48 protein-coding genes and 1 rRNA gene (1 of these 49 cut by a window edge) are annotated in these 57076 nt (G+C 73.9%); 15 read left to right on the forward strand and 34 right to left on the reverse strand.

What is annotated here, in order from left to right:
* The 4 genes from ABD080_RS01920 to glsA form a co-directional block, all read right to left on the reverse strand.
* Nucleotides 1-102 (reverse strand): 16S ribosomal RNA (locus tag ABD080_RS01920); the annotation flags it as partial.
* 456 nt (nt 103-558) lie between these two features.
* Entirely contained in the window at nt 559-2373 is a 1815-nt protein-coding gene (locus ABD080_RS01925) for a glycosyltransferase family 2 protein (RefSeq protein WP_240811167.1), read from the reverse strand.
* A complete protein-coding gene (locus ABD080_RS01930; protein ID WP_343903437.1) occupies nt 2370-3200 on the reverse strand; it encodes a DUF5926 family protein in 831 nt (276 codons plus the stop codon). The genes ABD080_RS01925 and ABD080_RS01930 overlap by 4 nt, the downstream gene beginning before the upstream one ends.
* Before the next feature lie 10 nt (nt 3201-3210).
* Complete coding sequence (glsA, locus tag ABD080_RS01935) at nt 3211-4281, reverse strand: glutaminase A (protein ID WP_168197978.1); 1071 nt, start codon at nt 4279-4281, stop codon at nt 3211-3213.
* 61 nt (nt 4282-4342) lie between these two features.
* On the opposite strand from glsA, the gene ABD080_RS01940 reads away from it, so the two are divergent.
* From ABD080_RS01940 to pulA, 6 genes are all read left to right on the forward strand, one after another.
* Nucleotides 4343-7126, forward strand: a complete 2784-nt coding sequence (locus tag ABD080_RS01940) for an FAD-binding and (Fe-S)-binding domain-containing protein (protein WP_343903438.1) — start codon at nt 4343-4345, stop codon at nt 7124-7126.
* A 219-nt stretch (nt 7127-7345) separates the two neighbouring features.
* Entirely contained in the window at nt 7346-8722 is a 1377-nt protein-coding gene (locus ABD080_RS01945; RefSeq protein ID WP_343903439.1) for a helix-turn-helix domain-containing protein, read from the forward strand.
* A gap of 135 nt (nt 8723-8857) precedes the next feature.
* Nucleotides 8858-10381, forward strand: coding sequence for an acetaldehyde dehydrogenase ExaC (gene exaC / locus ABD080_RS01950; protein WP_343903440.1), 1524 nt, complete (start codon nt 8858-8860; stop codon nt 10379-10381).
* A 189-nt stretch (nt 10382-10570) separates the two neighbouring features.
* Nucleotides 10571-11593 carry an alcohol dehydrogenase AdhP gene (adhP, locus tag ABD080_RS01955; protein ID WP_137768889.1) on the forward strand — a complete coding sequence of 341 codons (1023 nt, stop codon included), beginning with the start codon at nt 10571-10573 and terminating at the stop codon, nt 11591-11593.
* A gap of 158 nt (nt 11594-11751) precedes the next feature.
* Nucleotides 11752-12780 (forward strand): ornithine cyclodeaminase, encoded by a 1029-nt coding sequence (locus tag ABD080_RS01960; RefSeq protein WP_137768890.1) that lies wholly within the window; start codon nt 11752-11754, stop codon nt 12778-12780.
* A gap of 211 nt (nt 12781-12991) precedes the next feature.
* Complete coding sequence (pulA, locus tag ABD080_RS01965) at nt 12992-16630, forward strand: pullulanase-type alpha-1,6-glucosidase (protein ID WP_343903441.1); 3639 nt, start codon at nt 12992-12994, stop codon at nt 16628-16630.
* On the opposite strand, the gene ABD080_RS01970 is transcribed toward pulA, so the two are convergent.
* The 7 genes from ABD080_RS01970 to ABD080_RS02000 form a co-directional block, all read right to left on the reverse strand.
* Nucleotides 16594-18657 carry an iron ABC transporter permease gene (locus ABD080_RS01970; RefSeq protein WP_343903442.1) on the reverse strand — a complete coding sequence of 688 codons (2064 nt, stop codon included), beginning with the start codon at nt 18655-18657 and terminating at the stop codon, nt 16594-16596. The two genes, pulA and ABD080_RS01970, sit on opposite strands and share 37 nt — an antisense overlap.
* A gap of 92 nt (nt 18658-18749) precedes the next feature.
* The gene (locus ABD080_RS01975; RefSeq protein WP_343903443.1) at nt 18750-19802 is read right to left on the reverse strand and encodes an iron-siderophore ABC transporter substrate-binding protein; all 1053 of its coding nucleotides are present in this window, start codon (nt 19800-19802) and stop codon (nt 18750-18752) included.
* A gap of 56 nt (nt 19803-19858) precedes the next feature.
* The gene (locus tag ABD080_RS01980) at nt 19859-20788 is read right to left on the reverse strand and encodes an ABC transporter ATP-binding protein (protein ID WP_343903444.1); all 930 of its coding nucleotides are present in this window, start codon (nt 20786-20788) and stop codon (nt 19859-19861) included.
* Nucleotides 20789-20881: 93 nt separating this feature from the next.
* On the reverse strand, nt 20882-21451 hold the full coding sequence (locus ABD080_RS01985) for a DinB family protein (RefSeq protein WP_343903445.1): 570 nt from the start codon (nt 21449-21451) through the stop codon (nt 20882-20884).
* 60 nt (nt 21452-21511) lie between these two features.
* On the reverse strand, nt 21512-22828 hold the full coding sequence (locus tag ABD080_RS01990) for a uracil-xanthine permease family protein (protein ID WP_343903446.1): 1317 nt from the start codon (nt 22826-22828) through the stop codon (nt 21512-21514).
* An 83-nt stretch (nt 22829-22911) separates the two neighbouring features.
* On the reverse strand, nt 22912-24687 hold the full coding sequence (locus ABD080_RS01995) for a DUF7937 domain-containing protein (RefSeq protein WP_343903447.1): 1776 nt from the start codon (nt 24685-24687) through the stop codon (nt 22912-22914).
* A gap of 115 nt (nt 24688-24802) precedes the next feature.
* A complete protein-coding gene (locus tag ABD080_RS02000) occupies nt 24803-25222 on the reverse strand; it encodes a YccF domain-containing protein (RefSeq protein WP_343903448.1) in 420 nt (139 codons plus the stop codon).
* A gap of 78 nt (nt 25223-25300) precedes the next feature.
* Here ABD080_RS02000 and argS point away from each other — a divergent pair, with 78 nt between their 5' ends.
* Both argS and ABD080_RS02010 read left to right on the forward strand, forming a co-directional pair.
* Nucleotides 25301-27046, forward strand: coding sequence for an arginine--tRNA ligase (gene argS / locus ABD080_RS02005; RefSeq protein ID WP_137768897.1), 1746 nt, complete (start codon nt 25301-25303; stop codon nt 27044-27046).
* Nucleotides 27047-27172: 126 nt separating this feature from the next.
* Entirely contained in the window at nt 27173-27880 is a 708-nt protein-coding gene (locus ABD080_RS02010) for a lysoplasmalogenase family protein (protein WP_343903449.1), read from the forward strand.
* Nucleotides 27881-27913: 33 nt separating this feature from the next.
* On the opposite strand, the gene ABD080_RS02015 is transcribed toward ABD080_RS02010, so the two are convergent.
* The gene (locus ABD080_RS02015) at nt 27914-28807 is read right to left on the reverse strand and encodes an alpha/beta hydrolase fold domain-containing protein (protein ID WP_137768899.1); all 894 of its coding nucleotides are present in this window, start codon (nt 28805-28807) and stop codon (nt 27914-27916) included.
* A gap of 87 nt (nt 28808-28894) precedes the next feature.
* Here ABD080_RS02015 and mtnN point away from each other — a divergent pair, with 87 nt between their 5' ends.
* Nucleotides 28895-29656 carry a 5'-methylthioadenosine/S-adenosylhomocysteine nucleosidase gene (gene mtnN, locus ABD080_RS02020; RefSeq protein ID WP_137768900.1) on the forward strand — a complete coding sequence of 254 codons (762 nt, stop codon included), beginning with the start codon at nt 28895-28897 and terminating at the stop codon, nt 29654-29656.
* A 6-nt stretch (nt 29657-29662) separates the two neighbouring features.
* Here the strand turns inward: mtnN and ABD080_RS02025 are convergent, their stop codons facing one another.
* Complete coding sequence (locus ABD080_RS02025; RefSeq protein WP_137768901.1) at nt 29663-30601, reverse strand: NAD(P)-dependent oxidoreductase; 939 nt, start codon at nt 30599-30601, stop codon at nt 29663-29665.
* 68 nt (nt 30602-30669) lie between these two features.
* Between ABD080_RS02025 and ABD080_RS02030 the strand changes: the two genes are divergently transcribed.
* Nucleotides 30670-32460, forward strand: coding sequence for an alpha/beta hydrolase (locus ABD080_RS02030; protein WP_343903450.1), 1791 nt, complete (start codon nt 30670-30672; stop codon nt 32458-32460).
* Nucleotides 32461-32496: 36 nt separating this feature from the next.
* Here ABD080_RS02030 and ABD080_RS02035 read toward each other — a convergent pair whose 3' ends face one another.
* Entirely contained in the window at nt 32497-33336 is an 840-nt protein-coding gene (locus tag ABD080_RS02035) for a sulfurtransferase (protein ID WP_343903451.1), read from the reverse strand.
* 43 nt (nt 33337-33379) lie between these two features.
* Nucleotides 33380-34606: an endonuclease/exonuclease/phosphatase family protein gene (locus ABD080_RS02040; protein WP_343903452.1), complete on the reverse strand. Its 1227-nt coding sequence runs from the start codon at nt 34604-34606 to the stop codon at nt 33380-33382.
* Nucleotides 34607-34746: 140 nt separating this feature from the next.
* On the opposite strand from ABD080_RS02040, the gene ABD080_RS02045 reads away from it, so the two are divergent.
* Nucleotides 34747-35631, forward strand: a complete 885-nt coding sequence (locus ABD080_RS02045) for an NAD(P)-dependent oxidoreductase (RefSeq protein WP_137768905.1) — start codon at nt 34747-34749, stop codon at nt 35629-35631.
* Nucleotides 35632-35647: 16 nt separating this feature from the next.
* Here ABD080_RS02045 and ABD080_RS02050 read toward each other — a convergent pair whose 3' ends face one another.
* From ABD080_RS02050 to ABD080_RS02075, 6 genes are all read right to left on the reverse strand, one after another.
* Complete coding sequence (locus ABD080_RS02050) at nt 35648-36184, reverse strand: AAA family ATPase (protein WP_137768906.1); 537 nt, start codon at nt 36182-36184, stop codon at nt 35648-35650.
* Entirely contained in the window at nt 36181-37860 is a 1680-nt protein-coding gene (locus tag ABD080_RS02055; RefSeq protein ID WP_343903453.1) for an FAD-binding dehydrogenase, read from the reverse strand. Before ABD080_RS02055 ends, ABD080_RS02050 begins: the two co-directional genes overlap by 4 nt.
* On the reverse strand, nt 37857-38183 hold the full coding sequence (locus tag ABD080_RS02060) for a hypothetical protein (RefSeq protein ID WP_137768908.1): 327 nt from the start codon (nt 38181-38183) through the stop codon (nt 37857-37859). Before ABD080_RS02060 ends, ABD080_RS02055 begins: the two co-directional genes overlap by 4 nt.
* 25 nt (nt 38184-38208) lie before the next feature.
* On the reverse strand, nt 38209-39576 hold the full coding sequence (locus tag ABD080_RS02065; RefSeq protein ID WP_343903454.1) for a TFIIB-type zinc ribbon-containing protein: 1368 nt from the start codon (nt 39574-39576) through the stop codon (nt 38209-38211).
* 26 nt (nt 39577-39602) lie between these two features.
* Entirely contained in the window at nt 39603-40805 is a 1203-nt protein-coding gene (locus tag ABD080_RS02070; protein ID WP_137771578.1) for an SPFH domain-containing protein, read from the reverse strand.
* Nucleotides 40806-40912: 107 nt separating this feature from the next.
* Nucleotides 40913-41473, reverse strand: a complete 561-nt coding sequence (locus ABD080_RS02075) for a helix-turn-helix domain-containing protein (RefSeq protein ID WP_343903455.1) — start codon at nt 41471-41473, stop codon at nt 40913-40915.
* 86 nt (nt 41474-41559) lie between these two features.
* Here ABD080_RS02075 and ABD080_RS02080 point away from each other — a divergent pair, with 86 nt between their 5' ends.
* Nucleotides 41560-41919: a hypothetical protein gene (locus tag ABD080_RS02080; RefSeq protein WP_343903456.1), complete on the forward strand. Its 360-nt coding sequence runs from the start codon at nt 41560-41562 to the stop codon at nt 41917-41919.
* Here the strand turns inward: ABD080_RS02080 and ABD080_RS02085 are convergent.
* From ABD080_RS02085 to ABD080_RS02115, 7 genes are all read right to left on the reverse strand, one after another.
* Nucleotides 41909-43783 (reverse strand): ABC transporter ATP-binding protein, encoded by a 1875-nt coding sequence (locus ABD080_RS02085; protein WP_343903457.1) that lies wholly within the window; start codon nt 43781-43783, stop codon nt 41909-41911. The genes ABD080_RS02080 and ABD080_RS02085 overlap by 11 nt on opposite strands.
* A gap of 71 nt (nt 43784-43854) precedes the next feature.
* A complete protein-coding gene (locus ABD080_RS02090) occupies nt 43855-44163 on the reverse strand; it encodes a P-loop NTPase family protein (RefSeq protein WP_343903458.1) in 309 nt (102 codons plus the stop codon).
* Nucleotides 44164-44273: 110 nt separating this feature from the next.
* The gene (locus ABD080_RS02095; RefSeq protein WP_137768912.1) at nt 44274-45200 is read right to left on the reverse strand and encodes a bile acid:sodium symporter family protein; all 927 of its coding nucleotides are present in this window, start codon (nt 45198-45200) and stop codon (nt 44274-44276) included.
* A gap of 32 nt (nt 45201-45232) precedes the next feature.
* Nucleotides 45233-45877 (reverse strand): response regulator transcription factor, encoded by a 645-nt coding sequence (locus ABD080_RS02100; RefSeq protein WP_264451332.1) that lies wholly within the window; start codon nt 45875-45877, stop codon nt 45233-45235.
* On the reverse strand, nt 45874-47040 hold the full coding sequence (locus tag ABD080_RS02105) for a sensor histidine kinase (protein WP_343903459.1): 1167 nt from the start codon (nt 47038-47040) through the stop codon (nt 45874-45876). Before ABD080_RS02105 ends, ABD080_RS02100 begins: the two co-directional genes overlap by 4 nt.
* Nucleotides 47041-47083: 43 nt before the next feature.
* Nucleotides 47084-47911, reverse strand: coding sequence for an ABC transporter permease (locus ABD080_RS02110; RefSeq protein ID WP_343903460.1), 828 nt, complete (start codon nt 47909-47911; stop codon nt 47084-47086).
* Between the two features lie 32 nt (nt 47912-47943).
* Complete coding sequence (locus ABD080_RS02115) at nt 47944-48858, reverse strand: ABC transporter ATP-binding protein (RefSeq protein ID WP_343903461.1); 915 nt, start codon at nt 48856-48858, stop codon at nt 47944-47946.
* Between the two features lie 88 nt (nt 48859-48946).
* On the opposite strand from ABD080_RS02115, the gene ABD080_RS02120 reads away from it, so the two are divergent.
* Nucleotides 48947-50422 (forward strand): amidohydrolase, encoded by a 1476-nt coding sequence (locus ABD080_RS02120; protein WP_343903462.1) that lies wholly within the window; start codon nt 48947-48949, stop codon nt 50420-50422.
* A gap of 21 nt (nt 50423-50443) precedes the next feature.
* Here the strand turns inward: ABD080_RS02120 and ABD080_RS02125 are convergent, their stop codons facing one another.
* Genes ABD080_RS02125 through ABD080_RS02135 form a run of 3 tightly spaced genes read right to left on the reverse strand, consistent with a single transcriptional unit; the run spans nt 50444 to nt 53053 of the window.
* The gene (locus ABD080_RS02125) at nt 50444-50758 is read right to left on the reverse strand and encodes a DoxX family protein (RefSeq protein WP_137771579.1); all 315 of its coding nucleotides are present in this window, start codon (nt 50756-50758) and stop codon (nt 50444-50446) included.
* Nucleotides 50759-50805: 47 nt separating this feature from the next.
* Nucleotides 50806-51618: a GNAT family N-acetyltransferase gene (locus ABD080_RS02130; RefSeq protein WP_343903463.1), complete on the reverse strand. Its 813-nt coding sequence runs from the start codon at nt 51616-51618 to the stop codon at nt 50806-50808.
* 7 nt (nt 51619-51625) lie between these two features.
* Nucleotides 51626-53053 carry a GxGYxYP domain-containing protein gene (locus ABD080_RS02135; RefSeq protein ID WP_343903464.1) on the reverse strand — a complete coding sequence of 476 codons (1428 nt, stop codon included), beginning with the start codon at nt 53051-53053 and terminating at the stop codon, nt 51626-51628.
* Between the two features lie 411 nt (nt 53054-53464).
* Between ABD080_RS02135 and ABD080_RS02140 the strand changes: the two genes are divergently transcribed.
* Nucleotides 53465-54406, forward strand: a complete 942-nt coding sequence (locus tag ABD080_RS02140) for a serine protein kinase RIO (RefSeq protein WP_343903465.1) — start codon at nt 53465-53467, stop codon at nt 54404-54406.
* Nucleotides 54407-54412: 6 nt separating this feature from the next.
* Here the strand turns inward: ABD080_RS02140 and ABD080_RS02145 are convergent, their stop codons facing one another.
* The 3 genes from ABD080_RS02145 to ABD080_RS02155 all read right to left on the reverse strand — a co-directional run bounded on the left by ABD080_RS02145 (nt 54413) and on the right by ABD080_RS02155 (nt 56394).
* Entirely contained in the window at nt 54413-55069 is a 657-nt protein-coding gene (locus ABD080_RS02145) for a phosphodiester glycosidase family protein (protein WP_343903466.1), read from the reverse strand.
* A 53-nt stretch (nt 55070-55122) separates the two neighbouring features.
* Nucleotides 55123-55767: an SPOR domain-containing protein gene (locus ABD080_RS02150; RefSeq protein WP_343903467.1), complete on the reverse strand. Its 645-nt coding sequence runs from the start codon at nt 55765-55767 to the stop codon at nt 55123-55125.
* Nucleotides 55768-55851: 84 nt separating this feature from the next.
* Nucleotides 55852-56394, reverse strand: a complete 543-nt coding sequence (locus ABD080_RS02155) for a TetR/AcrR family transcriptional regulator (RefSeq protein ID WP_240811171.1) — start codon at nt 56392-56394, stop codon at nt 55852-55854.
* Between the two features lie 107 nt (nt 56395-56501).
* Between ABD080_RS02155 and ABD080_RS02160 the strand changes: the two genes are divergently transcribed.
* Nucleotides 56502-57076: the 5' portion of an MFS transporter gene (locus tag ABD080_RS02160; RefSeq protein WP_343903468.1), read on the forward strand. Its footprint extends 940 nt past the window's final position; 575 of the gene's 1515 nt are visible here — the first part of the coding sequence; it begins with the start codon at nt 56502-56504; its stop codon lies off the right edge, out of view.

A 57076-nucleotide genomic window follows, 5' to 3' on the forward strand; every position in this document is an offset into this window, starting at 1 on the left:
GCCACTAATCAGACCGAGCAAGCTCGGTCGTCATCGTTCGACTTGCATGTGTTAAGCACGCCGCCAGCGTTCGTCCTGAGCCAGGATCAAACTCTCCATGAAAAAACATGAAAAACTATAAACCTGACAAAAAAACAAACAACCAGCATGTAACTGCTAATCATCCGTATATTCTGCCAATCAAATATTGGCATCAACAAATAGACACGCTATTGAGATATCAAGCAACACGCGCACTCAGTATCAGAACCCTTCCGAGTTCCTCGCTCCGAGGCAACCCCTATAACTTAGGGGATCCGGTTCTCCATGTCAATTCGGTGCGGTGTGAACCGCGCCTCATCAGTTCTGAAGTTATCCGAAGAGCCTGGTGGGAGTCGATTTCGCGTTCCGCCACTGCTGGCCTTCCCGCTGTCCCGATCTCCCGGGCACGAGGAAGAACATTACGTGGATCCCCGGGCCCGGTCAACTCGAGAGGCCCCTTTTCGGAGTGGCCTCGGCCACTTTCCCGCCCCGAGCTACATCACCGCAGGTCAGAGGCGGATCCAGCCCTCGAATCGCTCAGCGGGACGGGCGATCTCGGTCCCCGCCCTCGGACGGGGCGCTGTTCTGGGCGTCCACCGCCTCATGGACCACGAGGGAGGTGTACTCGTCCGCCGCGAGGGAGTCGCGCAGCGCCTCGGGGATCCGGGGCTCCGGCGATCCCAGGTGGGACGCGATGATCACCGCGTGGATCGGCGCGAACGGCCCGGTCACCGGGGCGGCGTGCAGCCGGGTGGCCAGAGCGTCGAGATCCACCCCCGCCAGATAGGCGATGTCGTCGGTGTCGAAGAGCCCCTCGACAGGGAGACCCCTCAGCGCGCGGTCCAGCGCCTCGATGTCCGTGTCCTCCAGGCGGATCACGTCGCCCTCCGAGAACTCGCCGTCCACCGGGAGCGCGGCGAGGCGCTCCCTGAGAACGGTGGGGCGCACCCAGGCGGTCCCGCCCGTCGTCCCCGCGCGCCGGCCGGCGCCGGCCGCGGCGGTGGCGCTCGGGCTCGAGGAGGACGGTGCCGGGCCCGGGGCAGGGAGAGCAGCGGGTGCGAGGGCATCAGCGGCCGCAGGTGCAGGTGCAGGCTCGGATGCGGTGACCTCAGCGGTGTCGGGATCCGCGTCCAGGGAGTGAGTTGGCGCCGGGGGCTGCTCCTCCCCCTCCTCGGCGATCGCTGCTGCCTGATCGGCGCGCGCGTCGGTCCGCTCGTCCTCGCCCTTTCCGAGCGCGTCGGCCTCCTCGCCGTCGGCCACGCCGGACGCGCCGGTGTGCTCACCCATGACCGTCTCGACGGCGCGGGGCCCGGGGCGTGACGCGGCGGGAGGGGCGAGAGAGCTCGGGGCCTCGGCGTCCTCCGTCATGACCGTGCCGGGTGCCGTTGGTCCGAGGGGCGCCACGGACCCCTCGGGGTCGTCCTGCGCGGTGACGGCACGAGCCTCGACCGCGGACGGCTCGGGAGAGGTGCCGTCCTCGACGACGGCGCCGTCGGCCTCCTCCCCCGAGATCTCCGGGGACAGGCGCCGACGCGCGGCGAGGGCGCGCACCACGTCCCGGAGCTGGGCGGCGCGATGCAGCTGCCCGCGCAGATCCTTGCCGGTCGCCCGATGGTGGAGGTCGCAGGGGATCTCCTTCACCCAGAACCCCGCGGTGACCGCGTCGATGCTGAGCCCGGTCTCCACACCCCACCCGCCGGCGAGCGGCTGCACGGCCTCCCACGCCTCGCGGGTGATGCAGCGGGTGCCCGAGAGCGGCTGCTGCGGCTCCCATCCGGTGGCCCGGCGGATCCCGTTGCGGCTCGTGCGCACCACGATCCCCATGCCGGAGGCGCCCACCTGCGGGGGCAGCAGCGCGATCGCCATGTCGACCCCCGTCACGAGCACGGCGTCCACGAGGGGCTGCGCGGCGGAGGCGGAGGCCCCCATGTCCGCGTCGAGGAAGAGCAGTGCCCGCTGCACGGGCGCGTCGTCGGCCTCATGGTCGACGATGACCGGCAGCGGGCCCGTGTGGCCGGCGACCCGGGGCTCGGCGTGGATCTCCTCGGTGAAGTCCGCACCGCCGTCGGCCGTCGCGGCCGCCTCCCGCAGGGCCACGAGCTGAGCGCCCGTCCCCATCGCGGCGGCCTTGCCCCGGTTCACCCGGTGGCGGACGACGACCGCGCCCGCGCCCATGGCGATCGCGGCGGTCGAGTCGGTGGAGCCGTCGTCGACGACGACCACGAGGTCCACGCCCACGAGCGTGCGCGCCGCGTCGATCGTCGCCTCGATCCGCTCCGCCTCGTTCTTGGCGGGGATCACCACGGCGACCCGCTCAGGACGGTTCGCCGCGAGCGGCCCCGCGGTGCTCATCGCAGGGTCACCTGCCGCGCGACGATGCCGCCGCGGGCGCGCCGCTCGGCGGGCGTGAGCGGGTCCGTGCTCGCGAGCGCCTCCTCGAAGCGGGAGCGGAAGGCCTCCGCCTCCGAGGCGACGCCGGCGGCCCCGTAGCCCTCGGGCAGGTCCCAGACAGGGATCGTCATGCCCTCCGCGCGGAAGGAGCCCACGTACTTCGTGCCCTCGCCGATCGCGGACTCGCGCCGCGCGTGCAGGCGGGTGACGGCGTCGATGACGCGGTCCTCGTCCGCATCGAGCACCCAGCGGAGGTGCTCCTTCGCCCCGGCGTCCACCCAGAACGCGGACGGGAGGCCGTCCACCGCGGCGGTCGCCATGATCGACTCGTTCGCGTGCTGCAGGGAGTGCTCGATCTCCGCGGTGCGCTCGGCACCCGGGTCCAGCCAGAAGTCGAAGGTGTCGTGCACGGCCAGCTCGCCGATCGAGGCGGGGTCCAGCAGGTCCTGCAGCCGCGGGGACTCCGCCGTGACCTCGACGGCGGTGACGGGGGTGCCGGGCTCGGACGCGAGCGCGGAGGCGAGCGCCTGCCCGATCCCGCGGGAGAGGTCCCCTCCCGGGTAGCTCGCCTGGACGCCGACGATGACGGAGCCGTCGGAGCGGCGCACCGCGGGCCAGGCCATCGGCAGGATCGTCGCGAGCACGACGGGGACGTCCCCGTGCTCGGCGGTGGTGCGCGCCGGGGCGGTCGCGGCGGGGACCAGCTGGCGCATGGCCACCAGGTCCCGCTCGTTCGGCAGCCCCTCGAAGGGACGTCGGACCAGGTCGTTGCTCGCGGCAGAACTCATGGACGGGAGTCTAGCGATCGTCCCCGTGCTCGACGTGCCTCTCCCGGATCAGCTCCTCGGCGCGCTCGTGGAGGTCCCACGGGGGCACGCCGTCCAGGAGGTGCAGGGCGAAGTCCGCGCTGAACCGCTCGAAGAAGAGGGTGCCGCGCACCGAGTTCCCGTGGAGGTCCAGCTGCGGGGCGTAGCTCGCGACGCCGAAGCGGGAGGGCAGCGCCGCGATGATCCCGCCGCCCACCCCGGACTTCGCGGGCAGGCCGACGTCGCTCACCCAGTCCCCCGCGTTGTCGTACATGCCGCAGGTCATCATCACGGAGAGCACCTGCCGCGCCGCGACGCGGGAGAAGACGCGCTCCCCCGTGAGCGGGTTGGTGCCGCCGGAGGCGAGGGTCGCGGCCATCACCGCGAGGTCCGTGACGGTGGTGAGCACGGCGCAGCCCTCGACGTAGCCGCCCACGACCTCCGCGGCGTCCTCCTCCATCGAACCCGCGGCGCGCAGCATGTAGGCGAGCGCGAGGTTGCGGTCCGCGGTGCCGAGCTCCTCCTCGAAGGTCTCACGGTGCAGCTCGAGCGGGCGCCCGGCCGCGGCGTCGAGCACGGCGCGCAGGCGCTGGGTGCGCTCGGACTGCTCGGCGCCGAGCATCGCGTGGGTGCGGATCGCGCCGATGTTCACGAGCGGGTTCTTGGGCTTCTTGGTGTGCGGGTCCAGGCTGAGGGCGTTGAACTCCTCCCCCGTGGGCTCCTCGTCCACGACGGAGTCCACGTGCTCCATGCCGTGGAGGTCGATCGCGGCGCCGTAGGCGAACGCCTTCGAGATCGACTGCACGGGAAAGGCGTGCTCGCGGCCGTTCCCGGCGCCGAGGATCTCCCCGTCGATCCCGCACAGGGCGACGCCGACGTGGTCCTCCCGGGCGCCGGAGAGGCGGGACAGCTCGGGGATCTCACCGGCCACCTCCGCGGAGCCGATGATGCCGCGGTCCAGCAGCACCGCGTCCTGCGGGGCGGCGTCGTCGGTCTCCGTGCACGCGGCCGCGGAGAGCTCGGTGGTCAGGCGGTCGAGGTAGGTGCTCAGTGCGCTGGTCACGCCCCGACCGTACCGGTCCCCCGCGCCGGAGGGGCGGGCCGTGCGGGGATAGCGTGGGCGCATGAGCCCCGCACCGTCGCTGGACACCTCGCCCGTCACCCGCCATGCGCTCTCCCACGACGCCTCCCACTACCTGCTGCTGCCCGCGGCGGTCGCGGTGCCCCGGGACGAGGCGGAGGTCGCGGCGCTGCTCGCACGGATGGTGCAGGAGCAGCGCCCGGTGACCTTCCGCTCCGGCGGGACGAGCCTCTCCGGGCAGGCGCAGACCTCCTCGGTGCTCGCCGACGTGCGCCGCGGATTCCGCGGGGTCGAGGTGCTCGAGGGCGGCGCCCGGGTGCGGGTGGGACCGGGTGCGACGCTGCGCGAGGTCAATGCGCGCCTCGCCCCGCACGGACGGCGCCTGGGGCCGGACCCGGCCTCGGAGGCGGCGTGCACGATCGGCGGGATCATCGCGAACAACTCCTCCGGCATGGCCGCCGGCATCACGGAGAACACGTACCGCACCCTCGAGTCGCTGCGCTGCGTGCTCCCCTCCGGCACGGTGCTGGACACCTCCGACCCCCGCGCCGACGCCCTCCTGCGCGAGGCGGAGCCCGCCCTCCACGCGGGCCTCGACGCGCTCGCGGCGCGCGTGCGGGCGGATCCGGAGGCGGTGCGCGTGATCCGCGAGCGCTTCGCCCTGAAGAACACGATGGGCTACGGGATCAACGCGCTGCTCGACTTCGACGAGCCCGCCCAGATGCTCGCCCACCTCGTCATCGGCTCCGAGGGGACCCTCGCCTTCGTCTCCTCGGCGGTCTTCCGGACGGTCGCCGTGCCCGCGCACACCGCGACCGGGCTGCTCGTGCTGCCGGACCTGCGCCGCGCGACGGCCGCGCTGCCCGCCCTCACCGAGCAGGGCTTCGCGACCGTCGAGCTGCTCGACGCGCGCTCGCTCGAGGTCGCCCGCGCCCTCCCGGGTGCCCCGCAGGAGATCACCGCGCTCGACGTGCGCGGTCATGCGGCGCTGCTGCTCGAGCAGCGCGCCGACGACCCCGCGGAGCTCCAGGACCGTGTGGGCAGGGCGGAGCAGCTCGCTCGCGTTCTCGACCCCGCCGCCGGCTTCGCCATGACCATCGATCCGGGCCGCCGCTCCGCCCTCTGGACGGCCCGCAAGGGGCTGTACGCGGCGGTCGCCGGGGCCCGGCCCGCCGGCTCCACCGCCCTGCTCGAGGACGTCGCGGTGCCGGTGCCGGCCCTGGAGGCGACCTGCGCGGGACTGCAGGATCTCTTCACCCGCCACGGCTACGACGGCGCGGTGATCTTCGGCCACGCGAAGGACGGCAACATCCACTTCCTGCTCGACGAGCACCTGGACCGCGGGGACCGGCTCGAGGCCTTCACCGAGGACATGGTCGAGCTGGTGCTGGACCACGGCGGGAACCTCAAGGCCGAGCACGGCACGGGACGCGTGATGGCGCCCTTCGTGGAGCGGCAGTACGGCCCCGCGCTGCACGCCGTGATGCGGGAGATCAAGGCGCTCGTGGACCCGGAGGGGATCCTCAACCCCGGCGTGGTGCTCACCGACGACCCCCGGGCCCACATGCGTGATCTCAAGCCCGTGGTCGAGGTCGAGGAGGAGGTGGACCGCTGCGTGGAGTGCGGGTACTGCGAGCCCGTGTGCCCCAGCCGCGACCTCACCCTCACACCGCGGCAGCGGATCGTGCTGCGCCGCGACCTGCGCGCCGCGGAGCGCTCCGGGGACGAGGGCACCGCCCGTGCGATCCGCGAGGCCTACCCGTACGAGGGCCTCGCGACCTGCGCGGCGGACGGCATGTGCCAGAGCGCCTGCCCCGTGGGCATCAACACCGGGGACCTCGTACGACGCCTGCGCGCCGAGGAGGCCGGCCCGCTCGAGGGCGCGGCCTGGGCCGCCGCGGCCGGGAGCTGGGACACGGTCACGCGCGGAGCCTCCCTCGCGATGGGTGCGGCCGGAGCGCTGCCCCGTGCCCTCCCCGCCGCGGCCACCGGGGCGGCGCGGGCGCTGCTCGGCGCGGACCGCGTGCCCGCCTACACGGCGGAGCTCCCCCGCCGCGGCGGGGCCGTGCGCCAGGCCGGCGGTCGGGGCCGGGCCTCCGCCGTGACCGCGGCCGTGCACCTCCCCGCGTGCGTCCACACGATGTTCGGCTCCGGGAGCACCGGGGGCACGGCCGGCGCCGGGGCCCCCGGGGCGCTCGCGGTGCTCGCCGAGCGGGCCGGGGTGCGCCTCGCCGTCCCCGACGACGCCGCCTCCCTGTGCTGCGGGACGCCGTTCTCCTCGAAGGGCATGACCGCGGCGAAGGAGCGCATGCACGAGCACCTGCGCCGCAGCCTGCGCTCGGCGACGCAGGACGGAGCGCTGCCGGTCGTCGTCGACGCCGCGAGCTGCACCGAGGGCGTGCTCGGCGCCCTCGAGAGCCTGCACCGCGAGGGCGTGGACGTCGAGGTGATCGACGCCGTGACCTTCGCCCGCCGTCACCTCCTCCCCCTCCTCGAGGTCAGACGGCGCGTGCCCTCGGTGACCGTGCACCCCACGTGCTCCACGACCGCGCTCGGCGCGACCGAGGACCTCGTCGCCCTCGCCGAGGCCGCGGCGGAGGAGGTCGTCGTGCCCGTCGCCTGGGGATGCTGCGCCTACGCCGGGGACCGCGGCATGCTGCACCCCGAGCTCACCGCCTCCGCGACCGCCGCGGAGGCCGCCGAGGTCGCCGCCCGCCCCACCGCGGCGTACGTGAGCGCGAACCGTACCTGCGAGCTGGGCATGCACGCCGCGACCGGGCAGGAGTACCGCCACGTGCTCGAGCTGCTCGCGGAGGTCACCGCATGATCACCGCGCGCGGGGCCTCGCCCCTCGCGCGTCCTCTCCCCCGCCTCCCCGTCGGTGCCGGGCACCGTTGCCCTCCCCCGTCGCCGCGGGTACCGTCGGACCATTCCCGGCACGACGGACGACGAGGTGGATCGTGACCGACCGAGCACGGCTCGCGGGCGCCTGCGCGCGCGGGTCAGACCGCCGCGACCACGGCGGCATCGGCGACCGAGGAGCGCGATGACCGCCTCCCCGGTCCCGCCCACCGAGCGCGCCTACCAGCAGCAGGTGCTGCGCGCCCACGAGGACCTGCGCTCCGCGCTCGATCCCGCACGGGGCACTCTCGGCGCCGTCCGCGCGCCCGTGCTCGAGAGCTGGGTGCGCTCGATCGCGAGCCTCGCCGCCCGCGGCGCCGCGGCCGTCGACCCGGCGGTCGTGGACGACGATCTCGAGGAGCTGCGGCGCGAGCACCTCTTCGCCCGCGTGCTGCCGCTGCTGCGCGACCGGCTCATCGACCCCGCGGTCTCCGCCGGGCTCGTGGTCGCCCTCGGCGACGCGGGCGGCCGCCTGCTGTGGGTCGAGGGCCAGCGGTCGATGCTCTCCCGGGCCGAGCGGATGGGCTTCGCCCCCGGCGTGGACTGGTCCGAGCGGGCGATGGGCACCTCCGCCCCCGCCCTCGCCCTCTCCACGAGCGCGGCCGCGCAGGTCGTGGGCGCGGAACACTTCGTCGAGGCGGTCCACCCCTGGAGCTGCTCCGCGGTGCCCGTCCTCCATCCGCTCACCCGGCAGACCCTCGGGGTCATCGACGTCACCGGCGGCGAAGAAGCCGTCGCCCCGCTCGTGCTGCCCCTGCTCGCCTCCGCCGCCCGCGCCGCGGAGGAGGAGCTGCGCTCCTTGCTCGCCGAGGAGTCCGCCGGCCGAGGCGGCTCCGGCTCCGACTCCACCGTGCCGACGGCCTCCTCCCCCCGGTCCTTCCCGATCGTCTCGGCCCGGCCCGCTGCTGAGGCGTCCCCCGCCGCGCGGCTGCTCGTGCTCGGCCGGCGCACGCCCCTGCTCGTCGTCGGCGGGGAGCAGGTGGAGCTGAGCGGAAGGCACGCGGAGCTGCTCACGCTCCTGCACCGGGCCGGCGACGGCCTGAGCGGCGGGGAGATCGCCCAGGACCTCCACGACTCCGGCGCTGCCGAGGGGACCGTGCGCGCGGAGCTCGTGCGCCTGCGCAAGGTGCTCGCCGCGCTGCCCGGCCCCGAGGCCTCCCGGCCCGGCCTCGCCTCTCGGCCCTACCGCCTCACGGGCGGGATCACGAGCGACCTCCACGAGGCGCGGGAGGCGATCACCCGCGGTGACGTGGACCAGGTGCTCGCGAGCTACCGCGGCGCGCTGCTGCCCTCCTCCGACGCCCCCGCGATCCGTGACCTGCGGGAGCGCACGGCCGCGCTCGTGCACCAGCTGCTCATGGACAACGGCAGCTGGGACCAGCTGTGGAGGTACTCGCAGCTCCCCGAGGCCCGGGAGGGCGAGGACGTGCTCATGGCGGTGCTGTCCCTCGCCCCGCCGGACGCCCCCGAGCGCGCGGAGGCCGTGGTGCGGCTCGAGGAGCTGCGCGGCACCGGCCTCTGAGCACCGCAGCGGCCGCGCAACGTCGCCGCAACGTGACCCGGATTACAGTCGACCTACTCCGACGCCGCCGTCGGACCCCGATCGGTCCCCGGCGACGGAACGGACGGCAGTTACGTTCGCGACGAAGGGAACCTCATGACCGTCTATGCACGCCCCGGCACCGAGGGAGCGAAGGTCTCCTTCCGCTCCCGCTACGAGAACTACATCGGGGGCCAGTGGGTGCCGCCCACCAAGGGCGAGTACTTCCAGAACCCCACGCCGGTCACCGGCGAGGTCTTCACCGAGGTCGCCCGCTCGACCGCGGAGGACGTGGAGCTGGCGCTCGACGCCGCCCACGCCGCGGCCCCCACCTGGAACACGACCTCCCCCGCCGAGCGCGCGGTGATCCTCAACAGGATCGCCGACCGCATCGAGGAGAACCTCGAGCACATCGCCGTCGCCGAGACCTGGGACAACGGCAAGCCCGTGCGGGAGACCCTCAACGCGGACATCCCGCTCGCGATCGACCACTTCCGCTACTTCGCCGGCGCGATCCGCGCCCAGGAGGGCGCGCTCTCCCAGATCGACGAGGACACGGTCGCCTACCACTTCCACGAGCCGCTCGGCGTGGTCGGCCAGATCATCCCGTGGAACTTCCCGATCCTCATGGCCGTCTGGAAGCTCGCCCCCGCCCTCGCGGCCGGCAACTGCGTGGTGCTCAAGCCCGCCGAGCAGACCCCCGCCTCGATCCTCGTGCTCTTCGAGCTCATCGGCGACCTGCTCCCCGAGGGCGTCGTCAACATCGTCAACGGGTTCGGCGTCGAGGCCGGCAAGCCGCTCGCCTCGAACAAGCGCATCGCGAAGATCGCCTTCACCGGTGAGACCACGACCGGCCGCCTGATCATGCAGTACGCGAGCCAGAACCTCATCCCGGTGACCCTCGAGCTGGGCGGCAAGAGCCCGAACCTCTTCTTCGAGGACGTCGCCGCGCAGAAGGACTCCTACTACGACAAGGCCCTCGAGGGCTTCGCGATGTTCTCCCTGAACCAGGGCGAGGTCTGCACCTGCCCCTCGCGCGCCCTCGTCCAGGACAGCATCTTCGACTCCTTCGTGGCCGACGGCCTCGAGCGGGTGAAGGCCACCAAGCAGGGCGACCCGCTGGACACCGACACGATGATCGGCGCGCAGGCGAGCAACGACCAGCTCGAGAAGATCCTGTCCTACATCGACATCGGCACCCAGGAGGGCGCGAAGCTGCTCACCGGCGGCGAGCGCGCCGACCTCGGCGGCGACCTCTCCGGCGGCTACTACGTGACCCCCACCGTGTTCGAGGGGGACAACTCGATGCGGATCTTCCAGGAGGAGATCTTCGGTCCTGTCCTCGCCCTGACCCGCTTCTCCGACTACGACGAGGCGATCTCGATCGCCAACGACACCCTCTACGGGCTCGGGTCGGGCGTGTGGAGCCGGCAGCAGAACACCATCTACCGCGCCGGGCGGGCCATCCAGGCCGGCCGCGTGTGGGTGAACAACTACCACTCCTATCCCGCGCACGCCGCGTTCGGCGGGTACAAGTCCTCCGGCATCGGCCGCGAGAACCACCTCATGATGCTCGACCACTACCAGCAGACGAAGAACCTCCTCGTCTCCTACTCGGAGCAGAAGCTCGGCTTCTTCTGAGCCGACCCCGAGCCCCGACGGGGGCGGCCGAGCCGCGCCGCCCGGCGCCCGCCCCGCCCCCGTCGGCAGCACCGCGGCGACCACCGTCGCGGAGTCCGACCGAAGACAGCACGAACGGTCCGCCGGCACCCTGCCGACGTCCCGCCCTCACCCCGCGCCCGATGACGGGCCGATCAAGGAGAGAGAACGATGACCAGCACCATGACCGCCGCCGTCGTCCACGAGTTCGGCAGCGAGCTCACCGTCGAGGACTACACCCTCCCCGAGCCCGGCCGCGGCCAGGCCCTCGTCAAGCTCATCGCCTCCGGCGTGTGCCACACCGACCTCCACGCCGCCGAGGGCGACTGGCCCGTGAAGCCCTCCCCGCCCTTCGTCCCCGGCCACGAGGGCGTGGGCGTCGTCGAGAAGATCGGCGAGGGCGTCGAGGACGTCGAGGTCGGCGACACGATCGGCAACGCCTGGCTGTGGAGCGCCTGCGGCGACTGCCAGTACTGCCGCACCGGCTGGGAGACGCTGTGCGAGCAGCAAGAGAACGGCGGCTACAGCGTCGACGGCTCCTTCGGCCAGTACATGCTCGTGGACACCAAGTTCGCGGCCCGCATCCCCGAGGGCGCGGACCCCTACGAGATCGCCCCCGTGCTGTGCGCCGGCGTCACCGTCTACAAGGGCCTCAAGCGCACCGAGGTACGCCCCGGCGAGTGGGTCGTCATCTCCGGGATCGGCGGCCTCGGCCACATCGCCGTGCAGTACGCGGTCGCGATGGGCATGCGCGTGATCGCGGTGGACATCGCCCAGGAGAAGCTCGACCTCGCCACGAAGCACGGCGCGGAGATCGTCGTCGACGCGTCGAGCGAGGACCCGGTCGCCGTCATCCAGGAGAAGGTGGGCGGCAGCCACGGCGTGCTCGTCACGGCCGTGCACCCCAAGGCATTCGGCCAGGCGATCGGCATGACCCGCCGCGGCGGGACGATCGTCTTCAACGGCCTGCCCCCGGGCGACTTCCCCGCCCCGATCTTCGACATCGTGCTCAAGGGCCTCACGATCCGCGGCTCGATCGTCGGCACCCGTCAGGACCTCGCGGAGGCGATCGAGTTCTACGCGGCCGGGAAGATCCACCCGACCTTCACCAAGCGCCCCCTCGAGGACATCAACCAGATCCTCGGTGAGATGAAGGAGGGCAAGATCGACGGCCGCGTGGTCATCGAGTACTGACCTCCCCGCCGGACCTTCCCCACGGACGGGCCCGGTCGCTCCCTCGGGGCGGCCGGGCCCGTCCGTGCATTCCCGCGGCGGCGGCCGGTGCGGGGTCCTACGATGACGGCCAGGACTCCCTGCCGGCCCCCGACCGGCCCGCCCCGGAGGTGAGGACGATGACCCAGCTGCTCGACGTGACGGGTGCGGCGCGATGGATCCGGCGCGACGGCGCGGAGCGGATCCTCACCCGCATGGCGCAGTACCTCGAGGCGGACTACCGGCGCTGGGAGAGCTTCGAGAAGATCCCGCGCATCGCGAGCCACACGCCGCTCGGCGTCATCGAGCTCATGCCCACCTCCGACGGCGAGACGTACTCCTTCAAGTACGTCAACGGCCACCCCTCGAACCCCGCCCGCGGCTTCCAGACCGTCACCGCGTTCGGCGCCCTGGCCGACGTCGACAACGGCTATCCCGTGTTCCTCGCGGAGATGACGCTGCTGACGGCGCTGCGCACGGCCGCGCTCTCCGCCCTCGCGGCCCGGTACCTGGCCCGCCCGGACTCCCGCGTGCTCGCCCTCGTGGGCGCCGGCTCGCAGTCCGAGTTCCAGGCCCTCGCGATGCGCGGACTGCTGGGGATCGAGGAGCTGCGCGTGGTCGACGTCGACCCGGCGGCCATGGCCAAGCTGCGCCGGAACCTCGAGCCGCTCGGCTTCCGGATCCACGACGCCGGAACGGTGGACGAGGCGGTCGACGGGGCGGACGTCATCACCACCTGCACCGCGGACAAGACCCGGGCGACGGTGCTGCGGGCGGACCAGGTGCGGCCCGGCGTGCACGTCAACGCGATCGGCGGCGACTGCCCCGGCAAGACCGAGCTCGAGGCCGCGCTCCTCGAGCGGGCCCGCGTGGTCGTCGAGTTCACCCCGCAGACCCGCATCGAGGGCGAGATCCAGCAGCTGGCGCCGGACTTCCCCGTGACCGAGCTGTGGGAGGTGCTCACGGGCGCCGCGCCGGGACGCCGCGACGCGGAGGAGATCACGGTGCTCGACTCGGTGGGCTTCGCCATCTCGGACTTCTCCGCGCTGCGCTGCGCACGCGACGCGACCGCGGGCACGGACCTGGAGGCCTCCGTGGACCTCGTGGCCGATCCCGACGACCCGAAGGATCTCTTCTCGCTCGTGGACGTGCTCGCGCCGGTCCCGTGAACCCCTTCCCGAGCTGAAAGTTCTTGCAAGTTCTGCCTGCACGGTTGAAGGTCGCTGCCGCAGCTCGTAGGTTCGTGGCAGGTCCCCTGCGCATCGATGCCCCGGGTGGCCTGCAAGATCCGCAAGAACCGCCCCGCCCCGCCCCGGTACCGCCGCGCCCCCACGCGGCCCCCACCCACGCCCGCCGGCACCGGACGAAGGAGTCCCCCGCATGCCGCTCCCCCGCCTCCTCCCCATCGCCTCGCCGCTAGCCCGGGTGCTCGCCGCGCTGAGCGGGCTGCTGCTGCTCGCCGCGTGCCTGATCGGCACCGGGCCGGCGAGCGCGCTGCCCGCCCCGCAGGCGCCAGCCGCTCCCGCCGCCCCTGCCGCACCGGACGGCACGGGGACGACCGGGACCCTCGTGACCCTCCCCGGGTCCTTCGGCACCGCGCTCGGCTGCCCCGGCGACTGGCAGCCGGACTGCACGGCGACCGCGATGACCCTCGACGCCGATTCCGGGAAGTACACGCTGGACGCCGAGCTCCCGGCCGGGGACTACACCTACAAGGTGGCCGAGGGCGGGACCTGGGACGTGAGCTACGGCGCCGGCGGCGTGCCCGGCGGGGCCGACGTGCCGCTGCACCACGAGGGCGGGGAGATCAGCTTCTGGTACGACCCCACGACCCATGTCGTCGCCACCACGGCCGACGGCCCGCTGATCACCCTCCCCGGGACGATCGACGCGGCGCTCGGCTGCCCCGGGGACTGGGCACCGGAGTGCATGGCCACCTGGATGCAGGACGCCGACGGCGACGGCCTGTACACCTTCACCACCACGGCGCTGCCCGAGGGCTCCTACGCCGTGAAGGTCGCCCACGACCGCTCCTGGGACGAGAACTACGGTGAGGGCGGCGCCGCCGGCGGCGCGGACATCCCGTTCTCGACGAAGGAGGGCAAGGTCGTGACCTTCAGCTACGACCCGCAGACGCACCTGCTGACGATCGAGACGGAGGACCCACTCGTGGCCGGCACCGGCGTCCAGCGCGCCCATCTCGTCGACGCGGACACGATCGCCTGGCCCGCGGACCTCGGCGGCGCGGTCACCGCCGGCGACGCCTTCACCCTCCTCGCCGCCCCCGAGGGCGGGATCACCGTGGAGGAGGGCGCGATCACCGGCGGGACGGCGCTCGGCTCGCTCACCCTGCGCGAGGGAGGGCTCACCGAGACCGAGCTCGAGGGCCGCGGCCACCTCGCGGACTTCCTCGCCCTGGACCTGACGGGGGTGGACCGCGATCAGCTCGCGGAGGCCCTGCGCGGCCAGCTCGCCGTCGCCCGCTCCGGGGCCGACGGGGTCACGGCGCTCACCGGGGTGCAGGTCCCCGGCGGGCTCGACGCCCTTTATGCCGAGGCCGCCGCCGAGGCCCGGCTCGGCCCCGTCGTCTCCGCGGACGGCGTCTCCCTCTCCCTGTGGGCGCCCACCGCCCGCTCCGTCGTCCTGCAGCTCCTGGACCCGTCGGACCCGGAGACCCTCGCCGATCCCGCGGCCGTGCGATCGGCCGGATACACCGAGGTCCCGCTGAAGCGGGACGCTGCCAGCGGCGTGTGGAGCGTCGAGGGGCCCGCGGACTGGGAGGACCGCGCCTACCGCTTCGCCGTCGAGGTCTACGACCCCGCGCTGGGCCGCGTCGTCACGAGCGAGGTCACCGACCCGTACTCGGTGGGGCTCACCCTCGACTCCGCCGCCTCGATGCTCGTGGACCTCGAGGACCCGCGCTGGTCGCCCGCGATCTGGGAGGACACCCCCGCCCCGGTCGTCGAGCAGTTCGCGGACCAGACCATCTACGAGATGCACCTGCGGGACTTCTCCGCCGGGGACGAGCAGCTCCCCGAGGAAGCCCGCGGCACCTACGCCGCCTTCGGGCACCCCGACTCGCAGGGCTCCGCGCGGCTGCGGGAGCTCGCGGATGCCGGCATGACGACCGTGCACCTGCTGCCCACCTTCGACATCGCGACGATCGAGGAGGAGCGCTCCGCGCAGGTCACCCCCGAGATCCCCGAGGCCGGGCCCGCCTCCACCGAGCAGCAGGCCGCGGTCACCGCCGCGGCGGGCGGGGACGCCTACAACTGGGGCTACGACCCCTTCCACTACATGGCGCCCGAGGGCTCCTACGCCCGCACCGGACACCAGGTGGGCGGGGAGCGCACCGCCGAGTTCCGCTCGATGGTGGGCAGCATCCACGACATGGGCCTGCAGGTCGTCGTCGACCAGGTCTTCAACCACACCGCGGCGAGCGGCCAGGCGGAGACCTCCGTGCTGGACCGCGTGGTCCCCGGCTACTACCAGCGGCTGGACCTCGACGGCGACGTCGAGAACTCGACCTGCTGCTCCAACACCGCGACCGAGAACGCGATGATGAACAGGCTGATGGTGGACTCCGTCGTCCTGTGGGCCCGCGCGTACCACGTGGACGGCTTCCGCTTCGACCTCATGGGGCACCACTCCGCGGCGACCATGCAGGACGTGCGCGCGGCCCTGGACGAGCTGACCCTCGAGCGCGACGGCGTGGACGGGAGGAGCATCTACCTCTACGGCGAGGGCTGGAACTTCGGCGAGGTGGCCGACGGCGCCCGCTTCACCCAGGCCACCCAGGGGAACCTGGGCGGCACCTCGATCGGCGCCTTCAACGACCGGCTCCGGGACGCGGTGCACGGCGGCAGCCCCTTCGACACGGACAAGCGCACGCACCAGGGCTTCGGCAACGGCCTCGTGACCATGCCCAACGGCTCCTCCCCCGATGACGAGGAGACCCAGCTGGCGGACCTGCGCCACCGCACGGACCTCGTCCGCCTCGGCATGGCCGGGAACCTCGCGGACTACGAGCTGCTCGCCTCCGACGGCACGGTCACGCGCGGCGACGAGCTGGACTACAACGGCGTGCCCGCAGGCTTCGCGACCCGGCCCGAGGAGTCCGTGAACTACGTCGACGCGCACGACAACGAGGCGCTGTACGACATGAACGTGTGGAAGCTGCCGCAGGACGCTTCCAGCGCCACCCGGGCCCGGATGAACACGCTCTCCCTCGCCACGGTCACGCTCGGCCAGTCCCCGTCGTTCTGGGCGGGCGGCACGGACGTGCTGCGCTCGAAGTCCCTGGACCGCGACTCCTACGACTCTGGCGACCACTTCAACGCGATCGACTGGAGCGGCGAGGACACGGGCTACGGCCGCGGTCTCCCGCCCGAGGAGAAGAACGGCGAGGCCTGGGACCTCATGACCCCGATGCTCGAGGATCCCGCCAAGCGGCCGACCGCCGAGGACGTCACCTTCTCCGAGGCGAGCACCCTGGACCTGCTGCGCCTGCGCTCCTCCTCACCGCTGTTCACCCTGGGCGACGCGGAGCTCATCGAGCAGAAGGTCAGCTTCCCCAATGCCGGTCCCGAGGCGACGCCGGGACTGCTCGTCATGCGGATCGACGACACCGCCGGTGAGGACGTGGACCCGGCCCTCGACGGCCTCGTCGTGGTCATCAACGCCTCCGGGGAGCCGATCACCGAGGAGATCGAGGGGATGGAGGGCACGAAGCTCTCCCTCTCGCGGATCCAGGCGAAGGGCGCGGACCCGGTCGTGAAGGAGTCCCGCTGGAAGAAGGGCACGGCCACGGTGCCCGCGCAGAGCGTCGCCGTGTTCGTCCAGGCGCAGCACCCGCGCGGCGACCACCCGGGCCATGGACACGGCAAGGGGAACGGGAACGGGAACGGCCACGGGAACGGCAACGGGAAGGGCCGCGGGAAGGACGCCGGCGCCTCCGACGTCGCCGCGCTCGCCCCGACGGCTCAGGCCCGGGACCGCCAGAGCAGCCAGAGGAAGTAGGGCGCGCCGATCACGGCGACGAGCAGTCCCGCGGGCACCTGCGCCGGGGCGATGAGCATGCGGCCCAGGAGGTCCGCGACGCCCACGAGCACCCCGCCCAGCAGCATCGCGACGGGGAGCATGCGCAGGTGCCGGCCGCCCACGAGGGCACGGGCGAGGTGCGGGGCGACGAGGCCCACGAAGCCGACCACGCCGACCGCGACCACGCTGATCGCGGCGAGCACCGCGGCGAGCGCGAGCACCACGAGGCGCGCCCGCTCGCGGGGCACGCCGAGGATCTGCGGGGTGTCCTCGTCGATCGTCAGCAGGTCCATTTCCCGGTGCAGCGCGAGCACGACGGGCAGGGCGAGCACGAGCACGACGAGCACCGGGACGACGTCCGCGAGGGAGCGGCCGTAGGTGGTGCCGGAGAGCCAGGTGAGCACGCGCGGGGTGTCGAAGGGGTTCGAGCGCAGCAGCACGAAGGTCGTCAGCGCCGTCATCCCGTAGCCCACGCCGATCCCGATCAGCACGAAGCGCTCGGGCGCCAGTCCCCTGCCCTGCCGGGCGAGGAGGGCGGTGAGGGCGAAGGTCGCGAGGCCCATGAGCACGGCGAGCGCGATCATCGCGGGCCGGCCGCCGCCGATCGTCGTCACGACGAGCGCCGCGCCGAGACCGGCACCCGCGGTGATGCCCAGCAGCCCGGGCTCCGCGAGCGGGTTGCGGACGGTCGACTGGACGATCCCGCCGGCGAGGGCGAGCGCCGCCCCCGCGAGCACGGCGGCGGACATCCGCGGCAGGCGCTCCCCGAGCGCGCGGGAGACGAGGGTGGGGGCGTCGCCGCGGATCCACAGCAGCAGGTCCCCCGTGCGCAGCAGGAGGCTCCCGCCGAGCAGCCCGCCGATAGCGACGGCGATCAGCAGCACCAGCAGCACACCGCCCACGATCCAGAATCTCCGGGAGGAGCGCAGGCCCGTCCGGGCCTCCGGGGGCCGGCGGGCGGGGCCCGCGTCCCGCATCCGGCGGGCGAGGACCACGATCACCACGGCGCCCAGCAGCGCCGTCGGCACCCCCGTGGGGATGCTCGCCGCGGCGGTCGCGCCGAGCGCCGCACGGACCGTCGCGTCGGCGAGCAGCACGACGAGCGCGCCGATCAGGCCCGCCGCGGGGACCAGCAGCAGATGGCGGTGCAGGGCGGGCACCCGCGAGGCGACGAGCCGGGCGAGCACGGGGGCGCCGAGCCCCACGAAGGCGAGCGGCCCCGCGACGGTCACCGCGGTCGCGGTGAGCACGACCGCGGCGAGCACGGCGAGCACGCGGGTGCGCCGCACCGGGACGCCGAGCGTCGCGGCCGTGTCGTCCCCCGCGCCGAGCACGTCGAGGCGGCGGGAGAGCAGGAGCGCGATCGCGAGCACGAGCGCGATCACCGGCAGGGCGCGCAGGGAGGCGTCGAGGTTCAGCTGGGAGAGGGAGCCGCTGCCCCACGCGTACAGCCCCGTCGTCTCCTGCTCGAAGAGGATCAGCAGCATCGAGGTGCCCGCCTGGAGCGCCATGGTGACGGCAGATCCCGCGAGCACGAGGCGCGTGGTCGAGGTGCCGGCGCCGCCGGCGAGGGCGAGCACGGCGCCCGCGGCGAGCAGGCCGCCCACGAAGGCGACCCCGCCCGAGGCCCACAGCGGGACCGAGAGCCCGAGCGCGGCGACGAGGCAGATCGCGAAGTAGGAGCCGGCGGTCACCGCGAGGGTGTCCGGGGAGGCGAGGGCGTTGCGGGAGACGGACTGCAGGAGCGCGCCGGCGACGCCGAGGGCGATGCCGACGACGACGCCCGCGAGCAGCCGGGGCACGCGGGAGGCGGTGAGGATCTCCCCGATCGCTGGCCCGGTGCCGGGGCGGTCCGCGCCGAGCAGGTGGCGCAGCAGGTCCCCGACCCCGATGCCGGAGGTCCCCTGGGTGAGGTGCCACAGGCCGACGGCCGCGACGGCGAGCGCGAGCAGCGCGAGGGTCAGGACCCCTCCCGCGAGGCCGGCGACGCCGGTCCGCCCCGGCATCGCGCCGGGGGTCGGGGCGCCGTCGGCGGGCCGCCCGCCCGCGGGGGCCGGGCGGCCCCCGGGTGCCGTCGGTGCGCTCGCCGTGCGCGGCATCAGCCGGCGATGGCGTCGACGTAGGCGTCGATCGCCTGCTCCGCGGAGCGCGGGCCGCCGAAGGTCCAGATGCCGGTGGGGAACGCGTGGGCGCGGTTCTCGGTCACGGCGGGCAGCTTCGCGTAGAGCTCGTTCTTCTCGAGCTCGGCGACGTAGTCGCCGGCCGGGTCGTCGGTGCCGGTGTAGAAGAGGTTCGCCTCGCCCACCGTGGTCAGGCCCTCGATGTCGGTCTGGCCGAGGCCGTACTGCGGGTCGGTCTCGCCGGTCCAGGCGGCGGTGAGCCCGAGCTCCTCGCCGAGGGCGCTGAACAGGGCGCCCTTGCCGAACGGGCGGATCGAGACGGTGCCGCCGTCGACCCAGCCGTCGAAGTAGACGAAGTCGGTGGTCGGGAGGTCCGCGGAGGCGACCTCCTCCTTCGCGGCGGCGACGTGCTCGTCGAACTCGCCGAGCACGACGTCGGCGCGCTCGGAGCGGCCGGTCGCGTCCCCGATCAGCGTGAAGAGCTCCTTCATGTGGCCGACCGGGTCCGCGGCATCGGCGCCGACGGTCGCGAGGACCGGCACGCCGAGCGTCTCGAGCTGGGCGATGACCTCGTCGTCGGCGGAGGAGACCTCGACGATGATGAGATCGGGGTCCGCGCCGGCGAGGGCGTCGAGGTTGGGCTCGCCGCGGGTGCCGACGTCGGTCGTGCCCTCGGGGAGGGTCTCCGCGGTGTCCCAGGTGGTGAAGCCCTCGACGTCGGCGACGGCGACCGGCGCGACGCACAGGCTGAGGAGGTCCTCGGTCTGCTGCCACTCGAGGACAGCGACCTTCCGGGCGGGCTTCTCGAGCTTCACGGTGCGGCCCACGCCGTCGGTGAGGGTGACGGGGTCGGTGCTCGTGGCGGTCGAGTCGGCGGCGCAGCTCTCGGAGATCGCGGCGGCCGCGCCGCCGTCGTCCGAGCCGGAGCCGGTGGCGGGATCGGCGACCTCGGTGGTGCCGCAGGCGGCGAGGGTGAGGGCGGCGGCGGAGCTCGCGAGCGCGGCGACGAGGCGCCGGGGCATGGGGGTCATCGGGGTCCTCGGGTCAGGGTGGGGTGGCGCGCGGAGGGGTCCTCGGCGCGGGGTGCTCAGGCGCGGGCTGCCGCGGCGCTGAGCGCGGGGTCGCCGGAGCGGTCGCCGGTGTGCGCGGCGTCCCGTCCCGGCTGCTCGCGGCGGGCGTGCCGGCCGCGGGCGTCGATGCGCAGGCGCCCGGTCCCGGGCTCCTGCACCACATCGACGGGGATCTCGTAGACCGCGGTGAGGTGCTCGGAGGTGAGCACCTCCGCGGCGCCGCCCGCGGCGTGGACCTCGCCGCGGCACAGGAGGAGCACCTGGTCGGCGATGCGGGCGGCGTGGTCGAGGTCGTGGAGCACGATCCCCACGGCGGTGCCGTGGAGCTCGGCGAGGTCCCGCACGAGGTCGAGCGTCTCGATCTGGTAGCGCAGGTCCAGGTGGTTCGTGGGCTCGTCGAGCAGCACGATGCCGGTGTCCTGGGCGAGGCAGGAGGCGAGCCAGACGCGCTGCATCTCGCCGCCGGAGAGCTCGCCGACGCCGCGGTCCGCGAGGGCGGTGATCCCGGTGAGCGCCATAGCGTGGTCGATCGCGGCGCGGTCGGCCGGGGAGAGCCCGGCGAAGCGGCGGCGGTGGGGGTGGCGGCCGAAGGCCACGACCTCGCGCACCGCGAGGCCCTGCGGGCTCGAGCGGGTCTGGGTGAACAGGGTCATCGCGCGGGCGAGCTCCATCGGGGACAGCAGCGCGGTGGAGCGCTCGCGGGGGCCACCGTCGGCCTGGTCCTGCAGGCGCACCTCGCCGCCGCTCAGCGGGTGGAGCCGGGCGAGCGCGCGCAGCACGGTGGACTTCCCGCTGCCGTTGGGGCCCAGGAGGGCGGTGACCGTTCCGGGCCGGAGCGCGACGTCGACCCCGTGGACGACGGGCGTGCGGCCGTACCGGAGCACGAGCTCCTCGCCGATCAGCGCCGGGGCGGGGACGGTCGGGGCGAGGGCGGCGGACTGGGGCACGCGAGCGAGCTTAGCCTCGCCTCACCTCATTACGAAAGCGGGTCCATGCGTCAATTCGGCAACGGTGCTCCGGCGCCGTCGAGGGCCGGGCCCTCAGTAGCCGGTCGCCGCGTCCACCCGCTCCCGCAGCAGGTCCATGTGCCCCAGGTGCCGGGCGTACTCCTCGATGAGATGCGTGAGGATCCAGCGCAGGTTCAGCTGCTCGCCCTTCCGCAGCCCGCGCACCGGAGCATCGAGATCCGTCCAGGCCGCTGCCGACTCCCGGGCCAGCGCGACCTCCTCGCGGTAGGCCTCGACATCCGCCGCCGCGGTGCCGCCCGCGGCGCCCTCGATATCGCCGTCGGGCCGCTCGGGCGTCGAGTAGCGGTCCGGGACGTCGAGGTCGTGGAGCACCTCCCGCAGCCAGTACGCCTCGACCTCGGTGAGATGGCGCAGCACGCCCAGCAGGCTCAGCGTCGAGGGCGGGCACGAGCGCTCCGCGAGCTGCGCAGGGGTGAGGTCCTGGACCTTCAGCAGTGCGGTCAGGCGGTACTCCTCGAGCCAGGAGTCCAGGAGCTCACGCTCCCCGCCGAGCTTCGGGCCGCCGTCCCGGGTGTCGGCGATGCCGGTGAGGACGGGGTCACCGGAGGCGGGGTCGTAGGAGGCGGGCTCGTGGGTGGTCATGCCCCCGATCCTCCCCCGGCGCCGGGCCGCGACGCCAGAGGATTCCCGGGCGCCGCCCGGTCAGCTCTGCGACGTCGCGGGACCCGCCGCGACGGGCTCCGCGGCCGCGTCCCCGGCCGGGGCGTCGGTCCCCGTGAGGCGGCCCAGGCCGCTCATGCCGTGGTAGATCGCGAGCGCCGCGAGAGTGCCCAGGGCGATCCCGGTGAAGGCGAAGCCGCCGAGCTGCCAGTGGAGGTCCGCGATCGCGATGGTGAGCGAGACGCCCGCGGTGATCTGGTTCTTGGGGCGCGAGAAGTCGACCCTGCCGTCGACCCACATGCGGAAGCCGACGATCGCGATGAGGCCGTAGAGAACGAAGGTGACGCCGCCCAGCACACCGGCCGGGATCGTGTTGATGACCGCCCCGACCTTGGGCGAGAGGGAGAGCAGGATCGCCACGACGCCCGCGACCCAGTAGGCCGCGGTGGAGTACACGCGGGTCGCGCTCATGACGCCGATGTTCTCGCCGTAGGTGGTCGTGGGCGAGCCGCCGAAGGTCGCCGAGAGCGCAGTCGCGAGGCCGTCGGCCGTGAGGGTCCGCCCCACCATGTGGTCGAGGTTCCTCCCCGTCATGAGGCCGACGCTCGTCACGTGGCCCACGTTCTCCGCGAGCAGCACCACGATCACCGGCAGGAAGATCGGCAGCAGCGTGAGGTCGAAGGTGGGGTGGTGGAACTCGGGCAGGCCGAGCCAGTGGGCCTCGCGCACGGGGGTGAAGTCCACCTCGCCCCGCAGCACCGCGATGACGTACCCGACGATCACGCCGATCAGCACGCTGATGCGCCCCAGCAGCCCCTTGAACAGGGCCGTGCAGAGGATGATCGCGACCAGGGTGAGCGCCGCGGTGACGGGGGCCTTCGAGAAGTTGTTCTCGTAGCTCGAGGGCACCAGGTTCAGCCCGATCAGCGCGACGATCGAGCCCATCACCACCGGCGGCATGAGCCTGGAGATCCAGCCGGTGCCGACCTTCTGCACCACCAGGCCGAGCGCCGCGAGCAGCAGGCCGGTGACGAGCACGCCGCCGAGCGCCGCGCCCATCGAGTCCGCCTGCGTGGAGGCGGTGATCGGGGCGATGAAGGCGAAGGAGGAGCCCAGGTAGCTGGGCACCCGGTTCCGGGTGAGCAGCAGGAACAGCAGGGTGCCGAGGCCGGAGAACAGCAGCGTGGTCGAGGGCGGGAAGCCCGTGATCACCGGCACCAGGAAGGTCGCGCCGAACATGGCGACCACGTGCTGCGCGCCGATGCCGACGGTGAGCGGCCAGGCGAGGCGCTCCTCCGGGCGGACGATCGCGGTGGGGGCGACGGTGCGGCCGTCACCGTGCAGGGTCCAGCGGAACATGGGGCGTCCTTGAGGGGAGGAGCGGGAGGGGGGATACGGGGCCGCCGGCAGGTCCCGCCGGCGGCAGGACCCCGGGCGGAGGGTCAGGAGCCGGGGAAGCTCTTCTTGCGCGAGCGCTCCTCGGTGACGTCCGGGACGCGCGCCAGGAGCGACTCGCGGCCGGAGCCGTGGGCGCGGAAGTCCGCGAACATCCGGGAGAGGTCCGGGGCGCCGAACTCGTCGCGCACAGGGGCGGGCACCGTGAGCATGAGCGCCGCGGCCACACCGACCGCGAGCGCGGTGCCGCCGGTGGTCAGGCCCGCACCGGCGCCGATCGCGATCGAGTTGACGATGATGTCGAGGAAGCCGACGACCACGAGCACCACGCTCGCCACGACGCCCGTCGCGCGGGCGAGGGCCGCGGGCCGCTCGAGCAGCGCCTTCCGGGCGAAGAGCGACACCGCGACGAAGCACGCGCAGACGGCGGCGTCGACGAGGTGCAGCACAGGGCCGCCCAGGGTGATCCCGGCGGTCCCGGTGATCGCGGCGAGCAGGTGCCACAGCACCGCCGCGGCGTGCAGGAGGGCGCTGAACTCCATCGCCCGCACCGTGTACACGAGCCAGTCCGCGCGGCGGAAGGAGACCGGCATCGAGCGCACGAACGAGCGGGAGATCATCAGGCCGAACGCCGCGAACAGGAACGGCAGGTAGACGTAGCTCGTCGCGAAGCTCGCGGGCGCCGCGAACTGCAGGCGCACGGTGTTGTCCGCGAGCGCGAGGACCACGAGCCCGCCCACGGCCCCGGTCGAGAACACGAACCAGGAGCGGTCGCGGCCCAGGAGGTCCGGCCGCAGCGCCGAGCCCAGCACGATGCCCAGCAGCACCACGGAGATCACGGTGCTGCCGAAGGTGTTGAGCGAGTACTGCCAGCCGGTCGTGAACACGCGGCCCACGATCATCACGAGCGCCACGACCAGCGCGAGGGCCGCCGCGCCGGCGACGCCCCCGAGCAGACGGCGGGACCAGGTGCGGGCCTGCTGCTGGGGCACGTAGCCCTCGTGCGCGCGCGGCTCGATGCCGACGACCGATCCGAGCAGCAGCAGCGAGACGCCCACGCCGAGGCCCACCGGGGGGCCGTCGGGCAGCGAGGCGAAGAGCACGGGCACGGAGAGCACGAGGTCCGCGACGATCGTGCCGATCGCGGTGAGCAGGGCGGGCAGGAGCCCGATGATCCGCACGGCGCGCACGAGGCGCAGGTTCGGGGTGGCCGGGATCCAGCGCAGCAGGTGCACGGCGACGAGGGCCACGAGGGCGATGCCGAGCGCGATCCGGCCCACGAGGTCCACGACCGGCAGCGCGCCCAGGGTGAAGCTCGTGGTGAGCGCCGCGAGCAGGCAGATCAGCGCGAGCACGTCCCGGAGGGCGTCGAAGATGCCGAGGTCCTGGAAGCGTGCGGGGATGGTGATGGTGGAGAGCTGGGCGCGGCCGTCGTCCTCCGCGTTCGGGGTCGTGCCGGAGCGCGCGTAGCTGCGCCGCGGCGCCTCGGCGGCGTCCCCGTCCTCGCCGTCGACGGCCGGGATCACGCCGGTCGCGGCGTCGGGCTCGTCGCCGCGGCCCACGGCCGGGCGGGGCCGACGGGGCTTGCCCGCGGCGCGGAGGGCGGCGGCGTCGATCTCGGAGAGGTCCGCGGTCTCGCCCTCCCCCGGCGGCAGCGCGGGCTCCTCGCGGCGGGCGAGCAGGGGCGCGGCGTAGCGGTCGAACTCCGAGCGCGAGGGCAGGCGCTCCGTGGGGAGCGTGCGCGGATCGGAGGAGGCGAAGATCCAGTCCGCGTCGTCCGGGCTGTCCCCGCGGCGTGGATCGCCTGTCCTCGTCCCTGCCATCGTCCCTGCGTCTCCTCGTCCTGCGAGCCGGTGTGCGCCCCTGCGCACTCCTCCGGGGCGATTCTACGAAGCGCCGGCCCGCTCGGAGGCGACGGCGCGCCGCGTGTGAGGCAGGTCAGCGGGCGGTCGGGAACATCTGCGCGCGCAGCGACGAGGAGTCCACGACGTCCTTGCCGAAGGGGAAGCAGGTCACGGGGATCAGCTTCACGTTCGCCCACGCGAGGGGCAGTCCGATGATCGTCACGGCCTGGGCGACGGCGGTGACCACGTGCCCGAGGGCCAGCCACCACCCGGCCACGAGGAACCAGATCACGTTGCCGATCGCGCTCGCGGCGCCCGCCCGGCCGGTGTCCACGACCTCCCGACCGAAGGGCCAGATCACGAAGCCGGCGATGCGGAAGGAGGCGAGGCCGAAGGGGATCGTCACGACGAGCAGGAACGCGAGGAGGCCGGCGACGACGTAGGCGAGGAACAGGGACCAGCCGGCGGTCAGCAGCCAGATGATGTTCAGGACCAGGGTGATGAGGGAGCGCATGACCTCCACGGTAGGGGCGGTGTGGCCGGGCCGACAGGGGGAAGACCCCCGTGTCCGCTCCCCAGTACGCTGGATCCCATGCCTGCTCCCGAGATCGCGCTGACCGAGCGCTTCCAGTCCGCCTTCGTCGCCGCCTTCGGGCCGGAGTACGCGGACGCCGATCCGATCATCCGTCCCTCCCAGTTCGCGGACTTCCAGTGCAATGCCGCGATGGGCCTGGCCAAGCGCCTGGGACGCAAGCCCCGCGACATCGCCGCGGAGATCCTCGCCGCCGTGGACCTCGAGGACGTGGCGGAGACGCCGGAGATCGCCGGACCGGGCTTCCTCAACATCCGCCTGCGCACCGACTGGGTCGCCGCGCAGGCCGCGGAGCTCGCCGAGGACGAGGCGCTCGGAGTCCCCGTCCCTGAGCACGTGGACACCGTCGTCATCGACTACTCGGCGCCGAACGTCGCCAAGGAGATGCACGTGGGCCACCTGCGCACCACGGTCGTGGGCGACGCGATCGCCCGCACCCTGGAGAAGCTGGGCCACACGGTCGTGCGCCAGAACCACATCGGCGACTGGGGCACCCCCTTCGGCATGCTCATCGAGCACCTCCTCGACGTGGGCGAGGACAGCGACGAGGCGGGCCTGCTGACGACCGACCCCAACGCCTTCTACCAGGCCGCCCGCGCGAAGTTCGACGCGGACCCGGAGGCGACGGGCTTCGCCGCGCGGGCCCGCGCGCGCGTCGCGACCCTGCAGTCCGGGGACGCGGAGTCGCTGCGGATCTGGACGGACCTCGTGGGCATGTCCAAGGAGTACTTCCACCGGATCTACGACCTGCTCGACGTGACGCTCACCGACGACGACCTCGCCGGGGAGTCCACCTACAACGCGGACCTCGAGACCGTGTGCGCGGAGCTCGAGGCGGCCGGCCTCGCGCGGATCTCCGACGGCGCCCTGTGCGTCTTCCCGCAGGGGTTCACCGGCCGCGACGAGCAGCCGCTGCCGCTGATCGTCCGCAAGTCCGACGGCGGCTACGGCTATGCGACGACGGACCTCGCCGCCGTGCGCCGCCGCGTGCGGGAGCTCGGCGCGGACCGCATCGCCTACGTCGTGGGCACCTCGCAGGAGCTGCACCTCTCGATGGTCGCCGAGACCGCCCGCGAAGCCGGCTGGCTGCCCGAGGACGTCGAGGCCACGCACGTGAAGATCGGTTCCGTGCTGGGCGAGGACGGCAAGATCCTCCGCACCCGCTCGGGCGCCTCGCTGCGCCTCGCGGCCCTGCTCGAAGAGGCCGTCGCGAAGGCCCGCACCGTCATCGACGAGCTGCGCCCCGACCTCCCCGAGGACGAGCGCGCGCAGATCGCCCGGGCGATCGGGATCGGCGGCGTGAAGTACGCGGACCTCTCCACCGCGCACGACTCCGACTACACCTTCGACCTGGACCGGATGCTCGCCCTCACCGGCAACACCGCCCCGTACCTGCAGTACGCGGTGGCGCGCATCCGCTCGATCGGGCGCCGCGCCGAGGCGCAGGGCGTGACGGCCGCCGCCGTGCCGCTCGTGGAGAACGCCGCGGAGCGGGCGCTCGCGCTGCAGCTGCTGCAGTACGGCCCGGTCCTCGCCCAGGTGGGGGCCGCCTACGAGCCGCACCGCCTCGCCGCGTACCTCTTCTCGCTCGCGCAGGCGTTCACCGCCTTCTACGACGCCTCCCCCATCCTCAAGGAGAGCGACGAGGGCGTCCGCGCCGGGCGCCTCGCCCTCGCGCGTCTCACCGAGCGGGTGCTCGTGGAGGGTCTGGACGCGCTCGGCGTGACCGCCCCGCAGCAGATGTGACGGCGCCGGGCACGGCCTCGGGTGACGCGACCGTTACCCGACCGTGCCCGGCCGTTACCAAGCCGTGCCCCGCGCACCCTGCATTCCCGCTGGCCACGGCGGCGGAAACCTCCATAGCCTGGAGCCGTGCCCCTGTGTCGACGAGCTCATGTCGCGATCTGGGGGAGCTATGCCCTGATCGGGGTGATCCACGTGCTCGCCGTCGCGGCGGAGGCCGAGACGCTGCGCCGGCTCACCCAGCCGCTGCTGGCCCCGCTGCTCATCGCCGCCGTGCTCACCGCCGCGCCGCGGTTGCAGCGCACGACCGTCCTCACCCTCGGCGGCCTCCTCGCCGCCTGGGCCGGGGACTCGCTCGGCCAGCTGGTCCCGGACCCGAGCCACCTCATCGCCCCCGTGGCCTTCCTCGTGGCGCTGCTGCTCTACGCGGCGGCCCTGGCCCCGCAGTGGGCGCACAGCCGCGACCCCATGCGCCTCGCGCTCGCGATCCCCTACGGGGCGGTCGTCATCGGGCTCTTCGTCGCGTGCGCGGACGGCGCGGGCAGCCAGCTCCCGCTCGTCGCGGCCTATGCGGTGGGCCTCGGCGTGACCGCCTTCATCGCGGCCGGCGGGAACCCGCTGACCTGGGTCGGCGGGACGCTGTTCCTCGTCTCGAGCTCGGTGCTCGCGATGGACTGGTTCCTCCCGGGCGCCGCGATCCCCATGAGCGACGTGTGGGTCATGGCGACGTACATCGCGGGCCACGGACTGCTCGTCGCCGGGATCGTGCAGCTGCTGCCCTCGCGCCGCTGGACGCCCGCGCAGTCCGGCGCCGCCCTCGTCATCGTCGAGAGCTAGAGCGCACTCCCGCTCCGGGCGGGACGCCCCGCCTCAGCGGCCCAGCGCGCGCCCGATCGCCTCGGACTGCTCGCGGTGCAGGCGGTCCACGTCCTCGCCGCGCCGCTGCCACAGCTGCAGGCCCAGGCGGCCGCTCACCTCGCGCAGGGCGACCTCGACGCCCTCCTCCTCGAGCTGGAGGCGGAGCACGCGGACGTCGGAGAGGAACAGGTCCTTCATCCCGACGCCGAGGTGCACCGGCGGCAGGCCGCGATGGCCCGCGTTGATCGGGGAGAGCTCCGGGTCGTCCAGCGGCGTGCGGCCGGCGTAGGCGCGGGCGGCGTCGCGCAGCGCCCGGCGCTCGTGCACGGGATCCGACTCGCCCGTCTCCGAGATGCCCGCGTTCGCGAGCTCGAGGTCCAGCCACGGCGACATGACGACGACCCCGCCGGGGGACGGCACGTCCTCGCGCTCGATCAGGCGCCGCGCGACGGTGAGGGCGACGCCGCCGCCGGAGTGCTGGCCCGTGAGCACCCAGGGCGCCTCGAGACGGCCCGCGGCGGCGAGCGCGGCGAGCACCGACTCGGTGTCCTCGATCGCGATGGGGTGCTGGTGGTCGGGGGCCGTGCGGTAGTCGACCATGAGCGCGGCGCAGCCCTGCGCCTCCGCCTGCCGCGACAGCCACGCCCAGTCCGAGGCGAACGGGCCCGAGACGTAGGCGCCCCCGTGGAGGTGCACGATGACGCCCTGGTCGGCGCGGTGCTCGTCGAGCCAGACGCAGCGGGTGCGGCCGATCATCTCGACCTCGACGCCGTGCCGCTTGAGCACCCCGGCCTGGGGGCGCGCACGGCGCGCCTCCCGCAGGGCCGGCAGCGACACCGCCGAGGGGATCGGGATCCGGCGCACGGTGCGCGCCCCCTGGAGCACGACGTCCCCGATGCGTCCCATTGCTGCCTCCTGCCCGCGACCCGCAGGTCGCCTCGCCGACGGTCTCCCCCAGCCTAACGAACCCGCCTGCACGATAGATTCACGGTCATGACCCATGCCTCCGACGTGCCCGTCGGCCCCGATGCCCCCGCCCGTCCCGCCGGACCGCTGCTGGTCCTCGCGGCCATGCCCGAGGAGGCGGCCGCGATCACCGCGCTCATGGCGGACGCCGAGCCGCTCGCGGTCCCGCTCGCCGGGGTCGCGGCCGTGCGCGGGGCCCTCGGCGGCCAGGACACCGCCGTGGTCACCACGGGGATCGGCGTCGCGGCCTCGACCGCGGCGGCGACCTGGGCGATCCTCTCGCTGCGCCCGCGGGCGGCGGTCGCGGCCGGCTCGTGCGGCGGTCTCGCCGCCGATGTCGAGGTGGGCACCCTGATCGTGGGCGACGCCTTCACCTGGTCGATCGCGGACGCCACGGCCTTCGGCTACGCGCCGGGGCAGGTGCCGGGCGGGCCCGAGCGCCATGTCGCCGAGGCCGCGATCGCGGATCTCGCGGAGGCCTCCGCACGGGCGGTCGACGAGGGCGCGGGGGTGCGCCGCGGGCTCATGCTCGCGGGGGACGCCTTCGTCACGGCCCCGCTCGCCGCCCCCATGCGCGAGCGCTTCCCCGAGGCGCTCAGCGCGGACATGGAGACGACGGCCTCCGCCCGCACGGCCGAGGCGCTCGGGGTGCCCTTCGCGGCGCTGCGCGCCGTCTCCGACCTGTGCGGTCCCGCCGCCGGCCAGCAGTTCCACCTCGAGCTCGACGAGGTCGCGCGGACCTCCGCGCTCGCGGTCCAGGAGCTCGCCGCGCGGCTCGCCCGCGGCTGAGGGGACTCAGCCCGCGGGGTGCAGCAGCTCCTCGCCCGCGTCGAGCCGACGGAGGTTCTCGGCGATCCGATCGTCCGCGCCCACGGGCTTCCCGCCCGCGGAGTGCGGGGTGATGATCAGCCGCGGCGCGTCCCACAGCGGGTCGTCCTGCGGGAGCGGCTCGGGGTCGGTGACGTCGAGCGCGGCGCCGCCGATCGTGCCGGCGACGAGCGCCTCCCGCAGCGCCGCCTGGTCCACGGTCGCGCCGCGGCCCACGTTCACCACGACGGCGCGGTCCGGGAGGGCGTCCAGGACGGCCGCGTCGATCGCGTGGGCGGTGCTCCCGGTCGCGGGGAGGATGTCGATGAGGACGTCGGTCGCGGGCAGCGCGGCGGCGACGTCGGCCTCCGCGATCACCTCGAAGCCGGACCGCTCCCCCGCGCTGCGGGCGACGCCGCGCACGTGCGCGCCGAGCCCGGCGAGCACCGGGGCGACCGTCTGCCCGATCTGGCCGAACCCCCAGATGAGCACCTCGGCGCCGACGAGGCTGTTGAGACGCTCGGGCGGGTTGAGCGGCTGCAGGCCGCCGATCGAGCGGTCCCACTCGTGGCGCGACTGCGCGGCGAGGGAGGCGGGGAGGCTGCGCAGCAGGGCGAGGACGAGGCCCACGGTGTGCTCGGCGACGGTGAGCGAGTGCAGGCCGGCCCCGGTCGTGACGACGGCCCCGTCGCGGAAGCCCGCGGCGACGATGTTCTCGACCCCGGCGGAGAGCGACTGCACGAGGCGCACGCCGGTGAGGTCCCGCGCGGCGGACTCGAGGTGGGAGCGGCTGGGCCCCCACAGGACGATCGCCTCGGCGTCGTGGTGAGCGGCGGGGATCGGGGCGCGCGCGTCGACCTCGACCGCCTCCCAGCCCTCGGGCAGCGCAGGGTCCAGGGGCATGGTGTCCGGGAGCAGGATCTTCATCGTCCCAGCCTACGGGGATGGACCTTCGCAGGGGGTCCGACGGGGGCCCCGTGGACTAGCCTCGAACCATGCGACCAGGCCCTGGCCCCTCCGCTCCCCGCCTCGCCCACCTGCTCACCCGCACCGCCCGCACGCTCCGCTCGGTGACCCGCGCGACCCGCCGCGGGGTGCGCCGTGCGGAGGTCACCCGGCCGCTCTCGAGCGGCGGCTTCCTGGGCGCCGCGGCCGCGGGCTGGGTCGCCACCACCCCGTCGATGCTGCCGCGCACGTGGTGGATGTGGGCGGTGAACATCGGGCTGTCGCAGTCCTACGGCTACACGACCGGTGTGCTCGCCGAGCGGCTCGTGCGCCGCGGCGCCGCGGCGCTGGGCCTCGAGGTCGGGATCGCCGAGGACCACCGCCGCCGCGCCCGCCTGCTCGGCGCGTCCGCGCTGGTCGGGATCTCCGCCTACTCGTGGGTGCGGGGAGTGCTGCGCCAGCGCGAGATCAGCCATCTGGTCCAGCAGCGTCCCCAGAACCTCGCCACGCACCTCGTGGGGACGGCCGCGGGACTCGGCGCCTCGCTCGGCGTGCTCGCGGCGGTGCGCGCGATCGGGGCGACCGCGGATCTCTACCGCGCCCTGCTGCGCCCGTACCTGCCCACCCGCCTGCTGGGCGTGGTGTCCCTCGTGCTGACCCTTGCGACGGTCGCCGTCGCCGTGGACCGCCTGATCCGCGGGCGCGTGCTCGAGCAGATGATCGAGCAGGCGGAGGCCGCGAACCGGCTCATCTCCCCGAACGTGCCGCGCCCGGACTCCCCCGCCCGCTCCGGCAGCCCCGCCTCCCACGAGTCGTGGCCCTCGCTCGGGGCCCCCGGCCGCAAGATCGTCTCGGGCGGCGCGAGCCCCGAGGTGATCTCCGCGGCGATCGGCGCGCGCGCCATGGACCCGATCCGCGTGTACGCCGGGAAGTCGACCTCCCGCACGATGGAGGAGACGGTGCAGGCGGTGCTCGCGGAGCTGGACCGCACGGGCGCCTGGGACCGCGAGGTGCTCGTGCTGTTCACGGGCACCGGGACCGGCTGGCTGCAGGAGTGGTCGCTCTCCGCGATCGAGTTCCTCACCGCCGGGGACTGCGCGACCGCGTCGATGCAGTACTCCGTCTACACCTCGGGCCTGAGCTACGTCGTGGACCGGCGCAGTCCCAAGCAGGCCGGGCGCCTGCTCTTCCAGGCCGTGCGGCGGCGGCTGGACGCGATGGAGCCGGCCAGCCGGCCCCGGCTGTTCGTCGCCGGGGAGTCGCTCGGCTCGTTCGGCGGGCAGGCCGCGTTCCGGGACCTCCCGGACCTGCTCGCGAAGGTCGACGGCGCCGTCTGGACGGGCACCCCGTCCTTCACGCCGCTGTGGCAGCAGGTCGTGGCCCGCTCCCGGCCGGGCTCCCCCGCGATCGCGCCGATCATCGACCAGGGCCGGCACGTGCGGGTCGTGACCCGGCCCCGGGACCTGCACCGCAACTACTGGGGCGGGCTGTACGAGCCGTGGCGGTCCCCGCGCGTGGTCTACGCCCAGCACCCCTCCGACCCGGTCGCCTGGTGGCGGCCGTCCCTGCTGTGGGAGGAGCCGGACTGGCTGCGCGAGCGCGTGGGGCACGACGTCACGCCGGCGATGCGCTGGTCCCCGTGGATCACCTTCTGGCAGGTCGCCCTGGACATGCCGCTCTCGGTCCGCGCCCAGGGTGGGCACGGGCACTCCTACCGCGAGGAGATGGTGCCGATCTGGGCCGCCGTGCTGGGCCAGGACGTCGCCCCGGGCGGCGAGCACGAGCAGCGGCGCCGGCACGAGCGGATCGTGAGGGCGATCCGCGAGGTCGCCCGCGGCTGATCCCGGCGCGCGGGGGCCGGGCTCAGCGGGTCGTGCTCAGGGCGTGGGGCCGGTGGCGACCGGGCGCTGCGGGTCGCTGCTCCACTGCGACCACGAGCCCGGGAACAGGCGCACGCGGGAGAACCCCGCCCGCTGCAGGGCGAGCACGTCGTGGGTCGCGGTGACGCCGGAGCCGCAGTAGACGAGCACCTCCTGCTCGGGGTCGAGGCCCGCGCCGGTGAAGCGCTCGCGCAGCGCCTCCGGGGACAGGAAGCGGCCCTGCTCGTCGAGGTTCCCGGCGTAGGGGAGGTTCAGCGCGCCGGGCACGTGGCCGGCGCGCGGGTCCACGGGCTCCACCTCACCGCGGTAGCGCTCGGCGGCGCGGGCGTCGAGCACGGGGCCCTCCGCCGCGGCGACCTCGTCGATCCCGGCGATCGTGGCCGCGGGCCACTCCCGGGGGCCGACGTCACCGGGCTCCGGCCGCACGTCCTCCCGCTCGAGCGGGCCGTCCCAGGCGGCGAGGCCGCCGTCCAGGAGCGAGGCGTCCTGACCGATCGCGCGGAGCATCCACACGAGGCGGGCCGAGGGCGAGCGGTCGGTGTCGTCGTAGGCGACCACCCGGGTGCCCTCGTCGATCCCGAGGCCGCGGAGGGTCGCCGCGAACGCCTCCGGCGAGGGCAGGGGGTGCCGGCCGGCGGCGGGATCCGCGGGGGCGGCGAGCTGGGTGGTGAGGTCGACGTAGACCGCGCCCGGCAGGTGCCCCTCGAGGTAGGAGTGGTGGCCCTTGGAGCCGTCGAGCGCCCAGCGCACGTCGAGCAGGCGCACCGCCGCCCCCTCCTGCGCGAGCAGCTCGTGGAGGGCGGGGACGTCGAGGACCGGGGGCAGCGCGTCAGTCATGGCCCGACCCTAGCGCCCGCTCCCCCGCGGCCGGGCAGCCGGCTCAGCGGCCGGTGATCCGGAGGTCCACCCGCACGAGGCGGTGGTCGGAGGTCGGGAAGGGATGCTCGCCGGTGAGCTCGCTGCCGGCCTCGCCCTTCTTCGGCCAGAAGACGCGGGCGTCGGTGACCTTGAGGTTCTTCGAGGGGAGCACGTAGTCCACGCGGAGGTTCCCGGGGCGCGGGTTCTCGGCGAAGTCCGCGGTGTCGTACCTCGGGTCGGTCCCGTGCTCGAGGTTCACGCCGCCCTGCTCCGTCGCGGCCTCGACCGCGCCGGTGCTCGTGGGGCGGGGGTCCTGGATCCGCGGGTGCTTGAGCAGCTGGTCGATCGCGCCGGGCCAGGAGTCGCCGTCGAGCGGGTCGGAGTTGTGGTCGCCGAGGATCACGAAGGAGGCGCTCGTGTCGAGGCCCCCGGCGACCCCGGCGTCGTCGACGATCCAGCGGGAGACCTTCCCGGCGCGGAGGTAGTCCGCCCACAGCCGGATCTCGTCGTTGTTGCGCCGCCGGTTGCGCTTCTCCGGCCCGTCGAAGCTGGGCGGGGTGGGGTGGGCGCACAGCACGTGGAGCGTCGAGGTGCCGATCTGCACGGGCACGTCCCAGTGGGACTTTGAGCTGAGCCGCAGCTGCGCGGAGATCTCCTCGCCGTAGAACTCGGTGGGGAGGAGGTTGCTGGGCATGTCCTTCCACAGGAGGTTCTGGAAGGTGCGCACCTGCTCGGTGAGGATCGGGAAGCGCGAGAGCAGCAGCATCCCGTACTGGCCGGGGAACTCGCCGAAGCCCCAGGCGTCGTTCGCGCCGCCCACGGTGCCGTCGCGGTCGAGGTCCAGGCCGCTCGGCACACCGGTGTTCACCGGTGCGGAGTACACGTAGGGGTAGTGCACGGGGGTGCAGCCGTTCTGGCTGACCTCGAGGTAGTTGCTGCGGAAGAGGTCCGCGCCGCGGCCCTCCTCGTCGAAGTCGAACTCGTTGACGAGCAGCACGTCGGGATTGTTCATCTGGATGACCTGGGCGACGGCCCGGATCTGCGCGTCGGTCCCGGACTCGAGGTCCTTCAGGAGCTGCCCGGCGGTGGCGCGGTTCAGCGAGGCGTTGTAGGTCGCGATCCGCACCCCCTCGCCGCGACGCCCGAGGGCCGGCTGGGCGGCGCGGGCCGCGGTGCCCGCGACGGGCACCCCCAGCCCGGCGGCGGCTGCGGCGGCGAGAGCTCCACGACGGGTGATCTTCGAGGTCATGGTCTCCATCATGCACGGCTCCCGGTGCGGCTCGCCAGCCGGGCCGGGCGTCGTGGGTGAACACTCCGAGAATGTCCGGTGCGCCTCCCGAGCGCCGGACCGGCCGTCGCCGGGAACGGTCACGGTGCGAGACTGGCGGCATGAGGATCGCCTTCCTGGGAACCGGACGGATGGGCACCGAGCTGGCCCGTCACCTGTTGACCGAGCACGAGCTGACGGTGTGGAACCGCACCGCCGCCCGCACCGCCCCGCTCGCGGAGGCGGGAGCACGGGTGGCGCCGACGGCGGCGGAGGCCGTGGACGGCGCCGAGCTGATCGTCACCTCGCTCTTCGGACCCGACGCGGTGCGCGAGACGGTGCTCGCGCCCGGGCTGGTCCCCGCGGGCGTGCCGTGGGTGGACACGACGACCGTCTCCCCCGCCGATGCCGACGACTTCGCGGCCGCGGTCCCCACCTACGTCGCCGTGCCCGTGGTCGGCACGCTCGGCCCGGCCCGTGCCGGTGCGCTCGGCGTCTACGTGGGCACGCCGGACGACGCCCTGCGCGAGCAGGTGCTCGGTCTGGTGGCGCCGTGGGCGGATCCGGAGCGGCTGCGGGGCGTGGCCTCCGCTCGGGCCGCGGCGACCGGGAAGCTGCTCGCGAACCTCGCCCTCGCGGTGAGCGCGCAGGGCCTGCGGGAGGCGCTCGCCCTGGGCGCGGCCGCCGGGGTCAGCGACGAGGAGACCCTCGACATGCTCGGCTCGACGGGCCTCGCCTTCATCGCCGGCATGAAGGGCTCCTTCGTGCGCGGCGAGCGCGGCACGGAGGGCGGTGACTTCACGGCCGATGCGATCGCGAAGGACGCCCGGCTCATGATCGACACGGTCGCCTCCGCGTCCGACGGGGCCGAGGGCTGCCGCCCCGGCGCGGACCTCCCTGCCCTGCGCGGGGCTCTCGCCTCCCTCGACGCGGAGATCGCCGCGGGACACGGCGACCACGACTTCTCGACGGTGCTCCTGCCGGGGGCACGCGGCACCGCGGACTGAGACCGGCCGCTCCCGCTCAGAGGCCCGCCGCGGCGAGCACCGCGCGGGCCGTCTCGCGCGGGGAGCCGACCTGCTCCACGGACACGTCCTCCACGGCGGCGGCGTCGAGGATCGCGGTGAGCTCGTCGAAGCGGTCACGGTGCCAGGCGAGGCCCTCGGGATCCAGAGCGTGGCGCTCGCGGAGCCGCTCCCGCACCAGCTCCCGCGGCGTGCGGATCCGCACCACGGTGAGCGGGAGGCCCATGGCCTGCTCGTAGGCGTCGCGGGCGGAGCGCTCCTCGATGACCTCGGCCGCGACGAGCACCTGCGCCCCGGCCTCGAGGTGGATCGCGGAGAGCGCCGTGAGGGCGCGCAGGGTGAGGGCCGCGTGAAAGCGGTCGCCGGGCGGGGCGGGCCAGGCGCGGCGCAGGGCGTCGACGTCGAGGACCGCCCCGGGGATCCCGCGCTCCTCGAGCTCGTCGCCCACCGCGTCGGCCGTGGTCGTCTTGCCGACGCCCACCGCGCCGGTGATCAGCAGCGCGCGGCCGGTGCCGTGCCCGGGGCCCGCGCTCATCGGAGGTCCGCCACGATCCCGCGGCCGGCCTCCCGGCCGGAGAACAGGCAGCCGCCGAGGAAGGTCCCCTCGAGGGCGCTGTGGCCGTGCATGCCGCCGCCGCCGAAGCCGCTCGCCTCCCCCGCCACGTACAGCCCGGGCAGGGTGCCGGTGCCGTCCGCCCGCTGCACGCGCCCGCCGAGGTCCGTCTCGAGCCCGCCGAGGGTCTTGCGCAGCAGCACGTGCAGGCGCACCGCGATGAGCCCGCCCGCCGCCGGATCCAGCAGGCGGTGCGGGGCGGCCGTGCGGATCAGCCGGTCCCCGAGGTAGCGACGGGCGCCGCGCAGCGCGGTGATCTGCGCGTCCTTGCCGAAGGCGTTGACGACCTCGGCATCGCGGGCGCGGATCGTCCGCTCGAGCGCGACGGCGTCCACGAGCTCCTCCCCCACGAGCGCGTTCATCGCAGCGGTGAGCTCGGGGACGCTCCCCGCCTGCAGGAAGTCCTCGCCGTGGTCGAGGAAGGCCTGCACGGGCCCGGGCGCCCCGGGGCGCACCCGGGCGAGGACCTGCCGCCAGTCGCGGCCCGTGAGATCGGGGTTCTGCTCGCTGCCGGAGAGCGCGAACTCCTTCGCGATGATCGCGGGGGTGAGCACGAACCACGAGTGGTCGTGGCCGGTGGTGCGCAGGTGGCGCAGCGTCGACATGGTGTCGAAGCCGGGGAAGGCCGGGGCGGGCAGTCGCTGCCCGAGGGCGTCCACCCAGAGCGAGGAGGGGCCGGGGAGGATGCGGATGCCGTGCCCGCGCCACACCGGGTCCCAGTTCCTCACGCCCTCGGTGTAGTGCCACATGCGCCGCTGGTGGATCCAGCTGCCGCCCGCGGCGTGGGCGGCGATCATGCCGCTGCCGTCCACGCTCTCCGGCACCCCGTGGACGATGTCGTGCGGCATGGTGCCGAGCTCCTCGGGCCAGCGCTCCCGCACGAGCTCCGCGTTCCCGCCGATCCCGCCGGTCGCGACGAGCACCGCGGGCGCGCGGAGCTCGAACTCCCCCACGACCTCGCGGCTCGATCCGCTGCCGCGCGGCGCGGGGTCCTCGGCGAGCACGTCTCCGCGCACGCCGACGGCGCGACCGCCCTCGACGAGCACCTCGGTGACCGCGCGCCGGGTGAGCAGACGCACCTGCCCGCTCGCACGGAGCTCGGCGAGGCGGCGGGCGAAAGGCTCGACGACGCCGGGACCGGTGCCCCAGGTGACGTGGAAGCGGGGCACCGAGTTCCCGTGCCCCTCGGCGCGGCCGTCGCCGCGCTCCGCCCAGCCCACGACGGGGAAGCTGCGATGCCCCAGGGCATGCAGCCAGGAGCGCTTCTCCCCCGCCGCGAACTGCAGGTAGGCCTCCGCCCAGCGGCGGGGCCAGTGGTCCTCGGGGGAGTCGAAGGCGGCGGTGCCGAGCCAGTCCTGCCGGGCGAGGTCGAGGCTGTCGCGGATGCCGAGGCGGCGCTGCTCGGGGGTGTCGATCATGAACAGCCCGCCGAAGCTCCACCAGGCCTGCCCGCCGAGGTCCTGCTCGCCCTCCCGCTCGAGCAGCAGCACGCTCCGCCCGCCCCGGGCGATCTCGCACGCCGCGACGAGGCCGGCGAGCCCGGCGCCGACGACGATCGCGTCGGCCTCGCCCGCACCGGCCCCGCGCGGGGTGGTCATCGCACCTGGATCCGCTGCACCCGCACGAGGTGGTCGTCCTCGTTGGAGCCGTTCATCCGGCGCGAGCGCTGACGATTGTTCGAGCCCACGCGACGATCGGCGCTCCTGAGGTTGCCGACCGAGACCTCCGTCTTGCGCTCGAACTCGTGGCGCTTGTCGGTGTTGCGGTAGAAGCGATAGATCCCGAGGTACACCGCGATGAAGACGGCGGGCCCCGCGAGGAAGGGGAAGAGGATCCCGGCGGAGCCGTCCCCGGAGGAGTTCCCGGCCAGCAGCGTGGTGACGCCGGGATCGCCGGTGAGGGCGAGCAACAGGTCGTTCATGGGGTCCTGTCCTTCCGGTGCGGGCTCAGCTGAGGAACCAAGCCAGGCCGATCGCCCCGCCGATCACGGCGGCGAGCGTCCCGAGGACGCACGAGAGCGCGAAGATCAGCGGGTGGGAGACGGGCACGGAGCCCATCGTGTTGCCGTTGCGGCCGTTGACGGCGATGTAGTGGATCAGGGAGCCGTCGCCCTTGGCGCTGTCCGCGTAGCTGTACAGCCACACCGGCACGTACACGGACACCCAGCGGGTGCCGCGCACGGCGACGCCCTCCTGCTCCCAGCGCACCCCGCGGTCGAAGTTCGCGACGGTGGGCTGCACCTTGGAGCGGGCGATCGCGAGGAAGTCCTCCTCGACGTCCTGGTCGAGGTCGCGGACGTTGAGGTCACGGCGCTCGGAGGTGAAGCCGGTGAGGTAGCTCGAGTTGTAGACGACGGCGTTCGCCGTGTCGTACGGCTGGACAGCATTGAGGACGTTGTTCGTCGCCTGGGAGGCGTCCTCCGCCTGGAAGCGGCGGGCGGACTCGACGGCGAGGTCGTTGACGAGCAGGTCGAAGCCGCGCTGGACCTGGTAGACGTCCGCGTCGTAGTACTGCTCGGTGACGTAGTTGTCCCCCACCTTGCGGCGCACCGTGTACGAGCGGGTCGTGACCTCGCCCGTGCCGCGCAGCTCGGCGTGCATGTTGCCGTCGACCACCATGTAGGGGATGTAGACGCCCATGACGTTCTCGGGCACGAACTCGCGCTTGAAGCGGGGGCTCGCGAAGGTGCGGCGCTTGTCGACGAAGGCGGAGATCCGCTCGACGGCCTCCTCCCGGGTGAGGAGGAAGGGCAGCACGGCGTCGGGCACGGCCCCGCCGGGGATCTGGCTGTTGACGGAGAGGGTCTGCCGGCACCAGTGGCAGCGGGACTGCATCTGCTCGGCGATGTTGATGACGACCTCGGCGCCGCAGCCCTGGCACTTCAGGGTGACGGTGGTGAGGTCCTCACGGACGTCGGCCGTGCCGGAGGCGAGGGTGTGGCCCTGCAGCTCCGCGATCGAGGAGTCCAGGCCGAACTTCTGCTCCGCGACCTCCTCGTTCCAGTGGTGGCGGCAGTACGCGCACTCGAGCGCGCGGGCGGGGATCGAGTAGCGGATCTCCGCGCTGCCGCAGCGCGGGCACTTGTGCAGGCCGTCGCCCACGGAGGAGCTCGTGTCGACGACGCGGTCGCCGCCTGCCGGCGGTCCCGTCGGGACCTGCGGGTCGGCGGGCTGCTGCGGAGGGGCGGCCTGCTGCGGGGGCGCAGGCGACCGCTCCCCCTGCGGCGGGGTGGGCTGCCGCTGCGGGGCGGGCGGGCCGCCGGGCCCCTGGGTGGGGCCCGACGGCTGCTGCCACGGCGGCTGCTGCGGGGGCACGGACATGACGGTTCAGCGGCCTCCGGTCACAGACCCAGGGCGTTCTTCTTCGCCGCCTCGTAATCGGCCTCGGAGATGAGCCCCTGGTCGAGCATCTGCTTGTACTGGGCGAGCTTCGCGACCGGGTCGTCACCGCGGCCCTGGGCGGGCGCCTGCTGCTGGGGGGCCGTCTGCTGCTGAGGCTGCTGCTGCGGGACGCCGGTCTGCTGGACGGGGTTCACGAGGCCGCCCGCGGCGCCCGCGCCGGCGCCGAACATGGCCAGGCCCGCGCCGCCGCCGTTCTCCCCCGCGGCCTGCACGCCGCGCGCGACGGACTGGTTGAGGTAGGACTGCGAGCGGGCGCCGGAGAGCGCATCGGCCTTCTGCACCTCGGTGAGCAGCTCGCGGGTGCGCTGGTCGTACTCGATGGAGACGATCGCGGTCTTCACGATCGCGAGGCCGCGATCGGTGGACCAGCGGTAGTTCTCCTCGACGGCGGCGGAGAGCGACTGCGCGAAGCCCACGGAGTCGCCCTGGATCTTCGTGATCCGGTTGCCCTTGTCGGGATCGTTCGTGTACTTCGAGAAGGCGGCGGCGAGCGAGCCGACGACCTCCTGGAAGAGCTGGCCGCCCGCGGGGTTGTCCACGTCGCCGAAGTCGAAGACCGGGGCGTTCGCGGAGAGGTACGTCGCGGGCAGGAAGTTGTGCACGAACAGCAGCGGGTCCACGATCCGCAGCGTGTACGAGCCGCGGGTCACGGCGCCCACCTGGGCGTTGAGGTACGCGTCGTCCCAGTAGATCTCCGACTGCGTGCCGAAGCGGTTGTCCGGGATCTCCTTGAGGTTCACGTAGAACGCGAGCTGCTGGGAGGTGGGGCGGCCGCCGAACTTGAACCGCTCCCAGGACATGCCGATCGTCGAGGCGAGGAAGCCCTCCCCCGCGAACACGGACTGGGCGTCCGGTGAGGAGTCGGAGAACTCGTAGCCGCCGGCCTCGGTGATGAGCGCCGTCGCGCGACCGTCGATCACGGTGATCAGGCCGTAGCCCTGCGGGACCACGATCTTCGAGCCGTTGGTGATGACGTTCTCGCTGCCGCGGGTGTTCGAGCCGCGCCCCGCGTTCGTCCCCCGCGGCACCGCGGCGAACAGCGCCGCCGTCGGCGGGAGGCCGTCGGGGACCGTCAGGAAGTCCTTCCACTGGTCCGCGAGCATGCCGCCGAGAGCGCCCTTGAATGCCTGGATGAAGCCCATGGTGTCTCCTTCGATATCCCCCGTCATGTGACGCGCACCATCGTAGCGGCGGGCCCTGGACATCAGCAGGACAGCAGCTGGGCCCGAGCTCCCGGCGGGCCCGGGGTTCAGTCCTGAGTGCTCGCGGCCGACGGGGGCTCGGGGGGCTCGGGCAGCAGCACGGTCGCGAGGCTCACGCGGTGCTTCCCCTCGCCGCCGTCCTCGAGGTACGGGGCGAGGAGCGCGGTGAAGCCCTCCTGGATCGCGGCGAGGTCGTCGGCGTCGACGTGGATCGGCCCGCGGCCGAAGCCCCAGAGCTCGCGCAGGGCGGGGGCGTCGGCCGCGAGGGCGCGGTCCGCGTCGGCCGCGAGGTCGGCGAGGAAGACGCGCAGGGCGGAGGCGAGCTGGGCGGTGCTCATGGCCCGCAGGCCCTCCTGGTCCACGTGGGCGAGGGCGTCGCCGAGGGCGAGGGTGCGCTCGGTCGCGCCGCGCACGCGCCGCTCCTCGACCACGGTGACGACGCCCGCGTCGAGGAGCGCGGTGACGTGGCGGTAGAGGGTCGCCTGGGTGACGTCGGGCAGCGCCTCGCGGAGCTGGGCGGTGGTGCGCGTGCGGCCGCCGAGCTGCTGGACGATCCGCGAGCGCACGGGGTGCAGGACGAGGTCGAGGGCGGAGGGATCCGCGGGCATGCCTTCCCCAATCATTCTCATACTGATAACGTTCTCGCTATGAGACCAGTCTATCGGGACGGTCACGAGGAGGAGCGGTGAGGACGATGACGCACACCAGGCTCGAGAGCACACAGCTCACCATCGAGTTCCCCGGATGGGAGGCGATGATGACCGGCCGGTCGCGGATGACGGTGCCGCTCGCCGCGGTGCGCGGCGCCCGCGCCGAGGAGGGCTGGACCCACGAGATGCTCGGCATCCGCAGCGGGCTCGTGGTCTCCGGGTTCCGCAAGCTCGGCACCTTCCGTCACCCGGACGGCACGCGCCGGCTCGTCGCGATGCGCCGCGGCATGCCGCTGCTGCGTCTCGCCGTGGACCGGGACGTGACCGGCGTGGACGAGATCCTCGTGAGCACCGCCGAGGCCGCCCGCCTCGCCGGGCTGCTCGCCGCGCCCGTCAGCCGGTGATGCCGAACTTCGCCAAGCGCTTGGTCTGCCCCGAGTCCTGCAGCGCGAGCAGCTGCGCGTAGATGCCGCCCGAGGCCGCGAGCTCCGCCGGGGTGCCGATCTCGTCGATCCGGCCGTCCTCGAGCGTGACGATGCGGTCCACGGAGGCGATCGTCGAGAGGCGGTGCGCGATGATCAGCGAGGTGCGCCCCTCCATCAGCTCGTCCAGGCCCCGCTGGACCTGCCGCTCCGCCTTCGTGTCGAGCGCCGACGTCGCCTCGTCGAGCACGAGCACCGGCGCGTCCTTGAGGATCGCGCGGGCCACGGCGATGCGCTGGCGCTGACCGCCCGAGAGCTTCAGCCCCCGCTCACCGATCAGCTGCTCGTAGCCGCCGGGGAAGCGGCGGATGAAGGCGTCCGCGTTCGCGCGGCGCGCGGCGTCGGCCACCTCCTCCTGGCTCGCCCCGGGCCGGCCGTAGGCGATGTTCTCCGCGATCGTGCCGGAGAACAGCGAGGCGTCCTGGAAGACGACGCCGATCCGCGAGCGCAGGGCGTCCAGCGGCAGCTGCTCCGTGTCCAGGCCGCCCACCTCGACCCGGCCCTCGCGCGGCTCGTAGAGCCCGAGCAGCAGGTTGACGATCGTGGACTTGCCGCCGCCGGACTCCCCCACGAGCGCGACCTTCTCCCCGCGGTCCACCGCGAACTCGATCCCGTGCAGCACGTCCTCGCCGTCCTCGTAGGCGAAGTCGACGCCGCGGAAGGCGATGACGGGAGCACCGGGCACCGAGTCGAGGGTGCCCACGGCCGCGGAGCCGGGAGCGCGCCGCGGCTCCTCGGCCCCGGCCCCGCCGGAGCCGTCGGAGCTGTCGGCGTCCTCCTGGGCGGCGAGCATCGCCGCGGTGCGGGCGTCGACCGGGGTCGCCATGACGCGGAAGTAGTCCTTCGAGCCGGCGATCGCGCGCTGCGAGGCGTCGATGACCCAGCTCATCGACTCGACCGGCTGGCGGGCCATGCTCATGAGCTGGATCAGCAGCACCATCTCGCCGAGCGTGAAGTGGCCCTGCACGGTGCGGGTGAAGATGATCGCGTACACCGCGAAGAAGATGATGTTGAGGACCGCGCGGCGCAGCACGTCCATCGAGTGCCAGTGCGTCGACTGGGCGCGGGTGGTGGCGTCCGTGGAGCGGAAGCGGCGCGAGAAATCGCCGAGCTCACCGCGCTCGCGCACGAAGGACTTCACGACCCGGATCTGGCCGATCACCTCGGCGAAGCGCCCCGAGGCGATGTCGATCTCGGTGTTCTTCTCGCCCTCGAGCCTCTGCCACTTCACCGAGGTGAGCGAGGTGAGCCAGACGTAGATCGGGAACACGATGATCAGCAGCACCGCGAGCGGCCAGAAGTAGAAGGCGCTGATGCCGAGCACGGCCGCGGTCGTGATGAGCATGGTCGCGAACGAGTTCGACATCGTCTTCGCGAACTGCGAGATCTCCGCGATGGAGCGGTTCAGACGGGCGACGATCGTGCCCGTCAGCTCCGTGTCGAACCAGCGCTGCGGCAGATGCAGCAGCTTGTCGTAGTAGCGGACCGAGAGGATCGTGCGCAGGCGGTTGGCCATGACGTCGCCGAACCAGCCGCCGACGTTGGAGACGACGGTCGTGGCCAGCTCGACGGCGAGCAGCGCCCCGGCGAGCCAGAGCACGGTGCGCACGGCGTCACCGGTGGCGAGGTCGCCGCCGACGGCGCCCGCGACGGTGTCCGTGGCGCGGCCGATGATGAAGGGGACGGCGAGGTTCGCGACGGCGGTGAGCACCGAGGCCGCGATGATCGTCAGGTAGAGGGGGGTGAGGGAGCGCGTGAACCGCACGATGCGGAGGAGGGACGACACGGTCCCAGGCTAGGCGCTGGGACCGACCCGCGACGCGGCCGGGCCCTCCCGTTCACCGAGCGCGGAACGGCTCAGAGCGCGGCGAGGTCCGCCAGCAGCCGCTCGACCATGGCGTCCTCCGAGAGCTCCTCACCGAGCACCACCTCGCCGGGCGCACCGAGCAGGTCGTGGGGCTCGTACCAGGAGGCGACCGTCGGCCCGTCGACGTGCCCGGCGATGGGCTTGGTCGCATGGCGTCGGAGGGTCTCGGGCAGGCTCACGTCGAGGTAGTAGACGAGCGCGGGGCCGCCGTGCCCGGCGAGCAGGCCCTGCACCATCGGGCCGTAGGTGGCCTGCGTGAAGATGCCCTCGAGGATCACGAGCACGGACAGCGACGGCATGCACCGAGGCTAACGGGGCACGGCGCGGGGACGCGGATGCTCGAGCGACGCCTGCTTCCGGACAGGGGAAGCAGACGTCGCTCGACCGCGGGTGGCGCGCGTGGGGGCGGTCAGTCCGAGCGGGGGCCGACGATCCCGAGGAGCACGCCGACGGTGATCCTCTCCCCGTCGCGGCGGCGTCGCACCGTCCCGGTGACCAGGGCGTAGGGTACGAGCAGGACGAAGCCCACGGCACTCAGCACGAGGATCGCGACGACCACCGACGGGTCGATGCCGTCCCCGCGGGCGACGAGCAGCGCGGCGGCGATGTTGCGCTGGCTCGAGAGGATCGCGGGGCCATCGGGCACGGTGAGTGTGGGGCCGGCGAGGTCCCCCGCGGCGCGGCCGGCGACGAAGGCCATGGCCACGAGCCCGGCGGCGACGAGCAGCGCGGGCGAGAGCATGAGCTCGATGACGACGCCCGAGTTCGCGCCGAAGCCCGAGAGGAACATGAGCACCGCGGAGACCGCCGCCGCGGCGCCGGCCACGCGGGCCATCCGGTCCGCGCGCCGCGGGAACACAGCGGCGAGCACGATCCCCGCGATCATCGGCGAGAGCATCGTGCCGAGCAGCAGCCGTGCGACCGCCCAGCCGTCGACCTCGACGTCCTGCAGCAGGAAGGGCACGACGATCGGCATGAAGACGATCGACCCGAGCAGCAACACCGTCATCGGCCCCGCGGTCTCGCCGTAGGGGATGCGGGCCATCGCCCCGAGCTGCAGCACGAACGGGGCGCCGGCGGCGCACAGGGCGATGACGAAGCCCTCCCCCGTCTGCGCGGGCAGGATCCCGCTCAGCAGCCACAGCACGAGCGTGCCCACGGCGGGGACGACGACGAAGTTCGCGCCGAGCACCGCGAGCACGGTGCGGCGGTCCCGGAGCTGGGCGCCGAAGGATCGCAGCGGTGTGCGCAGCCCCATCGACAGCATCGAGGCGATCGCGAAGACGGGGACGCTGACATGGATCAGCCCCACCAGGATGTCCTCGATCGCACGCACCGCAGAAGCCTACGCGGCCCCGGTGCCGGGCGTCAGAGCCAGCCGTTGTCCGTGGCGGAGCGCACCGCCTCGGCGCGGTTGGTGACGCCGAGCTTGCCGATCACGGAGGAGAGGTGGTTGCGCACGGTCCCCTCGGAGAGGAACACGCGCGCCGCGATGTCACCGGTGGTCCCGCCGAGCGCGGCGGCGCGCAGCACCTCGGTCTCCTTCGCGGAGAGCGGGTTCGGGCCGGCGGCGAGGGACTGCGCGGCGAGCTCGGGGTCCACGACGCGCAGGCCCTGGTGCACGCGCCGCACTGCGTCGACGAGCCGCTCGACGGGGGCGTCCTTGACCATGAAGCCGCCCGCGCCGGCCTCGAGGGTCCGGCGCAGGTAGCCGGCGCGGCCGAAGGTCGTCAGCACGATCACGCGGGTCGGCGAGCCGGAGGCGTGCAGGCGCTCGGCGACCTCGAGGCCGTCGGCCGGGCCGGGCTCGCCGTCGGCGCGGGTGCCGGCAGGCATCTGCACGTCCAGGAGCAGGACGTCCGGCCGGGCCTCCTCGACGAGGTCGAGGGTCTCCGCGCAGGTCGCCGCCTCGCCGATGACCTCGAGGTCGCTCTCGAGGCGGAGCAGCGCGGCGAGGCCGCTGCGGAGGATGGCCTGGTCGTCGGCGAGCGCGACGCGGAGCGGGGCGGTCATGCGGGGACTCCTTCGGTGAGGCGCGGGAGGCGCGCGGTGAGCCGCGTGCCGGTGTCGTCGGAGTCCACGTCGAGGGTGCCGCCGTGCTCCTCGACGCGGCGCGCGAGGCCCGCGAGGCCGCTGCGGGCGCGACCCTCGGGGATGCCGGCGCCGTCGTCGGCGACCTGCACCATGTCCTCCTCGAGGAGGATCGTGCAGCGGGTCGCGCGGGCGTGGCGCACCACGTTGGTGACGCCCTCGCGGATGACGTAGCCGAACAGCTCGGCGCGGTCGTCCGGCAGTGCGGGCAGGGCCGGGGGCACCTCGGGTCGCACGCCGGCCGCCTCGAGCACGCTGCGGGAGGAGGCGATCTCGCTCGAGGCGCGCACCTGCTGCATGCCGCTCGCCGTGGTGCGGACGTCCGCGAGGGACTGCCGGGAGATCCGCTCGATCTCGGCGAGCTGCGCCTTCGCCGCGGCGGGGTCGGCGTCCAGGAGCCGCTGGGCGAGCTGCGCGGAGACCGTGATCGTGGTGAGCGAGTGGCCGAGGATGTCGTGGAGGTCGCGGCCGATCCGCTCGCGCTCCGCGGCGACGGCGAGGACGGCGCTGCGCCGCTCCGCCGCGTCGAGCTTCTCCTGCAGGATCGAGCGCTCGATCCCCTCGGCGACGCCGAGGGAGAGCACGACGCCCACGAGCGCGAGGATGATCGCGATCGGCTGCTCGAGGACGACGGCGATCGGCACCGCGACCGCGGCGAGGCCCGGCACCACGAACCTCGCCACCGTGATCGGCAGCAGGATCCCGTGCATGACCTGCACGAACATGATCATGTAGAGGATCTCGCCGTGGATCAGGAGGCCCAGCAGGCCCAGCACGACCCAGCTCGCGCCGAGCCAGACGAGGCGGTCCCGCACCGGGTAGGCGCGGAGCCCTGCGGTGTACGCGAACAGCAGCGCGTAGACGAGGCACAGCGCGGTGACGACCACGGCCCGCACGGGCGACAGCTCGGTCCACGCGGGGATCAGCACGTAGAGCAGGAAGAGCAGCGAGGGCGCGTTGTAGGCGAGGGCCCCGGATGCCCGCGCGGCCTGGTGGACGCCGCGCGCCGTGCGCGGGAACTCGAGCCCGACGGCGGCGGCCGTGCGGGACCGGCGGCGGCGCCGGCGCGCGGTCTCGGTGGTCATGGCTCCAGTCTCCCCTCTCCTGCTCCGCCGCGGTGGCGTGACGTCAGCGTCGGGAGGCGCCGCGGGCGGCGCGGCGCAGCAGCAGCGCGCAGACCAGCGCGAGGCCGACCGCCCACGCGGTGAGGGTCACGACGCCGCGCACGGGCAGGTCCTCGCCCACGATCCCCCAGGCGCCGAGCCGGCCGAGCCAGTAGGTGGGCGTGTACAGCGAGACGCTCTGCAGCCAGTCGGGGAACATCTCGAAGGGGAACCAGAGGCCGCCCACGAGGGCCAGCATCATCATGCCGATCGTGGTGACGGGGCCGACGGCGCTCGGCTTGAGGGCGAGACCCACGGCGAGGCCCAGCAGGACCAGCGGGATCATGCCGACCCAGAGGGTGAGCAGGGAGCGCGTGAGCTCGAGGGCGCTGAGGTCGATCCCGGCGAGCAGGATGCCGGCGAGGAACACGCCGAGCAGGGCGGGCAGCACGACGACCATCGCGGCGACGAGCTTCCCGGCGACGAAGCTGCGGGGCATGAGCCCGGCGACCATGAGCTGGCGCAGCCAGCCGTTGCTGCGCTCGGTCTGGATGATCGCGCCCGCGTTGATCGCGGCGCCGAGGCCGCCGTACGCGGCCATGTTCACCATGATGAAGGTGCCGACGCTCTGGCCGGCCTCCCCGGAGGCCTGAGTGCCGTAGATCTGGTTGAACATGAGGAACATGAGCACCGGCAGGGCGATCGTGAAGAACACGAACATGCCGTTGCGCAGGGTGGTGCGGGTCGTGGCGACGGCATAGCGGGCGGTGCGCACGAGCTGCGGGACGGTGCGCGGCCCGGCGAGGGTGTGCGCGACGGGAACGGGCTCCGCGGCGGCGGGGACGGCAGTCATGACGGGCTCCTGGGTGTCGGGATGCGGGCTGGTCAGTGAGTGGTGAGCTGGAGGAACGCGTCCTCGAGGCTCGGGGTGGTGACGGCGATGTCGCGCGCCGCGCCGGTCGCGCCGAGGCCCCCGGGCGCGAACAGGGCCGCGAGGGTCGCGTCGGAGTCGGTGGTCGCGAGGCGCAGCCGGCCGTCCTCGAGCAGGTCGACGGCGCTGACGCCGGGCAGGGCCGCGAGCGGGGCGGCGTCGGTCGCGCCGCCGCGCAGGGCGAGGGTGAGGACCCGCCCGCCGATCCGCTCCTTGATCTGGGCGCCGGTGCCGTCGGCGACGATGCGGCCGCGGTCCATGACGACGACGCGGCCGGCCTCCTGGTCCGCCTCCTCGAGGTAGTGGGTCGCGAAGACGACGGTGCGGCCCTCCGCGGCGACGTGGCGCATGCGCTCCCAGAAGCGGCGGCGGGTCTCGACGTCCATCGCGACCGTCGGCTCGTCCAGCAGGATCACCTCCGGGTCCGGCAGGAGGGCGAGGGCGAAGCGGACGCGCTGGGCCTCGCCGCCGGAGAGGCGGGAGGTGCTCATGCGGAGCAGGCCGGAGACGTCGGCCCGCTCGATGACGTCGTCGAGCGGGAGCGGATGCGCGCAGACCCCGGCGACGAGCGAGAGCAGCAACCGCACGGGCACGTCCTCGAGCAGCGTGCCGTTCTGGAGCATCGCGCCGACGCGTCCCTCCTGGGCGGCGGTCACGGGGGCGGTGCCGCACACCTCGACGGTGCCGGAGTCCGGGGTGGCGAGGCCGAGGATCATCTCGGTGGTGGTGGACTTGCCGGCGCCGTTGGGGCCCAGCAGGGCGAGCATCTGGCCGCGGGGGACGGTGAGGTCCACGTGGTCCACGGCGGTGAGCTCGCCGAAGCTCTTCGTGAGCCCGGTGAGAGCGAGGGCGGGGGTCGTGTCGTTCATGGCTCCACCCTCCGCCGGGGAGGCGGGGCGGGCCCATCGGCCGCCGTCACGACCTGCCCATGACGGCTGTCATGGGTACCCTGCCGGGGTGCTCGTGCGTGACGTGCGCCTGCTCGGCGCCTCCTCCCCCGTGGACCTGCTGCTGCGTGACGGCCTGATCGCCGCGATCGGCCCCGACCTGACGCGGGAGGGCGAGGAGATCCTCGATGCGGGCGGCGCGATCGCGATCCCCGGCCTGTGGGACCACCACGTGCACGCGGGGCAGACGGCGCAGGGCTACGCCCGGCTCGACACCTCCGCCGCGGGCTCCGCGGAGGAGGTCGTGCGACTGGCACGGGAGGCGCTCGCGGCGCGGGAGCCGCACGACCGCTCCGCGCTCGTGGGCTTCGGGCACCGGCTCGTGGACCTCACCGGGGAGCCGACGGTCGCCGCCCTCGACGCGGTGGGCGGTGACGACGGCGGAGTGCCGATCGTGCTGATCGGCGGGGACGCGCACCACGCCTGGATGAGCTCCGCCGCGCTCCGGGGCCTGGGCCTGCCGCCGCGCACGGGGATCGTCGCGGAGGACGAGTGGTTCGACGCGGTTCCGCACCTCGACGACCTGCCCGGCGTCGCCGCCGGCCTCGCCGCGGGCATCGTCCGCCTGCAGGAGGACGCGCTGGCCTGCGGGCTCGTGGGGCTCACGGACATGGAGTGGGCGGAGAACTGGCGGCTGTGGCAGGGGCGCGGGGCGCGCATGCGGGTGCGCGCGGCGACCTACGCCTCGGGGCTCGCCACGGTGCCGGGGCCGACGGGCACGCCGCTCACGGCCGACGGTCTCGTGACGATGGGCCCGCTCAAGGTCATCGCGGACGGCTCCCTGGGCTCCCGCTCCGCCTACTGCCGCCATCCCGGAGGTCCGGTCGGTGTGCTCAGCGACTACGCCCACGAGCTGCCCGCCCTGCTGGGCCGTGCGGCGGCCCTCGGTCTCGAGCCGGCGGTCCACGCGATCGGCGACGCGGCGGTGGGCGTGGTGCTCGACGCCTTCGCGGGCGCGGGCGTCACGGGCCGGATCGAGCATGCGCAGCTGCTCGCGGAGGAGGACGTGGCCCGGATGGCGGCGCTCGGGGTGCGCGCCTCGGTGCAGCCCGCTCACCTGCTGGACGACCGCGACCCCACCGAGGAGTTCCTGCCGGGCGCCGCGCACCTCGCCTACCGCTTCCGCGACCTGGCGGAGGCGGGGGTGGAGCTGCTGCTGGGCTCGGACTCGCCCGTCGCCCCGGTGGACCCGTGGCTCGCGATGGCCGCGGCGGTGCACCGCAGCGCCGATCACCGTCCCGGCTGGTTCCCCGCCCAGCAGCTGCAGCCGCGCGAGGCGCTCGCCGCCTCGACCGACGGGATCCGCTCCCTCGCCGTGGGCGGCCCCGCGGACCTGGTGCTGCTCGAGGAGGATCCCTTCGGCGACGTGCCCCTCGGCGCCGACGGGCTGCTCGTGGACGCCGCCGCCCGTGAGGCGGCCGCACGGCTCCGCGCGGTGCACCCGCTCGCGACCCTCGTCGCCGGAGGCCTCGCCTTCTCCCGCTGAGGGTCGGAGGTCGCCAGCCGATCAGCGTCTCCCGGCTCCCACAGCCTGGGCGATGAGGACCCCCTGGAGCGGCAGTCGACCCAGGGCGACCGCGCGACGCAGCGGAGAGGCGTCACGGGAGTCCAGCGCCATCTGGACGTTCGCCGGGAACACGGCGACCAGCAGGGCCACCGCCGCCACACTGCCCCAGCCCCGGGTCCGGGGCGACATGAGCAGCCCTGCGACGACGAGCTCGGCACCGCCCGAGGCGAGGGTGTAGGACCGCGCGCGGCCGGGCAGCGCACGGGGCACGATCTGGTCGAACACGGACGGCGCGGCGAAGTGGAGGACGCCCATCCCCCCGAACAGGACGGCGAGGAGACGGCGGTGGGGGTCGGGAGAGCTCACCCCGTGAAGGTATCGCGACTCCTCGCGCGCACCCAGGGCGTGGTGGTGGAGACTCGCGCCAGGCCGGAGCGCTCGAGGATGGGCTGGGAGAAGGGCGTCGAGTCGCTGTGGGCGAAGCGGAAGCCCTGCGCGAGGGCGGCGCGGGCGCGGGCGGCGGTGAGCGCCCGGTACAGGCCCCGGCCGCGGTAGGCGGGCAGGGTCGCGCCGCCCCAGAGGCCCACGAAGTCCGTGCCGGGCACGGTGACGAGCCGCCCGGCGGAGGCCATCTCCCCGTCGACCTCGGCGACCCAGAGCTGCGTGCCGTCCCCGGCCGCGACGGCCCCGACGAGGGCGTCGGCCCGGGCGGGGTCGACCTGCTGGCCGAAGGCGCGGTCGGTCATGGCGCTCACGGCGCGCACGTCCTCCGCCGCGAGCGCGCGCCGCACGCGGGAGCCCGGAGCGAGCGGGACCTCGCCGGTGAGTCCGGTGAGCGGGCCGATCATGATCGCCTCGGTCTCCTCCGCCGCGAAGCCGTGGCCGGCGAGGGCCTCCTCGAGGCCGGGGACGTCGTCGTGCCCGCGGGTCTTCCACTCGATCTCGCCGGCGCCGGCCTCCTGCAGCCTCTCGACGGCGGCGCCGACGAGGGCGGGGAGGTCCGTCTCCCCCGCGAGCGTGCGGTAGGTGACGAAGCCCCTGCCGCCGGGATGCACGGCGAGGGTGAGCGGACCGAGCCGCGCGGACCACCCGGCGCCGAGCACCTCGGTGCCCTCGCGCAGCTGCGCGTCGTAGAGGGCGAGCAGCTGCGCGGGGGCGGTGTCAGGAGTGGTCACCCGGGCATCATGCCGTGCGGGAGAACAGATCGAAGAACTCGTCGGCGAGGACGACCTCGACCTCGCCCGGCAGGTCGGAGACGAGCTCGAGCACGTGGCTGGGCGTCCAGCTCCAGGCGTTGATGAGCCCCGCGATGAACAGCGGCCCGGTCCCGCCGTGCTCCTCGATCTTCTTCCGCAGCGCCGCGCGGAACACGTCGACGCCGCCGGGCGGGTAGAACATGCCGATCAGCGGCACGGCGGCGTCGGGCTCGGAGATCGTCCCGGCCTCGTCGGTCTGCATGATGCCGCGCAGGGGCACGTCCCGGGCGTAGGCCTCGAGGACCCGGTCCGGCAGCACGGGCGGCGCCTCGCCGGGCTCGGGCGTCGAGTACGCGTAGACGACGTCGAGGCCGGTGCGCTCCTGGTACAGGCCGGAGAGCCGGGTGAAGACACCGAGCTCGTCCTGCGGCCAGGAGTCGCCGTAGGTGTAGCCGGCGCCGGAGGGCCCGCACACGAGCAGGTCGTCCTCGGTGGCGGTGCGCTGGAAGTGATGGAGGATCGCGGGGCCGATGTCCTCGAGGAGCGGGGTGACGGTCCAGTTCAGGGGCACCTGGCCACGGTTCGGGTCGTCCCACAGCTCGCGCATGTGCCGCTGGCAGTACTGGATGTTGTCCCCCTCGCCCACGGTGAGGGTGACGTAGAACGCGGTCCTCGGGCCGGCGCTGCGAGGGCTTCGAGGGCTCCTCCTCGGCGGTGCCGGGGACGAAGGAGGCGAGGACCTTGCCGTCGGCGGTGATCTCGACGTGGTGCACGGCGCCGCCCCAGCCGTCGTCGGAGAACGAGTCGCCGACCTTGAGGAACAGGCCCCCTCGCCGCCGTGTCCGGTGAGGTCCAGGGTGTAGGTGTCGAGGTTGGAGGAGTCGGTGACGCGCTCGGTCTCCCGCAGCAGCTCGGTCCACCGGGCGCCCTCGACCGCGACGGTGTGGGTGGGCGGCAGGCCGACGAGGATCTTGTGGGTGCACTGCTCCCAGAGGTGGGCCATGGCCCAGTCGTGGATCGCGGCGGGATCGTCCTCGAAGCGGCCGCGGAGGTTCTCGACGATCTCGATCCCGTGGGTCTCCGCCTGCTCGGCGGTGGCGACGACGAGGCCCTGGAGGCCTGCGATGGTGGTCGCGAGGTTGATGGTGTGGGGGACGTCGATGTCGTGGACGACGGCGCCGCCGATCCGCTCGCGGTAGCGGTCCACGAGATCGAGCGGGTCCTTCTCGCGCAGGGTGCGCACGCCGAGGTCCTCGACCCAGGTCTCGTCGACCGGGTCGGCGATGAGGTACAGCTGGGGCTTCTCGCGGTTGGCGAGGCCCTGGAGGGTGATGAGCAGCAGACGGTCGAAGCCGTCGAGCTCGCGGAGGTCCGCGACGCGCACGGTGCCGGCGCCGCGGAAGCTCGGGAACACGTGGTCCTTGCGCCAGCGGACGCCGCGGCCGGGCCCGTCGGCCGGGGCGGCGGCGGAGGGCGGGAAGGGAGCGGGAGTGCGGGGCTGACGTCATCGTCGCCTCCTCCTGAGGGGGAATGGGATGGCTCCTGCGGGTCGGGCTGCGACGAACCCAACGATCAATTCCCACGAGGAAGGGGGATCCGCTGAATCGGTTGAGCCGCGTCCGTTCCGCCCGATCCCGCCGTAAACGATTATTCGCTCGACGGGGCCGACGGTCGCCGGCTACGGTGTGCGCAGTCGCCGCCCCGTGCGGGGCGCGCCTCGAGGAGAGGAGGACCCCATGGCTGTCACCGTGCTGACCCCTGCCGTCCTCCACCACCCCTCGACCCGCTGAGCTCCTGCGGGTCCCTCTCCCCGGGAGACACCCCCATGACCTCGTCCTTCGACTGGGACACCTTCTACTCCGCCTCGCTCGTCTCCTCCGGCCTCGCCGATCCCGACGAGTTCCCCTCCGTGCCCGACGAGCCCGGCCCCGACCAGCGCTGGTCCACGTGGCCGCAGACCGCCCACACGATGGATCGCGGCCCGCAGCCCTTCCCCGACTGGGTCGTGCAGCACGACGGCGCGATCGACACCGAGCTCGGCGTGCTGAAGACCGGCAAGGAGGCCGACGCCTTCCTGCTCGAGCGCGCCCTGCCCGAGCACCGGCGCACCGGCGCCCCCGGCGAGCGCGCGCTCTACGTCGCCAAGCGCTACCGCTCCGAGAAGCACTCCTCCTTCCATCGCACGGCGCAGTACACGGAGGGCCGGCGGGTGAAGGACTCGCGGGAGGCGCGCGCGATCGCCAAGGGCACCGCCTTCGGCCGGGAGGCGGCCGCGGACCGCTGGGCGCGCGCCGAGTTCGACGTCCTCACCCGCCTGAGCGCCGCGGGCCTGCCCGTCCCGTACCCGGTTCAGGTGCAGGGCACGGAGCTGCTCATGGAGTTCGTGGGCACCGAGCACGCGACGGACGGGACACCGGGCACGCCCACCGCCGGGGCGCGCCTGCACGAGGCCCGACCCGAGCCGGACCTCGCGGACCGCTGGGCGGCGCAGCTGCGGCGCGTCGTCGTCACGCTCGGCGAGGAGCTGGGCCTCGTCCACGGGGACCTCTCCCCCTACAACGTGCTCGTGGACCCCCGCAGCGGCGGGCAGGACCTCGTGGTGATCGACGTGCCGCAGGTGCTGGACCTCGTGGCGAACCCGCACGGCGAGGAGTTCCTACGCCGGGACTGCCGCAACGTGTGCACCTGGCTCGGCGCCCACGGGGCGGATCCGCGCCTCGTGGACGCCGAGGAGTGGGTCGCCGCGGCGCTGCCGCGGGCCCGCTGAGCCGGGCTAGCGCCCACGGATCACGAGCGCGTCGCCCACCGCACGCTCCTGCCCGCCGGAGGGCGTGCTCACGAGCTCGTCGCCCACGACCATCGTCGTGGAGCCGCCGCCGTCGAGGTTCACGGCATCGACGAGGCCGAGGTCGAGCGCGAGATCCGCGGCCTCGGAGATGCTCATGCCCACCGACTCCGTCTGTCGGCCGTCGACGGTGACGAGCACGAGCCGCCCCCGGGCGTCGACGCCCGCGATCGTGCGCGGGTTGCGCTGGTGGACCCACCCGTAGAACTGGCCGGCGTTCGCGGGCAGCACCATGCCGTCGCGCGCGGCGGTGACCTCGCGTGAGCCGTCGGTGACGAGGTTCGGCCCGCCGCTGATCACCTGCGTGCTCGGCGTCATCGGCAGCCGCCGCCCGGAGGGGTCGGCGAGCTCGCTCGTGAGGTGCAGGCGGCGGGCGCCCTCGGCGAGCTCGCGCAGCCGCGCGACCTCGGCGCCGGTCGCCTGGACGGAGCGCTCGCCGCGGCCGAGCGCCGTGCCGCGGCGCTCGAGCACGTCGCGCACGCGGCCGTGGGTGTCGAGGACCACCTCGAGCCCCTCGCCCTCCGGGGTGCTCGCCCCGAACTCCTCGGTGAAGGCCACGAGCTCGTCGGCGTCCGTGCAGGTCACGTCGTGCTGCGGGGCGCTCGTGGGGAGGTCGTCGGTGCCCCCGCAGTTGCGGATCAGCCCGGGGACCCGATCGATGCCGTCGAGATCGAGACCGCGCAGGTCTCCGTGCGCTCGAGGTCCGCTCCGAAGGTGGCGCCGACCTCGCCGCGGAACCGTGCGGGGTCCCCCGTGAGGACGTTCACGGCGACGGGCCCGCCGTCATCCTCCGCCGCCGGGGCGTCGCCGTCCCAGCCCTCGTACCAGACGGAGGCCGGGTACCCGGCCTCGATCACGGCCCCGCGGGCGCGGGAGGCCTCCGCCTCGGTCGCGTAGGAGCCGACGCGGACGCGCTCGCCGAGGGGACCGCCGGCGTCCTCGAGCTCGTCGGCGCCGACCTCCTCGCTGCGGGCGTCGAGCCCGGCCCCGCGCAGTCGGTCGGTGGCCTCGGCGGCGATCGCCGCGCTCGAGACCGGGGAATCGGCGACCCCCTCCTCCCCCGAGGGGAGGGTCACCTGGAGGGTCCAGTCGTAGCGGGCCCCGGGGTCGCCGAGGGTGATCCGCTCGTGGGTCACTCCCCGGGCAAGGACGCTCACCTCGCCGTGGAGCGCATGGGGGCGCGGAGTCGGATTGGCGAGCGCGGCGGAGGGCAGGAGGAGGGCGGGGAGCAGGGCCGCGAGCATCGTGACCCGGCGCGGGGAGGTGGTCGAGGAGGGGGCCATGCGCCCCATCCTGCGGCCGCGACCGTCGGCAGGTCCGACGATCCCGGCAGGTCACCGAGAGATCATCGAAGCATCACCGGTCGTTCATGCGCGGCCCTCCCGCAGCCGCGCGACGACCGAGAGCAGGCCGTCGAGATCACGGGAGCCCGCGGCGGTGCCGTCGGGGACGCTCGATCCGCCGAGCACGGCGTTGTAGTACAGCCCGTCACCGATGAGCATGATCGCCTCGGCGGCGGCGGGGTCGCCCACCTCCTCGAGGATCAGGGCGAGCCAGCTCGCGCGGACGTCGGCGAAGGCGCGGCGGACGGGGGCGTCCTCGGTCCAGGAGAGCCGGGAGGCCGCGACGAGCGTGCGGTCGAAGGCGGTGTCCTCCCAGACGGAGGAGCGCACGTAGTAGGCGGAGGGGCCGTCGGGCGCGCTGGCCATGAGCTCGAGGTCCGCGGCGGCGAGGTCGCGCAGGCGGCCGGCGAGGCCGTCGAAGAGCGCGGTCTTCGACGGGAAGTGGTAGAGCAGGCCGCCCTTGGAGACGCCGGCGCGGGCGGCGACGGCGTCGAGGGTCGCGGCGCGCTCGCCGTCGTCGATGAGCAGCCCCTCGAGGGCGTCGAGCAGATCTTCACGGGCGGACATGACGAGCACCATAGGCGCTCACGCTTTACTGTACCGTCTGGACGGTTTAGCGTGAGCAGGTCGCCGGCCGTGGCGGCACCCCCGATCCGCTCCGAGGAGGCGAGACCATGTCGACCCACGTCCCCACCACCGCCGTGACCACCGCGCGGAGCCGCTGGGCCGCCCTCGTGGTGCTCGTGCTCCCGGTGCTGCTGATCTCGGTGGACAACACCGTGCTCTCCTTCGCGCTGCCCGCGCTCTCCACCGCCCTGCAGCCCAGCGGCGCGCAGCTGCTGTGGATCGTGGACATCTACCCGCTGCTGCTCGCCGGCCTGCTGGTCCCCATGGGCTCCCTCGGCGACCGCCTGGGGCGGCGCCGCCTGCTGCTCATCGGAGCGGCCGGCTTCGCGCTCGTCTCCGCCGTCGCGGCCTTCGCCCCGAGCGCCGGCGTGCTCATCGCCCTGCGGGCCGGGATGGGCGTCTTCGGCGCGATGCTCATGCCGGCGACGCTCTCGCTGATCCGCAACATCTTCACGGACGCCGAGGAGCGCCGGCTCGCGATCGCGATCTGGGCGGCCGGCTTCTCCGGCGGCTCCGCGCTGGGCCCGATCATCGGCGGCCTCCTGCTCGAGCACTTCTGGTGGGGCTCCGTGTTCCTGCTCGCCCTGCCGATGCTCGTCCCGCTCCTCGTGCTCGCCCCGAG

The sequence above is a fragment of the Brachybacterium rhamnosum genome, from assembly GCF_039526185.1.
In the GTDB taxonomy this organism is placed as follows: domain Bacteria; phylum Actinomycetota; class Actinomycetes; order Actinomycetales; family Dermabacteraceae; genus Brachybacterium; species Brachybacterium rhamnosum.

Bases quoted from the DNA above. Each gene is read 5' to 3' on its own strand.
- mtnN (WP_137768900.1), top strand. From the start codon at position 28,895: ATGACCCATGCCTCCGACGTGCCCGTCGGCCCCGATGCCCCCGCCCGT.
- ABD080_RS02050 (WP_137768906.1), bottom strand. From the start codon at position 36,184: ATGAGCGCGGGCCCCGGGCACGGCACCGGCCGCGCGCTGCTGATCACC.
- ABD080_RS02055 (WP_343903453.1), bottom strand. From the start codon at position 37,860: ATGACCACCCCGCGCGGGGCCGGTGCGGGCGAGGCCGACGCGATCGTC.
- ABD080_RS01970 (WP_343903442.1), bottom strand. From the start codon at position 18,657: ATGCCGGGGCGGACCGGCGTCGCCGGCCTCGCGGGAGGGGTCCTGACC.
- ABD080_RS01945 (WP_343903439.1), top strand. From the start codon at position 7,346: ATGACCGCCTCCCCGGTCCCGCCCACCGAGCGCGCCTACCAGCAGCAG.
- ABD080_RS01930 (WP_343903437.1), bottom strand. From the start codon at position 3,200: ATGAGTTCTGCCGCGAGCAACGACCTGGTCCGACGTCCCTTCGAGGGG.
- ABD080_RS01990 (WP_343903446.1), bottom strand. From the start codon at position 22,828: ATGTTCCGCTGGACCCTGCACGGTGACGGCCGCACCGTCGCCCCCACC.
- ABD080_RS02150 (WP_343903467.1), bottom strand. From the start codon at position 55,767: ATGGCCCCCTCCTCGACCACCTCCCCGCGCCGGGTCACGATGCTCGCG.
- ABD080_RS01925 (WP_240811167.1), bottom strand. From the start codon at position 2,373: ATGAGCACCGCGGGGCCGCTCGCGGCGAACCGTCCTGAGCGGGTCGCC.
- ABD080_RS02045 (WP_137768905.1), top strand. From the start codon at position 34,747: ATGAGGATCGCCTTCCTGGGAACCGGACGGATGGGCACCGAGCTGGCC.
- ABD080_RS02100 (WP_264451332.1), bottom strand. From the start codon at position 45,877: ATGACCGCCCCGCTCCGCGTCGCGCTCGCCGACGACCAGGCCATCCTC.
- ABD080_RS02070 (WP_137771578.1), bottom strand. From the start codon at position 40,805: ATGGGCTTCATCCAGGCATTCAAGGGCGCTCTCGGCGGCATGCTCGCG.
- ABD080_RS02080 (WP_343903456.1), top strand. From the start codon at position 41,560: ATGACGCACACCAGGCTCGAGAGCACACAGCTCACCATCGAGTTCCCC.
- ABD080_RS01995 (WP_343903447.1), bottom strand. From the start codon at position 24,687: ATGGCAGGGACGAGGACAGGCGATCCACGCCGCGGGGACAGCCCGGAC.
- ABD080_RS02015 (WP_137768899.1), bottom strand. From the start codon at position 28,807: ATGGGACGCATCGGGGACGTCGTGCTCCAGGGGGCGCGCACCGTGCGC.
- adhP (WP_137768889.1), top strand. From the start codon at position 10,571: ATGACCAGCACCATGACCGCCGCCGTCGTCCACGAGTTCGGCAGCGAG.
- ABD080_RS02110 (WP_343903460.1), bottom strand. From the start codon at position 47,911: ATGACTGCCGTCCCCGCCGCCGCGGAGCCCGTTCCCGTCGCGCACACC.
- ABD080_RS01975 (WP_343903443.1), bottom strand. From the start codon at position 19,802: ATGACCCCCATGCCCCGGCGCCTCGTCGCCGCGCTCGCGAGCTCCGCC.
- ABD080_RS02155 (WP_240811171.1), bottom strand. From the start codon at position 56,394: ATGTCCGCCCGTGAAGATCTGCTCGACGCCCTCGAGGGGCTGCTCATC.
- ABD080_RS01985 (WP_343903445.1), bottom strand. From the start codon at position 21,451: ATGACCACCCACGAGCCCGCCTCCTACGACCCCGCCTCCGGTGACCCC.
- ABD080_RS02140 (WP_343903465.1), top strand. From the start codon at position 53,465: ATGACCTCGTCCTTCGACTGGGACACCTTCTACTCCGCCTCGCTCGTC.
- argS (WP_137768897.1), top strand. From the start codon at position 25,301: ATGCCTGCTCCCGAGATCGCGCTGACCGAGCGCTTCCAGTCCGCCTTC.
- ABD080_RS02060 (WP_137768908.1), bottom strand. From the start codon at position 38,183: ATGAACGACCTGTTGCTCGCCCTCACCGGCGATCCCGGCGTCACCACG.
- ABD080_RS02040 (WP_343903452.1), bottom strand. From the start codon at position 34,606: ATGACCTCGAAGATCACCCGTCGTGGAGCTCTCGCCGCCGCAGCCGCC.
- ABD080_RS02105 (WP_343903459.1), bottom strand. From the start codon at position 47,040: ATGACCACCGAGACCGCGCGCCGGCGCCGCCGCCGGTCCCGCACGGCC.
- ABD080_RS01960 (WP_137768890.1), top strand. From the start codon at position 11,752: ATGACCCAGCTGCTCGACGTGACGGGTGCGGCGCGATGGATCCGGCGC.
- ABD080_RS02125 (WP_137771579.1), bottom strand. From the start codon at position 50,758: ATGGGCGTCCTCCACTTCGCCGCGCCGTCCGTGTTCGACCAGATCGTG.
- ABD080_RS02075 (WP_343903455.1), bottom strand. From the start codon at position 41,473: ATGCCCGCGGATCCCTCCGCCCTCGACCTCGTCCTGCACCCCGTGCGC.
- ABD080_RS01940 (WP_343903438.1), top strand. From the start codon at position 4,343: ATGAGCCCCGCACCGTCGCTGGACACCTCGCCCGTCACCCGCCATGCG.
- exaC (WP_343903440.1), top strand. From the start codon at position 8,858: ATGACCGTCTATGCACGCCCCGGCACCGAGGGAGCGAAGGTCTCCTTC.
- ABD080_RS02115 (WP_343903461.1), bottom strand. From the start codon at position 48,858: ATGAACGACACGACCCCCGCCCTCGCTCTCACCGGGCTCACGAAGAGC.
- ABD080_RS02000 (WP_343903448.1), bottom strand. From the start codon at position 25,222: ATGCGCTCCCTCATCACCCTGGTCCTGAACATCATCTGGCTGCTGACC.
- ABD080_RS02090 (WP_343903458.1), bottom strand. From the start codon at position 44,163: ATGCCGTCGCTGTCCGTGCTCGTGATCCTCGAGGGCATCTTCACGCAG.
- ABD080_RS02035 (WP_343903451.1), bottom strand. From the start codon at position 33,336: ATGACTGACGCGCTGCCCCCGGTCCTCGACGTCCCCGCCCTCCACGAG.
- pulA (WP_343903441.1), top strand. From the start codon at position 12,992: ATGCCGCTCCCCCGCCTCCTCCCCATCGCCTCGCCGCTAGCCCGGGTG.
- ABD080_RS02025 (WP_137768901.1), bottom strand. From the start codon at position 30,601: ATGAAGATCCTGCTCCCGGACACCATGCCCCTGGACCCTGCGCTGCCC.
- ABD080_RS02030 (WP_343903450.1), top strand. From the start codon at position 30,670: ATGCGACCAGGCCCTGGCCCCTCCGCTCCCCGCCTCGCCCACCTGCTC.